The sequence below is a fragment of the Sphingobacterium nematocida genome (assembly GCF_900168125.1).
Taxonomy (GTDB): domain Bacteria; phylum Bacteroidota; class Bacteroidia; order Sphingobacteriales; family Sphingobacteriaceae; genus Sphingobacterium; species Sphingobacterium nematocida.
The window spans coordinates 1-56,318 of sequence record NZ_FUZF01000002.1; the positions used below are offsets into that span (position 1 = coordinate 1).

32 protein-coding genes and 1 tRNA gene are annotated in these 56,318 nt (G+C 40.1%); 19 read left to right on the forward strand and 14 right to left on the reverse strand.

What is annotated here, in order from left to right; genetic code table 11:
* The 5 genes from B5X76_RS02280 to B5X76_RS02300 form a co-directional block, all read left to right on the forward strand.
* A partial coding sequence (locus tag B5X76_RS02280) for a DUF7507 domain-containing protein (RefSeq protein ID WP_139375183.1) occupies positions 1–1,809 on the forward strand: 1,809 nt, incomplete at its 5' end.
* An 11-nt stretch (positions 1,810–1,820) separates the two neighbouring features.
* Complete coding sequence (locus B5X76_RS02285; protein ID WP_245800915.1) at positions 1,821–2,840, forward strand: PorP/SprF family type IX secretion system membrane protein; 1,020 nt, start codon at positions 1,821–1,823, stop codon at positions 2,838–2,840.
* 11 nt (positions 2,841–2,851) lie between these two features.
* Positions 2,852–4,795: an OmpA family protein gene (locus tag B5X76_RS02290; protein ID WP_079640839.1), complete on the forward strand. Its 1,944-nt coding sequence runs from the start codon at positions 2,852–2,854 to the stop codon at positions 4,793–4,795.
* A gap of 151 nt (positions 4,796–4,946) precedes the next feature.
* Positions 4,947–6,593, forward strand: coding sequence for a tetratricopeptide repeat protein (locus B5X76_RS02295; protein ID WP_079640841.1), 1,647 nt, complete (start codon positions 4,947–4,949; stop codon positions 6,591–6,593).
* A 58-nt stretch (positions 6,594–6,651) separates the two neighbouring features.
* Positions 6,652–7,548, forward strand: coding sequence for a WD40 repeat domain-containing protein (locus B5X76_RS02300; RefSeq protein ID WP_079640843.1), 897 nt, complete (start codon positions 6,652–6,654; stop codon positions 7,546–7,548).
* A 65-nt stretch (positions 7,549–7,613) separates the two neighbouring features.
* On the opposite strand, the gene B5X76_RS02305 is transcribed toward B5X76_RS02300, so the two are convergent.
* The 5 genes from B5X76_RS02305 to dacB form a co-directional block, all read right to left on the reverse strand.
* Positions 7,614–8,087: a GAF domain-containing protein gene (locus B5X76_RS02305; protein WP_079640845.1), complete on the reverse strand. Its 474-nt coding sequence runs from the start codon at positions 8,085–8,087 to the stop codon at positions 7,614–7,616.
* Between the two features lie 74 nt (positions 8,088–8,161).
* Positions 8,162–15,181 (reverse strand): T9SS outer membrane translocon Sov/SprA, encoded by a 7,020-nt coding sequence (gene sov / locus B5X76_RS02310; protein ID WP_079640847.1) that lies wholly within the window; start codon positions 15,179–15,181, stop codon positions 8,162–8,164.
* Between the two features lie 140 nt (positions 15,182–15,321).
* Entirely contained in the window at positions 15,322–15,906 is a 585-nt protein-coding gene (ruvA, locus tag B5X76_RS02315; protein ID WP_079640848.1) for a Holliday junction branch migration protein RuvA, read from the reverse strand.
* A 67-nt stretch (positions 15,907–15,973) separates the two neighbouring features.
* Positions 15,974–18,250, reverse strand: a complete 2,277-nt coding sequence (locus tag B5X76_RS02320; RefSeq protein WP_079640850.1) for an NADP-dependent malic enzyme — start codon at positions 18,248–18,250, stop codon at positions 15,974–15,976.
* A 174-nt stretch (positions 18,251–18,424) separates the two neighbouring features.
* Positions 18,425–19,846 carry a D-alanyl-D-alanine carboxypeptidase/D-alanyl-D-alanine endopeptidase gene (dacB, locus tag B5X76_RS02325; RefSeq protein WP_079640852.1) on the reverse strand — a complete coding sequence of 474 codons (1,422 nt, stop codon included), beginning with the start codon at positions 19,844–19,846 and terminating at the stop codon, positions 18,425–18,427.
* A gap of 270 nt (positions 19,847–20,116) precedes the next feature.
* On the opposite strand from dacB, the gene B5X76_RS02330 reads away from it, so the two are divergent.
* From B5X76_RS02330 to B5X76_RS02345, 4 genes are all read left to right on the forward strand, one after another.
* Complete coding sequence (locus B5X76_RS02330; protein WP_079640854.1) at positions 20,117–21,892, forward strand: aminopeptidase P family protein; 1,776 nt, start codon at positions 20,117–20,119, stop codon at positions 21,890–21,892.
* 153 nt (positions 21,893–22,045) lie between these two features.
* The gene (locus B5X76_RS02335; protein WP_079640856.1) at positions 22,046–24,301 is read left to right on the forward strand and encodes a glycoside hydrolase family 20 protein; all 2,256 of its coding nucleotides are present in this window, start codon (positions 22,046–22,048) and stop codon (positions 24,299–24,301) included.
* A gap of 27 nt (positions 24,302–24,328) precedes the next feature.
* Positions 24,329–25,318: an isoaspartyl peptidase/L-asparaginase family protein gene (locus tag B5X76_RS02340; protein WP_079640858.1), complete on the forward strand. Its 990-nt coding sequence runs from the start codon at positions 24,329–24,331 to the stop codon at positions 25,316–25,318.
* Positions 25,311–25,979: a copper homeostasis protein CutC gene (locus B5X76_RS02345; protein ID WP_079640860.1), complete on the forward strand. Its 669-nt coding sequence runs from the start codon at positions 25,311–25,313 to the stop codon at positions 25,977–25,979. The genes B5X76_RS02340 and B5X76_RS02345 overlap by 8 nt, the downstream gene beginning before the upstream one ends.
* Before the next feature lie 4 nt (positions 25,980–25,983).
* Here the strand turns inward: B5X76_RS02345 and B5X76_RS02350 are convergent, their stop codons facing one another.
* From B5X76_RS02350 to B5X76_RS02360, 3 genes are all read right to left on the reverse strand, one after another.
* The gene (locus B5X76_RS02350) at positions 25,984–26,412 is read right to left on the reverse strand and encodes a response regulator (RefSeq protein WP_079640862.1); all 429 of its coding nucleotides are present in this window, start codon (positions 26,410–26,412) and stop codon (positions 25,984–25,986) included.
* Positions 26,413–26,417: 5 nt separating this feature from the next.
* A complete protein-coding gene (locus tag B5X76_RS02355; RefSeq protein WP_079640864.1) occupies positions 26,418–28,271 on the reverse strand; it encodes a PAS domain-containing sensor histidine kinase in 1,854 nt (617 codons plus the stop codon).
* A 101-nt stretch (positions 28,272–28,372) separates the two neighbouring features.
* Positions 28,373–30,160 (reverse strand): alpha-L-fucosidase, encoded by a 1,788-nt coding sequence (locus B5X76_RS02360; RefSeq protein ID WP_079640866.1) that lies wholly within the window; start codon positions 30,158–30,160, stop codon positions 28,373–28,375.
* 422 nt (positions 30,161–30,582) lie between these two features.
* On the opposite strand from B5X76_RS02360, the gene B5X76_RS02365 reads away from it, so the two are divergent.
* A complete protein-coding gene (locus B5X76_RS02365) occupies positions 30,583–31,221 on the forward strand; it encodes a hypothetical protein (RefSeq protein ID WP_079640868.1) in 639 nt (212 codons plus the stop codon).
* A gap of 107 nt (positions 31,222–31,328) precedes the next feature.
* Here B5X76_RS02365 and B5X76_RS02370 read toward each other — a convergent pair whose 3' ends face one another.
* Genes B5X76_RS02370 through B5X76_RS02380 form a run of 3 tightly spaced genes read right to left on the reverse strand, consistent with a single transcriptional unit; the run spans position 31,329 to position 37,527 of the window.
* Complete coding sequence (locus tag B5X76_RS02370) at positions 31,329–33,248, reverse strand: SusD/RagB family nutrient-binding outer membrane lipoprotein (RefSeq protein WP_079640869.1); 1,920 nt, start codon at positions 33,246–33,248, stop codon at positions 31,329–31,331.
* Positions 33,249–33,265: 17 nt separating this feature from the next.
* Complete coding sequence (locus tag B5X76_RS02375; RefSeq protein ID WP_079640871.1) at positions 33,266–36,343, reverse strand: SusC/RagA family TonB-linked outer membrane protein; 3,078 nt, start codon at positions 36,341–36,343, stop codon at positions 33,266–33,268.
* 11 nt (positions 36,344–36,354) lie between these two features.
* Positions 36,355–37,527 (reverse strand): ROK family transcriptional regulator, encoded by a 1,173-nt coding sequence (locus B5X76_RS02380; protein ID WP_079640873.1) that lies wholly within the window; start codon positions 37,525–37,527, stop codon positions 36,355–36,357.
* Positions 37,528–37,884: 357 nt separating this feature from the next.
* Here B5X76_RS02380 and B5X76_RS02385 point away from each other — a divergent pair, with 357 nt between their 5' ends.
* The 4 genes from B5X76_RS02385 to pnp all read left to right on the forward strand — a co-directional run bounded on the left by B5X76_RS02385 (position 37,885) and on the right by pnp (position 43,511).
* On the forward strand, positions 37,885–39,177 hold the full coding sequence (locus tag B5X76_RS02385; RefSeq protein ID WP_079640875.1) for an NAD(P)/FAD-dependent oxidoreductase: 1,293 nt from the start codon (positions 37,885–37,887) through the stop codon (positions 39,175–39,177).
* Between the two features lie 92 nt (positions 39,178–39,269).
* A complete protein-coding gene (locus tag B5X76_RS02390) occupies positions 39,270–40,481 on the forward strand; it encodes an acyltransferase family protein (protein ID WP_079640877.1) in 1,212 nt (403 codons plus the stop codon).
* 139 nt (positions 40,482–40,620) lie between these two features.
* A complete protein-coding gene (gene rpsO / locus B5X76_RS02395; protein ID WP_079640879.1) occupies positions 40,621–40,899 on the forward strand; it encodes a 30S ribosomal protein S15 in 279 nt (92 codons plus the stop codon).
* Between the two features lie 434 nt (positions 40,900–41,333).
* A complete protein-coding gene (gene pnp, locus B5X76_RS02400; RefSeq protein ID WP_079640881.1) occupies positions 41,334–43,511 on the forward strand; it encodes a polyribonucleotide nucleotidyltransferase in 2,178 nt (725 codons plus the stop codon).
* A 146-nt stretch (positions 43,512–43,657) separates the two neighbouring features.
* Here the strand turns inward: pnp and B5X76_RS02405 are convergent, their stop codons facing one another.
* Positions 43,658–45,163, reverse strand: coding sequence for an SUMF1/EgtB/PvdO family nonheme iron enzyme (locus tag B5X76_RS02405; RefSeq protein WP_079640883.1), 1,506 nt, complete (start codon positions 45,161–45,163; stop codon positions 43,658–43,660).
* A 214-nt stretch (positions 45,164–45,377) separates the two neighbouring features.
* On the opposite strand from B5X76_RS02405, the gene ispF reads away from it, so the two are divergent.
* From ispF to uvrC, 4 genes are all read left to right on the forward strand, one after another.
* Positions 45,378–45,857, forward strand: a complete 480-nt coding sequence (gene ispF / locus B5X76_RS02410; RefSeq protein ID WP_079640885.1) for a 2-C-methyl-D-erythritol 2,4-cyclodiphosphate synthase — start codon at positions 45,378–45,380, stop codon at positions 45,855–45,857.
* Positions 45,858–46,004: 147 nt separating this feature from the next.
* Positions 46,005–49,166, forward strand: a complete 3,162-nt coding sequence (gene porW / locus B5X76_RS02415) for a type IX secretion system periplasmic lipoprotein PorW/SprE (protein ID WP_079640887.1) — start codon at positions 46,005–46,007, stop codon at positions 49,164–49,166.
* Between the two features lie 16 nt (positions 49,167–49,182).
* On the forward strand, positions 49,183–51,429 hold the full coding sequence (locus B5X76_RS02420; RefSeq protein ID WP_079640889.1) for a penicillin-binding protein 1A: 2,247 nt from the start codon (positions 49,183–49,185) through the stop codon (positions 51,427–51,429).
* Between the two features lie 161 nt (positions 51,430–51,590).
* The gene (gene uvrC / locus B5X76_RS02425; protein WP_079640891.1) at positions 51,591–53,405 is read left to right on the forward strand and encodes an excinuclease ABC subunit UvrC; all 1,815 of its coding nucleotides are present in this window, start codon (positions 51,591–51,593) and stop codon (positions 53,403–53,405) included.
* Between the two features lie 10 nt (positions 53,406–53,415).
* Here the strand turns inward: uvrC and B5X76_RS02430 are convergent, their stop codons facing one another.
* Together B5X76_RS02430 and era are read right to left on the reverse strand one after the other, a co-directional pair.
* Positions 53,416–55,029, reverse strand: coding sequence for a Na+/H+ antiporter (locus B5X76_RS02430; protein ID WP_079640893.1), 1,614 nt, complete (start codon positions 55,027–55,029; stop codon positions 53,416–53,418).
* A 106-nt stretch (positions 55,030–55,135) separates the two neighbouring features.
* Positions 55,136–56,014 (reverse strand): GTPase Era, encoded by an 879-nt coding sequence (era, locus tag B5X76_RS02435; RefSeq protein ID WP_079640895.1) that lies wholly within the window; start codon positions 56,012–56,014, stop codon positions 55,136–55,138.
* Positions 56,015–56,216: 202 nt separating this feature from the next.
* Here era and B5X76_RS02440 point away from each other — a divergent pair.
* Positions 56,217–56,288: transfer RNA gene (locus tag B5X76_RS02440), tRNA-Met, on the forward strand.
* The last annotated feature ends 30 nt before the right edge of the window (positions 56,289–56,318 follow it).

Consider the following 56,318-nt stretch of genomic DNA (forward strand, 5'->3'; position numbering starts at 1 on the left):
GGCAGCTTAACCGGCAGCACATTGAACTGGTCTGTTAATGTACCGTTCGGTGGTGAGGTTTCTGTAAGCTTCAAGGTTACTGTAAATGCCGATTTAACAGAAGGAGCTGTGATCCGTAATATCGCTACTGTTGGAAACGAAAATCCAGAAGTTGAGATCCCTACAGATCGTGTGGCTGGAATTAGTATCGAAAAACGACACAATCTTGCTGCAAATAACGATTGTTACGGTTTGAAAGTGGGAGATAAGATTGTTTATACCTTCACTGTGAAGAACACAGGAAACGTAAGCTTAAGTAATGTAGCTGTGATAGACAATCTTCCGAGATTAGGAACCATTAGCTCTGTTGAGAACGGAAACTTAGCACCAGGAGCTACACGAGTGTTTACTGCGGAGTATGCTGTTGATCAGACTGACCTCAATAGAGGTTCGATCCGCAACACAGCAACCGTAAAAGGAACAGCGCCTAGCGGAGCGGTAATAGGTACTACAGAAGGAGTAACAGATGGTTTATCAAATGAAGTCGTAATCAATATCTGTCAGACTGGAAAAGTTTCTATCGAGAAAACAGTAAATAAAGAAAATGTTTCTAAAGTTGGTGAGGAGTTGATCTATACACTTAAAGTGACGAATATAGGTAATATTGATCTTGAAGAGGTGACTGTAGGTGATGTAATGTTGAATTTCAATGATATAATAAACCTTAAAGTTGGTGAGGTAAAGACTTACACATTAACTTATGTTACTAAATACGAAGATCTATTGAAGGCTTCCATAGATAATATAGCCTCAGCTACTTTGAAATCGAGGGAACGAGTAACTGACGATGCTTCGACTAAAATTACATTCACTCCTGACATCGATATTGTGAAAAGTGCAGACAAGAGTGTCGTTACGTTCTTAGGAGAAGAGGTAGAGTATACCATTGAAGTGAAGAATACAGGCTCAACAGACTTAACGAATGTAGTCGTTACAGATCCTATGTTCCCGAACTTCACAGGTAATGCTGGAAACTTGGCTGTCGGACAAACTAAAAAATTCGAACTAACCTATGTTTCGGAGTTAGCAGATATAATTCGCGGATACATTAGAAATACAGCCCAAGTGAAAGGAACAGTAGCAGGAGTAGTGGCATTTAGATCGTTTAACCCAACAACTGGAGTGGTAGAAAAACTTTCGAATACCGTTGAGATTCCAGTTCTCTTCAGCAGTATCCTTGAGGTAACTAAAGTTGCTGATAAGACAGAAGTGCAAAAAGTGGGGGAAGTCATTAATTACAGTATCACAGTTGCAAACAAAGGGCAATACGATCTGAAGGATGTACGGATCAGTGATCCTTTGACAGGACTCAATGAGACTATAGCGACACTGGCAGCTGGTGAAACAGTATCTTTCAATAAGGAGAAAAATAGCAAAACAAGTTACACGGTCGTACGTAGCGACTTTGACAAAGGCGAGATTGTCAACGTAGTGACCGTTACTGCTAAAGATCTGAAAGACGTAACAGTGACCGGAACTGCGGAAAGAATAGTGACTGTTTTACCAATGCCGCTTTTCATTCCTAACGTGTATACACCTAACGGTGATAATGTAAACGACACCTTTGAAATCGTAGGTATCGAAGCGTTTGACCGTACTGAGGTGACTATTTTGAACCGTTGGGGTAATGAAGTATATCGAAACGATAACTACAGAAATGAATGGAACGGACAAGGTCTGAACGAAGGAACTTATTTCTATATCATCAAGACGATTAAGGGAACCAAAGAAGATGTATATAAAGGTCATGTACTAATCAAAACACGCTAAAGCATAAAGTCATGAACAAGAATAATATGAAGAAGAGATTTGTGCTGTTACTGATGGGCCTAACCTGTTTTTTAACAACACAAGCACAGCAGAACATACAGTTTACACAGTATATATTCAATTCGCTGAGCGTTAATCCAGCATATGCCGGATATAAAGAAGAGTGGTTTGCACAGGTGGGGTTAAGAAGCCAGTGGACAGGCTGGAGCGGAGCTCCAAAGACAGGAAGTATTTCTATTGATGGGGTCTTAGATCCTATCAATAGAAGGCACGGGGTAGGTCTGCAGGTAACCGTGGATGGACTGGGAGCACAATCTGCGACTTCGATATATGCGAATTATGCTTTGCGCTTGCAACTTGATCCAGAAGATACCAAACGGCTTAGCTTAGGGGTCGCCGCTGGGGTAACACAATATGGTCTAGATGGTACTAAGTTGGATCCAGTGACTGGAGGGGATCGTGTGCTCCCAGATGGTAAAGTTTCCACTTGGGTGCCTGATGTTAGATTAGGTGTATACTATGCGACACCGAAGATATATGCCGGAGCAGCAGTACATGATCTATTTTCAAATTCGGTAGATAATGAAGACTTTGTCTTTAATGCAAACTCGTTGGAAAGTCTCTATAAAAATGTAAGTCTTTATGTAATAGCAGGGGGGATGATCTCTTTAGAGGAGGGCTTGCATCTACGGCCAAGTATCTTAATAAAAGATGATTTCAAGGGACCTACTTCGCTTGATGCCAATGCAATGTTGATCTTTAATAATAAGTTTTGGATTGGAGGAGGCTATCGTACGCGATCTAGGATATTTAAGCGGGATTACTATGACAATTCAGCGATGAAGCTAAGCTCGCTGAATTCGGTACAAGGGATCGTCCAATTTTATGCTACACCGCGTTTTCGGATCGGATATTCCTATGATGCAATGCTCAATAAGATGAGCGGTCTACAGAGTGGTACGCACGAAGTTACGTTAGGTATAGCTTTCGATCGTGCGCTGAAACAGATATTAAGTCCAAGGTTCTTTTAAAACGTACTGAAATGAAATTTAATCATATATTTTTAGGTCATTATTTCGTTTGGGGATTGTTACTCCTTACGACTACCGTTTGTGCACAAGAACAGCTTAGTTTGCAGGCAAAGGCAGATTTGCTTTTTGAAAAATACGAGTATTACAATGCAGCACAACTGTATGGGAAATTGAGCGAGTCGAAAAAAGTGAAAACGAGGAATCTAGAGCGTTTGGCGGAGAGTTATTCGCAGATTAATAACTATGATCTTGCTGAAAACTGGTATACGCGTGTCGTACAAAGACCCGATTATAAAAAGCAGTCTTTGATAGGTTACGCCAATGTACTTAAACAGAATGGGAAGTATGTAGAAGCCAAGGCGATGTACAAACGGTATTTGGAGGAACAAGGGGACGATGATTTTGTGAAGTTAGCGGTACAAGGAGCCGATTCGGCTACGCGCTGGATAGCCAATCCTGGTAAGGTAGATATCTTAGCGTTTAACGATGTAAATACGTCACTTTCCGAATTCTCTATGATCGCAACACCTACATCATTACTATATGCTGGAGAGTCATCCGATGCCTCTGTAGCAAAGTCAGGGATGACTGGAGAATCTTTTCTGCGACTTTTTTCAAGGGATATCAATGCGTCCGGTAAAGGTTCTATGTTGAAGGATGCGAATATCAACCAAGCGAAATATCATGTAGGTCCTGTTGCCAGTAATAAAGCAGGTGATAAGTTGTATGTAACACGGACTTATCCAGGTAAAGAGGTACAGAAATACCGTAATGATGGAAAAAAATGGGCACGTTCTGTTTTAGAGTTAATGCTCTACGAGAAAGAAGGAAATAGTTGGAAAGAAACAGCATTTCCTTTTAATAATGTGGCAGCGTATTCTGTCGGACATGCAGCTTGGAGTGATGATGAAAAGAGACTCTACTTTGCTTCGGATATGCCAGGAGGAGTAGGGGGTGTGGATATTTGGTATTGTAATCAAACAACTGACGGGACTTGGAGTACACCTGTGAATGCAGGAGCAGAGGTTAATACGAAATATGATGAAATGTTTCCCATGGTATTTGCGAATAAACTCTATTATTCCAGTAATGGTAAACCAGGTATGGGAGGGCTAGATATATTCGAGGCCGCTGTATCGGGTAATAAAATATCCCAAGTGAAAAACATGGGTTTCCCGGTCAATAGCCCATCTGATGATTTTGCATATTTTGTGAAAGAAGATAATGGAGAGGAACGGAAGGGATTCCTTTCTTCCAATAGGAGCGGATCTGTAGGCGGTGATGATATTTATCACTATGCGGCAAAAAAGCCTGTATTTAAAATTCTTATTCAAGGGAAAACGTTTAACAAAAAATCGCGTGAGCTTTTAGCAGAGACTAATGTTACGTTATATTCCGACAAAAGACAAATGATCGCTAAGACGAACAGCGGTCAGAAAGCTGAATTTATGTTTGATGCGGACAAGAATACCAAGTATAAGATTTTAGGAGAGCGTTCAGGTTTTCATGCAGATTCTGTTAGCCTAGTGACAGCTGTACCTACGAGAGATACTATATACCAGGTTTCTTTATTTTTAGAGCCAATAATGGAGGTTGGTCATAAGTTCGTGTTAGAGGACATATATTATGATTTCGATAAACATAATATACGTAAAGATGCAGCGATAGTACTAGATCAATTGGTGAGGACGATGAGAGATAACCCAACATTAAGGATTGAGTTATCCAGTCATACGGACAGTAGAGGTAGTCACCGTTATAACGACCTACTTTCTCAAAGACGTGCCGAGAGTGCTGTTAATTATATTATATCCAGAGGTATAGAACGAGATCGTCTTGTCGCAAAAGGTTATGGCGAACGCCGTTTAGTAAATCGTTGTGCAGATGGTGTGAAATGTTCTGCAGCAGAGCATCAGGCAAACAGGCGAACAGAAGTAGAAGTGCTGTCTTACTAGCCCCTTTTTCGGGATACAGCATGCCCCTTTTTGGGTATATTTGACAAAAGTAGCTTCTTTTGTAGCGATAGTTCTACAAAAAAGAAGCTACTTTTGCTCATGTCATTTTCCTTTGATTTATTTGTCTTGTAAATCAATTACCAGACTAAAAGTGAAAAGGTTATACCCTCTTTGGATTAGTGCATTATTGCTTACTATCTTTTGTAAAGACGCAAAAGGAGAACGTAACCCTTATGAAGAACTACGCGGTGTAAAAAGCGAGTTTGTAGCTTGTAAAGCATTTACGATTTTACGTCTTGATTTTGATATTCATGAAGCAGACTCCGCATTAAAAAATATCGAATTTATACACAAACTAGCAAAGGAAAAGAACGATAAAAATCTGAGTTGTATATATTACGAGACATTAGGTAATTATTTTTCCCTTCGTTACGATAGAGTGAATAGTCTAGCTACAATGAATCACGAAAGAGCGATTCAATATGCGAAGGACAACTCATTAGACCAACAGCTGTTTCGGCAGAATTTTAGCTTCGGAAATTATTATTATACTTACGCCAAGTATGCAGATGCGTACCGCTATTTTAGGCAAAGCCTTTTTACACTTGATAAAATTGGCGAAAGTAATGTAGCCCAGGTGTGGCAATATTATCTCACGCTAGCTCGCTATTTCTATGACATTAAAGATTATGAAATGGCAACACAGCTGCTCCAAAAAGTACTCACATATAATAATAAACTGACACCTCGGGAGCTTTTCGATACCATCAATACATTGGGGTTGATTGCGCTCTATACGGACAAGACTGATGAGGCGATAGCCTATTTTAGAAAAGTTTTAGAAAAATCAAATGCTGTATTGGACTCTGCTTGGATGGGGATAGCTTATGGCAATATCGGAAATACCTTTGTTAAGAAGAAGGACATTGGAAGAGCAATCCAATATTTTGATCTTGATTATAAGTACAATTCACAACCTTCAGGAGACTTGATATCGGCTTTAGGTTCATTGAAAAAAATGGCTGAATTGCAGTTTCAACAACGTGATTTTGAAAAGGCGTTGAAGAATATTGACATATTTATCGCCAGGATGGAGAAAAAGCCTATTCGTTATCAGACTTTGGTAGAGGCATATGATCTTAAAGCGAGACTATTGGATACACTTGCCATCGAAGAAGGTCAGTTAAATACATTAAAAGAAGCGACAAAATATAATCGACTACTCTCGACATTGAATAATAGTGCGTCTATTGAAATGGCAAAATTAGAAGAAGAGAAATCGAATTATGATCAATTCTATTACGAATCCAGACAATATAAAAAATTAAATCTGTTATTGATCGTAACATTGATTGGTGCTTTGTCTATTCTTTTTGTTGTTACGTATAAAAAAGCTAAGCGTGGAAGCAAAAAGGCAGAAGTTGTCGAAAGCGGTAAAGAAGAAGAAGAATATTGCCCGATGGTCATATTGAGTGATAAGCGATTTCACGTTGAAGACTCCCATAAGACTATTCAGATTAGCTTGGAACTACGGCAGCTGATGGATGGAAATTTGATGAATAATCGTAATTGGGAAAAATTCAAATTTGCGTATAGTAATAGTTTTCCTTGTTTCTTTAGCGATCTGATACATAAGTACCCTGAGCTTACTGATTCAGATTTACGCTTGTTAGCTCTTACTAACCTAGGACTCTCCAATAAGGAATTGGCGGATAGATTATCTGTTTCCTTGGATGGTATTAAAAAAGCTAAGCAGCGGTTAAAAAAGAAACTTAACGATCATATTGTTTACAACTAAGTTTGTCTCTCCATGATATTTGACTAATTTCGTCTATTGGCTATTACGTTTATTAGATATGACAGAAATTAGTTTGCAGGGCACTTTGACGGGACACCAAAATCCGATCTATACATTAGAAGTAGATACATCGCGACACCTATTATATTCCGCCGGAAATGATAAAGGAATTGTAGAATGGGACCTCGTCTCCCAACAATTCAAGCGGCTGTTATGTGCTGTTCCCTCTTCAGTGTACTGTTTGAAACTTATTCCTGACACAGATTGGATTGCAGCCGGTATGCGTAATGGAGAGCTTTTCATTATTCAACGTACCGAACCTCAGTTGATCGCTAAACTAAAAGTAGATAAAGGAGCTATTTTTAGTATTCAGATATTGTCGTCAAAGAATGAAATAATTGCTATAGGAGAGGAGGGGAAGGCTTATGTTTGGAGTTTAGACGGTTTTCAGCTACTTTATACCTTTCTGGTATCAAAAGACCGTGTTCGTACAATAGCTGTTTCGGAAGATCAAAAAAATATCGCTTTTGGCGATAAGCAAGGTGTTGTATATATTCATGTCGCAGACGATTTTCATTTAATCACGCAATCTGCTAAACACGAAATGGGCATATCGAGTATGCTTTTTCATAAGGAGTATTTATATACGGCGGGACGTGATGCCCGTCTTTATAAATTCAGCCTGCCTTTTCTAGAGAAGCAAGCGGAAGTAACACCCCATTTTTTTACAATATATGGAATATGCGCCGTCTCGGATCACTTGGTGACCGTGAGTAGAGATAAGACCATTAAACTATGGGATCAAAATTTCCGATTGCTAAAGAATATTTCAAAAGATAAAGGTATTGATTCGCATCAGCTTTCCATCAATAGTGTAGCTTATGATAAGGATATCAAGGTACTCTGTACAGCAGGTGATGATAAGCAGATCAAGCTATGGTCAGTGGAGTTATGAGGTTATGAAGTTTTCAAGTTAGAAGTAACTAGTTCACTGGTTAACATGTTCACAAGATAACTCGATCACAGGATAACAAGATCAACTATCTCTTTTAAGTACTTGGCGTCTATTTCATTGAAGGTATTCAACTCTTCACTGTCTACATCCAATATTGCAATTACCTCATTGTTCCGAATTATAGGCAACACAATTTCTGACTTGGAAAGGGAGCTACAAGCTATATGGCCAGGAAATTCGTCTACATTTGGAACAATTAAAGTGTCTTTTTGTGCCCATGCCGTTCCGCATACCCCTTTGTTATAAGCTATACGAGTGCAGGCTACAGGTCCTTGAAAAGGACCTAATACCAACTGTTCGCCTTTTACAATATAAAAACCTACCCAAAAGAAATTAAACTGTTCTTTAAGCGCAGCAGCTACATTAGCGAGGTTGGCAATTTCATCAGACTCTCCTTTTAAAAGAGCCTCGATTTGAGGAAGCAAGCTCTTATACTGCTCTTCTTTGTTTCCTTTATTTATTTTTAGATCTTCAGCCATTTTGTTTCAAGTTATGATGGTGAAGGAGGTGATGATAGTGATGTTGTTCTCACGATGATCACCTTATTCACTTCCTATTGAAATTGAATACGAACATTTATTCCGAAATACGTATACGATGTAGCGTAGTTTTGAGATGTATATGGACGTACTGCATTTGAATTATAGAATAGACGGATGTTGTAGAACTGATTGATTGTATAGTCCAGCGAAGGGTTTACCGTTAAACTTTTGTTTCCTCCTGATACTTCTGCTTGATTAATATCTGAACGGTATACCGTCGTCTTTCTATCATTCAAGGCAAAATCAACCCTGAAGTTCATGTCATTTACCCATTTACGATCCTCAAAAATCCCGAAAGGAAGACGTACATTGTTCTTTCTGTATCCCATACCCACGATAAAAGATTGATCCGTCATCATAGCCAGTTGACTATTCTGTAAACTCATATTCATATCCCGTGATTTGCGGTACTCTGAGTTTACGGATAGGCTATTTGCAAAACGCATATCTACACCAATTAATGGAACAAACCTATCAATAATAGATATTTGACCATATTGACTTTGAGGCAAAAAGTTTTGGTTTGCATCCCGTGAATAAGGCATACCGTCGGCCTCTTCATACCTTGCAGTTGATGTATAACCACCAATGATATATTGGGATTGATAAGCGTGATTAATGTTTATAGAACTGATAAAGTCTTGTATACCTAAAATACCAACTAAACCGTTGAAGGATATCCGCCAGTTAGGGAGCGGGAATTTAGGTTTAATACCTTGTTCAGCGGATTTAGCGTCTTTGCCCAGATAGGTAGCTAAGAAAGCATTTACAACAACATCCTGTTGGGTCTTACCATACCCATCTGCATAAAAATCTGCAGATTGTCCTACGGAATTAATATTCTTTTCTCCTAAACGTTGCGATATGGCGAGTCGGTGTTCCTCAAACTTTTTAAACAAATCATCGCTATTTTTGAAAGAAGTACGTATAGAAATCTGTGATACGGTGTAGTTTCCTGTCACATATGGCGAGACACTCTCTAATTGACCCGTTGTCGCATTAAACTGCATGGCAGCAGTATAATTATAATTATCTATACGAGACATCGTCAAATCGACACGTAAGCCCTTAATCGGTTCTAAATTAGCGACTACAGAGATGTTCTCCGCAAAAGTCTTCGTATACATGTTGGTCTGTAGGGTATCAGACGATAGCCAACCGTTGCGCGCTGCTTTGCTCAGAATATCGCCCTGGCCACCAAATAAAAATCCCCAGCCCGGTGCATTTGCATCAAAATCAAAACCTAAAAGGTTTGTCGTAGGGGTATATCCTGGCAGATAAGTACCTTCCGTTTTTGTATAAGCTCCATTTACGTTCCGGATAGACGTTAACAACTGCACGAAGAATGGTACAGCTCCTTTGCTATCTCGTCCTGTATTTTGACGGATAAACCTAAATTTGCTGTAAAGAGCGCTTAGGTTTAACGTTGGATTGATCTGTATAGTCCTGTTATTTTGGATACTATTACCCAGATTAATGTTTTCATTTTGGAGACTCAAAAGAGGTTCACTTTGCCAGTTGAATTGTGTACCATATCGAGCTGTAGCATTCACCCATTCTAAGTAAGGAATCTTATTAATAGGCAACGAGTAGGTCACATTCATCATGTGATTATAATCTGTAGTTCGGCCCATTTTCCAGAAATTAGACCATAATGTATCTCGTTTTGCTCCGTCGATTCTGCCGTTTGGCTCGTCGATAATGGAATAATTAGTAGCGTTGAAATCCAAACGTAGAGACTTCGTTAGATCCCAGCTGATTCCATATATCCGACTCATGTTAAAGTTCTTGTTGTAGTAGGTCGGCAACACGTTGTTTGAGGAGTTGTCACGAAGCGTATTTTCGTTATAAATACGGTTGACCTCCATTCTGAAATTCAACAACGATGGCATCAGATTGAAATTCATATCCCGGATCAATCCTAAATTCTTAGATTTAAGATTCTTAAAAGGTTCGTAGAAATGAGTCGTCGGGTTACTAAACGTGTAATCTAAAGCACCGCGATAATTGCGTTGTAAGTTAGATGCCGTATTGAAGTCTCTATGGTAATACTCGCTAAATGCATATGAAAGTCCAAAGTTCTCGATATCCCAAGGACGAATAGGGCTTTCGTTATCCGTTCTGATCTTGCGAACGTTTGTAAAACTGAAACCTTTGCGGGTCGTGTAATCTTGTACTAAACGAAGCAAGGAATCTCTTCTGTTGTTTGATAATGTGGCTAAGGCGCTATTTAACTCAATATCTGGACTAAGTGGATTAAACTCCGGTGTTGCCGTTTGATTGGAGTAGTTAAAATAGAACGGGATAATGACACCATGTCTTGGATGGAAGAATTTTCCAAATTCAGCATTTGTGGTAATATCAAAAAAGAAGTTGTCCGAACGGTTTCGTTCGCCGACTCTTTGGGAAATAGATCCAAAACCTATGGTCGATTTTGTGCCGGTAACAGACACATTTGCGAAATCTGCGAGTTTTAAATTAAGTCGTGCTGTGGCCGCCCATCCACCTTTGTCATCAAAATCAGTTAGGCGCAGTTCATTAAACCAGAATTCTCCGGCCAAATCTCTTCCATCATCCATAGGGGTACTCGTAGACGTACCACGCAAAGGGTTACGTACTCCGACCATATAGAAACGTACTTTAGAGATATCTGGGGTTCCTATAATGAGAATTCTATTTTTACCATCCGAATGTTCATAAGGGACATCTAGTGGCCAAGGCTGTCCATTCAGTTTGGCATTATCCCGAGCAATCTTGGCATCTTGAAATAATTTGATCTGAATATTCATCCTGTTCTCCTCTGGCCAGATTAGATCCGGAGAGCTTGTGCCTGGAGTTGTGATGCTCAAAGGCATATCATATTCATAGTAGTTATACTTGTCGTCTGTACCTACACGTATGAATGCTCTAAAATCACCCTTATTTAAGTTCTCTCCCTCGGCATGTATAAACATTTCGAGTCGTCCGTAAGGTCTGAAATCGTGAGAAGCTGTTTTGAACGTTGCCCTACCATAGCCGTCCCGCAACTGTTTTACATCAAGACTCATGGACTGTTCATTCAGCTGTATGTCCAGATTGTTATTTGATATATCGACCTGTCGGTTGATGCCTGGAGGGACTACATAAGGGATAGGTTCACGTTTGCCGTTTTCTTCAATACTGATGTTGGCGACATTGAACGTAGAATTGTCTGAAGCAACTACTCCCATACTATGGTCTGCAATAACTTTGGACGCTATATTTTCTGCGTTGTATTTTCTCCAATCGCCACGTACAAACTGCATTCTTCCAAATCGAACGACAGAAGTATCGGCAAAATTGGTCATGAATAAACGGATAAAGCGGATCGATTTGAAGTCCTGAATATTACCTTCACGACTCTCAAACTCATTTAGAGGAATACGTAATTTATACCATTTAACATCAAGATTTTTATCGAGGACACGGACTTTGGAAGTTTGTTCGTCTACAATGAAATTTTTGCCCACAACCATATCCTGAGGTCGTATGGAAAGCTTGTACTGATAGTACTCGTCAATTTCATTCATGGTGTTGTCGCGGTTGACATCTTCACCATCAGGAAGCAATGTACTAGCAGAGGTTTCTACACCGTAGTCGGCTAGCGACTGGTTGTTAGTCCGTGTATTTCCTTGTGTACCATTGTACTGTTGGTAGCGTTCCAAAATACCCACATTTTGGTCAAAATGATTTCCTCTAAAATACGTGTAATCATCCGAGGAAGGGTCACCTTGTAGCTTAGCAAAGGCCTGAGGGTCCAGTATTCCTTGCATCTGGTTTAGAAAATTAGCATGGAAAGAACGCTCTTCGTCATTGGTCAGACCATCAAGACCTACATCTTGTAAAAGTCTACTGGCATCCGAGTTTTCAAAAGCTTGGACGACAGGTTGATTACGTACGACATGTCCCCAAACAGTTTGGTCAACTAAAGTCTTGTCACCGGTGGGAGAAAGTCCATTTTCTAAAGACTTTCTACCGTCTTTAAGGATGTCTTCTGAAACATTTCCCAGGTTGATATAGATATCTCCACCATTTTTATTCGGGTTTGTCAAAGTTGGATCCATCATCCACATTTCCAAAAACTCGATGTTTTGCGCTTCGAAATCCGTTTGGTCAATTTTACGGAACATGCCGCCCCATCGGTTTTGGGGATTTAATAACTTGCCATCGGCTGCTATCCCTGTCGTCGTATAGTTAAACTGACCGCGTAACATCGGGTAGTAAGCCAGATCCAGCGTTGGTAAAAAGGCATCACCTCCAGTTTTAATCTCCTTGTATGGGAAAACTTCCTTTTCCGTGACTTTTCGTGTCCGGTGATCCAGCAGGAAGCGCTCGTTTACGCGAGGATTGAGACTTGACGATTGATAGAAAATCGGATCAATATTGTAGAATGCCAATTGCGCCCTGTTATAACCGTAGGCAAGATCATTGGTTAAATTGGATTCAGCGAACATTCGAGGGGTTCCAGAAATCTGCCAACCCAATTGTCCTTTGATATCTATATAAGAAAAGTTGTTTTCAAAATTGTCAATGTAGGTCGTTCCTGTGTTTCCATTAGCTGTATTTAGACCTTTAGGGTGTCCAGGTTTGAGATGTGCAAATTCTCCATAAAAGCTAATGTGAGACTCTTCTTTTGTGCTCAGGAAAGGCAATTTGTCTACCATACGGGTCAACCAACGTGAAGGCGCATTGTAGGTAATATCGGCCCCTAACATGGTGTTAGATATAGGTTCTTCCCCTATAAATACTTTCTCCGATATAGGTTTTTCCGTCAGATTCATAATGGTAGCTCCGACCATCAGGTTTTTATTGACGGTATAGTCTAGACGGCCTCCCATTAGTGTTTTTTGCTGTAAGCCAAATAAGGTCTCATCTTCCACCGATACTGTGATGGGTTGACCGGATAGGACAAGTGCTTGGTTCAGTATACGTAAGGTTCCGATCTGGTAGTCTACCATGTAGTCGGTTCCTTCAGTAAGGATAGCACCACCCGACATGACGCGGAGTTGGCCTGGCCTTAGATTCATCACATTCAATTGGTATTCTGTGCCTGAGCCTGATTGATATTTTCCTTTTAATCTATACCTGTTTTTGTTTGGGAATTTTTGTTCAGCATCCACCTTAGTATGTGTATACAACTCGGGATAGGTATATTTTTCGATAAGATCATTTTCTCCGGTAGCAAATTGCTCGGCTAGATCTTTACCAAAAGGCTCGACAACAGGAAAGATCAGCTTTCCTCGTATGGGCTCAATCGTGATATCTGGTAAAAAATCAAATAACCCGTCAGAACCGGCAGCCTGATTCTGTGTAATGCGATCTAATGCCGTCAATTGTAACCAGGTTTTATCTGCTGTTTTGCTTCCTTCATACATAGACGGGCGTTCAGCACCAGTCTCAGTTTCCGTGCGGTAGATCTGTAAGAATAAATTTTGTTCGGATATATTAGTCGCATTGAGCGAATAGATATTTTTCATCATCAACGCCCAAATAGGAAGGTTTGTTTTTAGAACTTCATTCTTCAATAGTTTGGTGTACAACATCTTCGGAGCAGACGGGGATACCGGTATATCCGTACTGAACTCACCTACTTGGTATTCCTTTCCGTTGGCCATATACCGATAAGCTACAGCAAGTACCTGATCTTGTCCTAAGGGGTATACCAAGGAGACATAGCCCAAGCGCCTGTTGATGGTGTAGTCTCTCCCTTCAACTAGTTTGCGCGCATAAGTTAGTTTTGCATAGTTATCATTAGCGCCACTTCCTGCGAAAAAACTCTGTACAACATTACTTGTGGATTCGCGCCCAGGCTCTCCAAGTTGTGTTAGTAAATCGTTGGATATATCCGAAGACAAAGCGCCAGGTATACCTGTTGAAGGTAATTTTGAAGGAGATACCCTATTGATAATATTGTTATACGGCGTATGCTCTCCTAAATCCATCAGTGCCATAATATCTCTGGATTCTTCGTAAGAGTTAGAGCGGTTATTCACCCACACCTCCACTTGCGTAATGTTAACCGGTGTATTGATGATGGGGGCTAGTGCTAGTGACTGATTGTAGGTCTCTCTAAAGTATTGGCCTAAGAAATAGTGCTGGTTGGCCTCATAGTTGCTCATTTCCAGTACCATTTCACTTTCTCGACTACCATTAGACAGCGTAATTTCTTTTTTATTGGAACGTTGCTGCGATAGAAGTCCCGTAACAGCCAATTTGCCAAATTGCAACTGTGTTTTGATACCGAAAAGTGACTCTGCTCCTTGAATTAAGGTAGAATTAAGTGCCATATTAACATTACCTATCTCCAGTCGACGGATAATATCATCATCCCCTGCAACGTAGTCAAATCTGATCTGGTTTTCAAAGCCAAATTGAGCTCTAGAATTGAAATTCGCATTGACTTTGACACGCTCTCCAATATTACCAACAAGGTTTAGGTTCATGTTTTGGTCAAAATCCATTCCCCACTGTTTGCGTTGGCGCTCATTAAACATCGGGTTATCGTTGGTATTGTACTGCGCCATGATACCAACTTCAACGCTACCTCGAGGATTGATGTCTATGGTATTACCGCCAAAAATCTTTTCGAATGTAGGACTGTTGATTTCAATTACAGGGAAAAGGCGGCGACGGCGTTCTTCCGCCATTTCTTTACCTGCTAGTTCTTCCCAATAATTCTTTTTCAGACGCTTGAATTCATAGTCTTTAAATTCATCGATCGTCAGATAAAGTGGTGGTCTATACATCTTCGAACCTAACTTTTCGCGGATGATGTATTGTTTGGTCTCCGGGTCAAAGGTAATTTCGCGTTCGATGTTTTCGGGAATATCTAAAGCAATAGGTCTGTAAGATTTGGGTAGTTTGATAAAGGGATTGTCCTTTAACTGGTATTTTAATTTCGTAGAATCATTTGCGGATAAGCTAGTGACCGGTGTTACGACTTGTGCATAGCCTAGATTTATCAGTACACAAACAAGTATCAGTAATGTAAATAATGACCTAAGCTTTTTCAAGAGTATTTGGCTAAATAAAATTAATAATTGCTATAATTCAAGCAAATATCAATGTTTTAATTAATAATAACAAAAAACTCTCAAAGATATTCTTATGGACGAAATGTTAAAATTTATTAATGTAGACTCTGTTGCCGAGTCTACATTTTTTTTAGTGCAGCTTTAATGAGTTCTTCAACGGTGTATCCACTTTCTATCTGGACGATAGCAGCCAGTGTTTTTTCGACTTGAGATTTTGGAAAACCTAGCATAACAAGAGCGGAAAGGGCTTCTTCTGGAATAGATTGGATGGTGACGGGGAGAGGAAGCAAAGCATGATCACCTTGTTTCTTGAGCTTATCTTGTAATTCAAGAATAACACGTTGAGCAGTCTTAGGACCTATGCCTTTTATTTTTTGAATCACCGCTACTTGTCCGTTGATTATAGCAGATTGTATCTCTTCGGGGGTAATAGAGGATAACATCATTCTTCCTGTGTTGGGACCTATCCCGGAAACCGATATCAAATGGTTAAATAGGTGACGTTCTCCCTCTGTAGCGAATCCGAAAAGTGTATGGGCATCTTCACGAACCTGAAAAGAAATAAACAGTTTACAGCTTTCCTGATCTTTAATCAAAGAATATGTGGTCAGCGAGATATGAACATGGTATCCAATGCCCCCCACCTCAAGTATGACATGGGTAGGGGCTTTGAATACGAGTTTACCATTGAAATAATCGTACATGGTTTTGTTTTTTATTTATATTAGGTGAACCATCTTCACCCTCATTACCTTTGTAACTATCGTCACCTTATTTTAAACTTTCATGGGCTTGTGCGTCCACAACTGCAATAGTCACCATATTTACTATCTCACGAACAGAGCTATCCAGCTGTAGTACATGTATAGGTTTGTTCATTCCCAATAATATAGGACCTACGGCTTCAGCATCACCCACTTCTTGTAAAAGCTTATAAGCGATGTTTCCAGATGCTAGGGTTGGAAATATCAGTGTATTAGCATTTTCGCCTTTCAGTGTGCTAAAAGGGAAATTGCTTTCCAACATTTCTTTGTTCAACGCAAAATTAGCTTGTAATTCGCCGTCCACAACGATGTTAGGATGATTCTTATGTAATATATTTACCGCTTCACGCACCTTGGTTGGAGTAGGTCCATCGGAGGAACCGAAGTTGGAGTAAGAAAGCATTGCTATTCTTGGTTTAACATTAAATCGCCGAACTGCTTTCTCCATCAATACGGTGATGTCTGCTAGTTCTTCTGCTGTTGGGTCCGTGTTGACCGTTGTATCTCCCAAAAATAAGGGGCCTTTGGAAGTCAGCATCATGTACATCCCGACAATACGACTGCCTTCTTTGGCTCCGATCACATGCAGTGCCGGTTTGATTGTAGACGCATAGTTTCTCGTTAAACCTGAAATTAAGGTGTCTGCATCTCCAAATTCGACCATACTAGCAGCGAAGTAATTGCGATTGGACATTAATTTGATCGCATCCATCTTTGATACACCTCTGCGTTGTCTCTTTTTATAAAGGTGTTCTGCATATTTTTCAAAACGTGCTGTGTTTTCCTCTTCTTTAGGATCAATAATAGTAACGTTGTCTAAATCAAAAGCATAGTCCTCGATCATCTTAACGATACGTTCTCTATTTCCTAATAAGATAGGGATAGCGATACCTTCTTCTTTCACAATCTGGGCAGCACGAAGTGTTTTTGCATTATCCGCTTCAGCGAATACCACTCTTTTAGGGTTGTTTTTGGCGATCGAAGTTACTTTTCGCATAATTCCATCGTCCTTACCCAAGCGTTTGCGAAGCTCCTCCTTATAATTTTCCCAGTTATCTATGGTCTTGCGGGCAACACCAGAAGCGATAGCGGCTTTAGCAACAGCTACCGATACCTCTGTAATCAGGCGAGGATCCGTTGGTTTAGGAATGACATAGTCTGTGCCGAATCGAAGGTTACTTGTATTATAAGCTTGATTCACTTCTTCTGGAACCGCTGCTTTCGCAAGTTCGGCGATAGCACGGACGGCAGCGATCTTCATATCCTCATTAATAGCTGTCGCTCTAACATCCAGGGCTCCTCTAAAAATGTAAGGAAATCCTAGTACGTTGTTCACTTGGTTCGGGAAATCCGAACGGCCTGTTCCCATTATAATATCTGTCCTTGTCGCTACTGCTAGGTCATAGGCGATTTCTGGGTTTGGATTAGCCATAGCCAATACAATCGGCTTTGCCGCCATTGATTGCAACATTTCCGGTGTAAGTACGTCTGCCGCTGATAGGCCGATAAATACATCAGAATCTTTTACAGCGTCGGCAAGTGTGTGTATGTCACGCTCAGTCGCCCATTCCGCTTTTGACGGATCCAGCTGCTCACGGTCGCTACGGATGACACCTTTACTGTCTAACATCACGATATTTTCTTTACGCGCACCTACGGCAATATACATCGCTGTACAGGAAATAGCTGCAGCGCCAGCGCCGTTTACTACGATCTTAACGGAAGCAATATCCTTGCCTTGAAGTTCACAGGCATTGATAAGCGCGGCCCCAGAGATAATAGCAGTACCATGTTGGTCATCATGCATCACCGGAATATTCATTTCTGCCTTTAAGCGTCTTTCTATTTCAAAACATTCAGGCGCTTTAATATCCTCCAGGTTAATACCTCCGAAAGTTGGCTCTAGTGCCTTAACAATACGCACAAATTCGTCAACATTTTTGGTGTCCAATTCGATATCGAATACATCTATATCGGCAAATATCTTGAAAAGAAGTCCTTTGCCCTCCATGACGGGTTTACCGGCTTGTGCACCGATATCACCCAAACCAAGAACAGCGGTACCATTACTGATTACAGCGACTAAATTTCCTTTAGCGGTATATTTGTAAGCATCTTCCGGGTTTTCAGCAATCGCTAAACAAGGTTCTGCTACCCCAGGTGAATAGGCTAATGATAAGTCTCTCTGTGAATTGTATGGTTTTGTCGGAACAACTGCAATTTTACCCGGACGACCCATAGCATGATAGTCTAGGGCCTCCTTCTTTCTGTTGATATTACTCATTTTTAGATCTGTGTGTCAAATTTAAGGCTACAAACCTACATAAATTCACCTTTATGCACAATATAATTGCGTCTTAAATATATAATGAATTTAGAGATTGTCCGCAATCTTATGTGTTTATTAATTGTGGAAATGTATTATTCTGTTTCTTCAATATATGCAATATTAATGCTATTATTTCAGGATGTCTAAAAGATTAAACATACTTTGACGCATTTTTGATGCGCTCCCGTCATAGTTGTACACCAATAGTGTAAATGTATATTCTTTGCCATCTTTGGCTTTATGGTAACCGGTATAACCAAGGGTTCCGCTGATCGTTCCGCTTTTCATTGTCATCCCATTATATACTGGGAGGCTTTTTACAAAAGAATCGGACCAAGGCCTACTCGCTGCGTATTGCATGATTTTGTTCATAGCAAATGTCGTAACGTTGTTCTGTGGTGACAACCCAGATCCATCTATAATGTCTAACTCGCTGCTGTTAAGTTGTAGCTTCTGTTTCCAGAATTTTTGCAGATAATTAGCCCCATCCAATGTGGTCACTTTACCTCCGCTGATATAAGCTATACTTCTCAGTATTGCCTCTCCGTATAAATTAATACTCTTTTGGTTAAACCAGTAGACAATATCAATTAGTTTGGGTGATACATGCGTGGATAACTCTGCAGTCTTCTGTGGGAATATGGAGTCTTGTTCAACTAGTCTTTGACCAGTGGTAGGTTCCATAAGCACAGGAATGCCTGCCGTATTCGCTGTTTTGGTAAGTTGAAATGCTAAATCAAATGCAGGGTCCGGCACAGAAATTTCAATGGTCTTTTTAAGGTCTTGACCATAAGTGCCTTTTAAGTATATTTTTTCAGAATAGGGTGCCGAGTAGGCATATACATTGTCACCAGATCCAGGTCTTCCCACTTTTACGGTGTTGACCAATTGCAGATAAGAAAGGTCTGATGTCGTTTGGACGATTGGGGCAGGGGCATTGGGTGTACCACTTTGAAAGTTAACTCCAGCTTTGTTTTCCCGCCAATTGAGTGCAGATATACCAGCACCGTAGTAATTACCTATATCAGTCCATATCCAGCCACCTGGGACATCATTCCCGTTATACATCCTGTCGTCGCCGATGATGCGCCCATCAATAGCTGTGATACCTGCACTTTTAATAGCATTTATCCACTTATCTAATAGCAATTGCTCTTTTGTCTGCTCGTAACGATCGCTACCCAATGTTGGATCTCCCGATCCTTGAACTACGATGTCGCCGTGGAGGATACCAACGCTGTCTATCGTACCTGTATAATATAGTTTTGTTTTGTAGGTATATTCTGATCCCAACAGGTCTAGTCCTGTTATAGAAGTGATGACTTTTAATGTTGAGGCTGTAGGAAGACCAATTTGACTATTTTTCTCAAATAATGTAGATCCTGTACTTTTATCAATAATATGTAAACTGGCTATACCGTTCTTTAAGCTGGGCATGGCTAAGAACGTATCGAAGCCTTTCTGAAGATTTTGCTGCGTAGACTGGGCTAGCGTAGCAGTAATAAACAGGAATGAGGAACAGAGTAATGTGATATAGTGTTTAGTGTTCATAAAGATTGTTCGAGTTTTGACAAACCTAAAGAAAATGCGCTGTATATACAATACAACGAATGTGCTTAACACAAACCGCACCGTCATGTTGAGCGGAACGTAGTGCAGTCGAAACATCTATCAACTATTCTTTAAATATCGAGATGTTATGACCGTAGATATAGAGCGGAAAACTATTGATGTCACATAAACATAAAAAGAAATACCGGTCTAAAGTTCTGTAAAGGAACAGAATTCGCTAACTTGCGCAAGATATTTAGTTGAAATAATATGTCACATTTAGAAAGATTAACCAAAATTCGTGGATTGATGAAGGAACAAGGTATTGATGCCTATATTATTCCTTCTTCGGATCCTCATATTAGTGAGTACTTGCCAGAGCGTTACAAATGTATTGAGTGGACTTCAGGCTTTAGTGGTTCTGCAGGGACCTTAATGATCACACAAGACTTTGCAGGACTATGGACCGATGCTCGTTATTTCGTTCAGGCTACTGAACAACTTGCAGGAACTGGCTTTGAATTAGTAAAACTGAAAGTACAACACGCGGCAGAATACGTAGAATGGTTGGATCAAAGATTCGGAGCAGGGACTAAAGTCGCGTTTGATGGCAACTTAGCGTCCTTGTTGGTGGCGCAAACTGTGAAAAATGTATTAGAACCTCGAGGAATGGTCGTCGATGGTCATGTGGATTTATTAAGTTCTATATGGGACGGAAGACCATCGTTGCCTCAGGTGAAAGCCTATTTGTTAGATGCTTCTACTACGGGGCAGGACACCGTGTCAAAATTGACCGCCGTTCGCAGCGCTCTGGAAAAGTATCGGGTAGAGGGGCATTTTGTGTCATCTCTGGATGATTTAGCGTGGTTACTAAACGTGAGAGGACAGGATGTGCCGTGCAATCCTGTGGTTCTAGGCTTTGTATATGTTTCAAAAAAGGATGCAATTTTGTTTGTTGAAACATCGAAGTTGAATGCAGAAGCAGTGGCAGAATTAGCGGGATACGGCGTAGAGGTACAGGATTACTCCAAAGCTTTCGATTTTGTCAAAGGTCTTTCGATCGAAAGTATACTCATCGATCCTAAACGTACCTGTTTTGCCATTTATGATAGTATTCCTAGTGGAGTGAAAATTGTAGAGCGTCTTAACCCTTCTACAAGTTTGAAAGCCTTGAAAAATAAGGTAGAGATATCGCATATGCGTACTACCATGGTGAATGATGGCGTAGCAATGACGAGGTTTTTCAAATGGCTGGAAGAAAGCTTAGGCAAGGAAGAGCTTTCAGAAATTTCGATTGCAGAAAAATTGCAGGGATTCAGAGCTGAGCAGCCGGGTTTTGTAGATATCAGCTTTAATACGATTGCCGGTTATTTAGATCATGGAGCTCTACCGCATTATCATGCTATACCATCGAGCAATTATACATTAAAACCTTCTGGATTATTACTCGTAGACTCGGGTGGTCAATACCGTACGGGCACGACAGATATCACTCGGGTTATCTCCTTGGGCAATATAACACAAGAGGAAAAAGAGGATTATACGATTGTACTAAAAGGGACTATCGAAGGTAGTCAGGCTATTTATCCTCAAGGTACCCGTGGGTATCAGATTGATGCAATAACAAGACGCCCGATCTGGGAGACTTTGCGTAATTACGGACATGGTACAGGGCATGGTATCGGATTCTTTTTGAATGTGCATGAGGGACCTCAAACCCTTAACCCAACTGCCGTAGATGTTGCTTTGGAGGAAGGTATGATTACCTCTATCGAGCCGGGTCTATACCGTGAAGGAAAACATGGGATACGTATTGAAAACCTGGTGTTGACGTCAAACTACGAAAGTTCACAGTTTGGTGATTTTATGCACTTTGAGACATTGACTATCTGCTATATAGCCACTGATCTGGTGGAGAAAAGCTTACTTCATCAGAGCCACATTGATTGGCTTAATAATTACAACCAATGGGTATATGAGAAATTATCTCCATTATTAAGCGAAGAGGAGTCGGCATGGTTGAAACAAAAGACAGCCGCGATATAGTTGTGCTATTTTGGGTAGACTGTTGCGCTTAAAACAGGATAAAAGAGCTGTCATTCTGGAGTGACAGCTCTTTTTGTATCAATATGCTATAACGTTTTACTACTATTTTAAACTCCGATTTAGAAATAGTAGTTTTGTTAAAATGAAATTACCATGATACGATATAAACTATTACTGTTAGCGTTCCTATTTTCTTTTATATTTCCATCCGAAGGACAAGAACAACTTATTCCTCAACCACAATATTTACATGTTGCTGAAAATGGTCGTTTGGCTTTTGATAAAGAGTGGCGTGTTAATAATTCGGTGTTTGCCAATGAAGCAGTTTATCTTGTGGAGCAGCTGCGAACCACTGGGCCTGAGTCGCCGGCTATCGTTGCAAAGAAAGGAAACGTACATTTTGTGAAAATAGCGCAACCGCCAGCAGATCAATACGATTATTATGAGCTTAAAATTGATAAAAAAGGCATCACTATAAGTGCAGCTACTGGTAGAGGAGCGTTTTATGGCGTTCAAACTCTGTTGCAACTTGTAGTAGAAAATAAAGACAAGGGAAGTCTCCCTTATTTGGAAATAAAGGATTACGCCAAGTTTTCTTATCGGGGTATGCATTTGGACGTTTGTCGGCACTTTTTCACCGTAAAAGAGGTCAAGAACTATCTGGATTATCTTTCCTGGTATAAAATTAATACGTTTCATTGGCATCTTACAGATGATCAAGGTTGGCGGATAGAGATCAAGAGTCATCCCAAGTTGACAGAAATTGGTGCTTATCGTAAAAAGAATCCTGGCGTTGAGTATGAGGTGGATAGAGTTAAAGATGGACGCTATGGAGGTTTTTATACCCAAGATCAAATTAAAGACGTGGTGGCCTATGCGACCAAGCTACATATTGATGTGATCCCAGAGATTGAAATGCCGGGTCATGCGCAGGCTGCTTTGGCAGCTTATCCTGAATTGTCCTGTACAGGTGGACCATTCGAGGTGGGTACGACCTGGGGCGTGATGGACGATATCTTTTGTCCGAAAGAGGAGACTTTCGCTCTTTTAGAAGACGTGATAGATGAAGTAATTGCCTTATTTCCCAATAAATACATTCATATTGGGGGGGATGAAGCTCCTAAGACCAGATGGAAATCCTGTCCACACTGTCAGGCTTTGATAAAGAAGGAAGGCTTGAAAAATGAAGCAGAATTACAATCCTACTTTATTAAGCGTATGGAAAAGTATATCAATAAAAAGGGCAAACGTATTATTGGTTGGGATGAAATTCTAGAGGGAGGGCTGGCTCCCGATGCGACGGTAATGAGTTGGACAGGTATTGAGGGGGCTATTCACGCAGCGAAGACTGGGCATGATGCAATAATGACTCCGGTTAGTCATATGTATTTTGATTATTACCAAGGAAATCCACAATCTGAACCTCTAGCTTTTAGTGCCGAGATACGATTAGATCAGGCATATAGCTTTAATCCTATCCCTACGGCTCTTAATCAAGAGGAAGCGAAACATATCTTGGGTCCACAAGCAAATATGTGGACAGAGTACATTCCAAACTTTAGACATGTGCAATACATGCTATTTCCACGTTTGTTCGCGCTTTCTGAGGTAGCTTGGGGTACTTCGCAGTATAAATCCTATCCCGCATTTGAAAAACGCGTAATCGAGCATATGGGTTTCTTAGAAAAGAAGAACATAAATTATAGTAAAGCTATCTTTGAAATTAGTGGCAATAATGTTCCTCGAGGCGGGAAGATGTACTTTGAGTTAAGCACTGTTAACGAAGGGGATGTTATTCGATATACGGTAGATGGTTCCATTCCGACGGGTCAGAGCCTCTTGTACAAGAGCCCTATCCCAGTAGACAAAACAATGCGGATCAATGCGGCAAGTTTTTCGAATGGAAAGATGAAGAGCCCACTTTTGAGTCAAGAGTTTTTAGTTAGTAAATCCACTGGTAAATCTATTGAATTGCTCCATAAAGCTAGTTCTAGTTATTCGGCAAATGGAAACAGTAGTCTGGTGGATGGAGTCTATGGTAATAAAAATTATTTTAAAAGAGACTGGCTTGGTTTTAATGGACAGGATTTGGTCGCTACAATCGATTTGGGAGAATCTCTTAAATTTACTACGGTGGCTTTGAACACCGTGGATCAGAAGGGTAGTTGGATCCATTATCCCAAAGCAGTGAAGGTGTCTGTTTCTAACGATGGAAAGGTGTTTGATTTAATAGCTACTGTTGGACAAGAGGATATCGATGCATCTAGAGGTACGATAAAGCTTAATTTCAAAGCACAGGAAGCACGCTTTGTGCGTGTTGAAGTAGAGCACGTAGGTAAAATCCCCGCCGGTTTCCCGGGGGCCGGGAATGACAGCTGGTTGTTTGTAGATGAGCTTTCTGTTTACTAAATTTAAAGATAACGAATTTGAAAAGTCATGAATTCTAGAAGAAAATTTTTACATAAGATCGGGTTAGGATCTATTGCTTTGGGGCTTGCTCCGCAGTTGTCCCAAGGGATGCCCAACAAAAAAATAAATAAACCGGTCGTTTTATCAACTTGGGATTTTGGTTTGAAAGCCAACGAAGAGGCTTGGAAAGTATTGATTGCAGGGGGTAGGGCCTTGGATGCGGTAGAGCAAGGAGTACGATTTACAGAAGCCGATCCGACAGAACGTAGTGTCGGTTATGGTGGACGTCCAGATAGAGACGGTAAGGTGACCCTAGATGCCTGTATTATGGATGAGTTTGCGGGTATAGGGTCAGTAGCCGCATTAGAAGGGATCAAGCACCCGATCACTGTTGCACGGGCAATAATGGAAAAGACTCCTCATGTGATGTTGGTGGGTGATGGAGCATTACAGTTTGCTAAAGAGCAGGGGTTTCCTGAAGAAAATCTTTTGACCCCAGAGTCCGAAAGGGAGTGGAAAGAATGGTTGAAGACTGCTAAATATGAACCCGTAGTCAATATTGAAAATCACGATACGATAGGAATGATTGCACTAGATGCTGCGGGCAATCTTTCAGGCGCCTGTACGACAAGCGGGATGGCTTTCAAGATGCATGGACGCGTAGGGGATTCGCCTATCATTGGTGCGGGACTCTATGTCGATAATGAGATTGGAGCTGCTACGGCGACCGGGCACGGTGAAGAGGTAATACGTACGGTGGGGAGTCATTTGGTCGTTGAATTGATGCGACAGGGCTACGCACCTCAAAAGGCCTGCGAGGAGGCGGTAAAACGTATTGTAAAGTTTACACATAATAGGAAAAAGACATTGGACAATATACAGGTTGGATTTATTGCGCTTAATAAGCGCGGTGAATACGGTGCGTTTTGTATCCATGGTGGATTCAATTATGCCAAGTATGATGGAAAGGGCAATGAACTAATTAAATCAAATTCTTATTTGAAAACGAATGGCTAAAATAGAGATTGCAAGTTTTAATACTAAAGCGGCAATGATTGCGCAAGAAAGTAACGCAGACCGGATTGAGCTTTGTGCAGGTATGGAAGTCGGAGGAACGACGCCAAGTATTGCGGATATCACTGCGGTAAGGGCTGCTGTCCGTATCGCAATGAACGTAATGATACGGCCGCGGGGAGGTGATTTTGTCTACAGTGATGACGAGTTTGCCCAGATGAAAAGTGATTTACTTCGGATCAAGGATTTGGGGGTAGACGGTTTTGTATTTGGAATACTAAACGCCGATAATACGGTGAATCTTGCGCAGAATAGCGAATTGGTTGCGTTAGCGGCGCCATTGCCCTGTACGTTCCATAGGGCATTCGATGATGTGACCGATATGGATGTTGCCTTGGAGGAGGTAATCCATTGTGGTTTTAAAACTATACTGACATCCGGATGTGAGCCCAACGTGATGGCAGGTTTAGCTAACCTCAAGTACTTGGTACAGGCTGCACAAGGACGTATTGTAATTATGCCGGGTGGAGGTCTCCGCTCAACGAATGTGGAGGAGGTGTTACGTGAAACAGGTGCAGTCTATTTTCATTCGTCTGCCATTACCGATGGTAGTGATACTGCGGTAGCTTTGGAGGTGAAAGCGCTCAAAGAAAGGGTATCGTAAGAAATTATAAAGTATCAACAGCAATGTGCTTCTTGATAATATCAAAGAGCACTTGTTTGTTGACAGGCTTTAAGATATAACCTTTTATAAAAGGATAATTCTTGACTTGTTCGGAATCACTTTTACTAGAGGAAGAACTAATAATATATATAGCAGACGATTGTGTAAAATCGCTCATATCCGTCTCTAGTTTATCCATTAATTCCCAGCCTGTCATAAAAGGCATATTGATATCTACAAAAAGAATGTTGGTTGTCGAAGGCTCTGAATTACACAAAGGGAAGTCTTCTAAAAACGCTAACGCATTATCGAACGTGAGTATCTCCAATGTGTTGTCGGGATATCCGGATAGCATGTTACTGAAAATCAGACGAAAGATCGCGTTATCATCCACTAACATGACCCGTGTCTTTTTTTGTTTTTTCTCTTCCATGTGGTCTAAAATTGGATAGTGAATGAAGAACCCTTATCTGGGAGACTCTCTACGTCGATTTTGCCGCCTATATTTTCCAATAGATATCTTATGGTAAATAATCCCATGCCTTTACTCTCGAAACCACGATGAAAAACTTTCTTAAACATAAACAGCTGGGATTTGTATTTTGGTAAATCTATTCCGATGCCATTGTCAGTGATCTGAAGGAACGTTTTATCGTCTTTTCGGTAACTGTTAATATGGATTATAGGCTGTCGATCTATGGTTGTGTATCTGAGTGCATTGCTCAGTAAATTGTCCAAAATACGTTCTAGATACAAAGTTGGGTAGTGGATATGTGTTATTTTAAAGTCGGTTGTTAATATAGCATTTTTCTCTTTTATCTCAGGGAGATACCGTTGGTATAGCTTATTAAGTTGATCTTGAAAGTTACATTTTTTATAGGACTGGCTAATATCCCCTCTTAGTTCTAAGATATTTGTTAGTTCTTCTAAGGCTTGATGCAGGTTATCACCACTACATTTTAACAAAGAAAGGTAAGATTTTCTTCTAGATTCATCCGTTTCAGTGTCGATCTCTTCCATCAACATCTGTATGTTACAGACAGGTCCTTTGAGGTTGTGAGCCACAATTTGATTGAATTCTTCCAATTGACGTACCTTTGTCTCCAGATCCATCTTTATGGATTCTAGTTCGGCTTTTTGACTTTCTAGCGTTTCTATATTGAGTTTCGCCTGTGAGATATTCTGTATTTGCGCAATATAGAATTGTGGGTAGTGCTTGTGGTTGCGTACTAAAGAGACGGTGGTATCGCACCATACATAGTGGCCTGTCTTGTGTTGATAACGTTTTTGAAAAGTAAAACTGTCGATCTCGCTGTTTAGAAGTTTCCCCCTTAACTCTAGATCCTGTTGGGCATCATCAGGATGTGTCACGTCAATAAAAGTTACTGCTTGCAACTCCTTCTTTGTATAGCCCAGCATATTGCAGAGTACTTTGTTGGCATCCAAACAATAACCATCTAATCCTGTTATGGACATCCCTAATCCTGAGAAGTGAAAGGCCTGATTAAATTTGTTCTCGTTTAATTTTATTCGTTCTGTATTCTCGATTTCTTTCGTGATATCGGAAATAATAATAGCTACGCGATCCGTGTTCTTAGAAATAGTTCTGACCTGTAGATGATACCAGCAATTTTTATGAGATTCAAACGGAGAAAGAAAATCCATTTCTTGTTCGATGCCCGATGCTAAGGTCTCTTGTACAAGATGTAGAGCGGGAGTCGTCATCGAATCGGGCAGGATTTCTTTGATGTTCTTTCCCAGAAAATGACTTGGTGGATAAAACAGAAGGCTATCATTATTTGTCCAATAGTTGATAATGTCTCCTTCCTTGGTCATTTCGAATACAATATCGTTCAGGGAAGAAACCAAAAGATTTATTTGTTGTTCTTTTGCTGCGAGGATAATGTTTTGTTGGACAATTTTTGAGATATCAAAGAAAGAAACTAAAACATAAGGTATTTCTGTGTTATACATCCATTTGGAGGAAAGGGATAACCATTTACGTGCCCTGTTTTTAGGGTCAATCCCTAATGTGATGTCTTCTTTCTCAACCTTTTTTACGATAGTTTCTTCCCATGGCGACTCATTGATTTTGAGGGGTAGGGACGTATCTATCGTGTAAAAGACGAAAACCTCCGAAAGTTTCCTGTTTTCCAGATTCTGAGCAGAAATGTCGAGCAGTTTTAGCGCCTGTTCATTATGGGCGATGATAACACCCGAATCGTCTAGCGCTAACAAACCTTCTCTACTACTGAAGAACGTACTGCCTAATGTCACCTGGACTGATTGCATAGCTTTGATGATGACCTATGATGGTTGTGAAAAAAAAATACACGAATGAGCACAAAATTGATGTTTTTTGATCTTTTTTTATGTTTTTTTTTGAAAAAAAGCTATTTGCTGATCCACAGTCTGTTAAACCAGTAAGCGCTATCCCCATCGTTAGCTAACGTAAGCGTGTATATACCTTTGTTAGGAAATATGATACTTCCTATTCGCCTATCCGTAAATTCGGGCGTGTAATTATTTTCATTCGGTTCTGCCACCATCTGCACATCGGGTGTGAGCTGACCGACAATCGTCTCTTTATCCACTGTAATCCGGATTGATTTATCTTCTTTTAACGGATTGTGAGCAGATACATCAAAGTAATATTTACCCGGAGAGGGGATATAAATAGTCCAGCTTAGTACTTTTTTTGCATCTAGACTAACACGAGCTGGGCGTTTGCCGTCATATTTTTCTATTTTTAAATCTTTGTTATTGTTATTTGGAGGGATTAAGGCAAAGCCTCCGAATGTCGACTCTGCGACGATTTCTTTGTTGAGTCGTAGGGTATTGTCGTATCGAAGTACAATGTTGGAGACGTATTGATTAGGTTGTTCTCGGCCTAAGTCAATGTGAAGTAATGGCCCATTTTGTGTGAAAAGTAGTTTTTTTTGCTCGTTCCCTTGCTGTAGATAGACTTCCTTTGGTGTGTTTTCAATTCCTGACACTCTTAGGACCTTGTCCAAGGGCCAGTTGAAAACCTGTGCATACACAAACGTTGAATTATTTTCTACTTTGGAGGTAAGGTACCCCCAATCGTGTTGTCCTACCCGCAAAGGAATACCTGTGGCTCCGTAGATACTTGTCCCGTAAGATTTCAACCAATTTCCGACGTCATGTAAGCGTTGAATACTTTCGTAAGGTACTACACCATTGGCTCGAGGACCTATGTTTAATGTTAATCCGCCATTTAAGCTGACATTGGAAATGAGCGATTGGAAAATTTGTGAAGTGGATTTCCATTCGTTTTCCTGCCCGTTATATCCCCAAGAGTGAGCGATAGTTCCCGGAGTTTCCCAAGGATGATTGACATAAGATGTACCAAACTGATTGTCACCCAATGTTTCAAAATCCACGGTGTTCTCATCCGTTGGTAGACCTAGTCGCGAGTTGATTAGGCAATTGGGTTGTAGTTTTCGTATAAGCTGCGCTACTTGTAATAACTGTTCTTTTTTTATGATGGATTTTTGATAAGGAATCCACATGTCAAACCACATGAGGGCGATATCCCCATAATCGGTTAATAGTTCTGTCAATTGAGGAATCACTTTCTCTTGCCAGTACTGGTCAAACTGCGCATCTGTAACCCGACCTTTTAGTTCTTGATTGTGATCCCAAGCATAGGGATGCTCCCAATCTATCCAATGGGAATAGTAAAAACCAAGTTTCATGCCGTGTTTACGACAGGCCTCAGCTAACTCTTTCAAGATATCCCGCTCCGAACCAGCTAGTTTTGGTAACGAATAATTACCCACTTTTGTATCCCATATAGCCACTCCATCGTGGTGCTTACTGGTCATGATGATGTATTTCATACCAGCCTCCTTGGCGAGTATCACCCACTGTTCTGGATCTATTGTGTCCCAATCAAAGCGTTTGGCTAAGGTTCCGTATTCGTCTTTGGAAATTCGGTTGCGGTACCTGATCCATTCCGCATAATTATTAAGATAGCGAAGTTTTTCGCCTTTCCATAATCCTTCGGCGGCACTGTATAATCCCCAATGTATAAACATACCATACCTAGCCTCCTGAAACCATTGACTTTTTGGAGGAGATTGTGCAAAGGAGTAGGCTAGGGGTGCAAATAGTAAACTGAATATTAAAGTGACTTTTACCCAGACGGTGTTTATCATAACAGTTGTCGATTTATCTTTCCAAGGTAATGAAAAACTAGATGATTTGGAAAAAAATTGCTTAAAGAATGTCGGTTTTAAGTGGATATTTAAAATAGAATAATGAAGATATTGTCATCAGCGGGCAAGGTTTTAAAACTAAATATTTAACTTTTAGTGTTACGTAGTGAAAGCATTTATACGGATGCTGCTATTAAGGGAGTTGTATAAGGGTAATAACGCTATTTGTACTAGATTCGTTATTACCAAGTTTGGTATTAAGTTACTCTTTAGGTAGCATTAACATAGCCTTTACTTAGCCTTAGCATAGTCATATACTAAGTAAAGGTTATATAAAGGATATTTAAAAAACATTTTAAGAGATAATTTGTTACGAAGATGATATCAACTTGATTCAAATCACAATCCTAAAAATTGAAGTTATGGCAATTCTAAATGATGGCCCAAATGGTCCTATCCGAGGTAAGTTTGGTAGTGTATTCGCTTATATGTTGAATGGGCAGAATATTGTGCGTGGACGTCGTAAGGTTCGTACCACACCTCCAAGTAAGGCAGAATTATTGAACCGTCAGGTTACAAAAGTGACGAATAGTTTTCTAAATTATCTATTCCCGATTGTGAAGTATGGATACAAGAATCTATTGAAAGATCACCCAACAAAAAATGCAGCTAATTTGGCGCAGTCTCATGTGAGGAAAGAATGTATTCGTATTGATGCAAACAATGAGCCGTCTGTAAGACCAGAATTGTTCAAACCGCTTCGAGGTACTTTGTTTCTTCCAGAGAATGCCCAGATGCAGCTGCTAGACGATGAGCTTTATATCACCTGGACTCCCTTTGAAAATGATCCACAAGATTGGGTCAAACTGAATGTGGTGCTGCTGAATGTGGAGGAAGGAGCCGATATGCGCGCAGCAATCGTACCGGCACGTATGGGGGCGTATCGGCTGAAGTCAGGGTTGCTTACTCGACGGGGTAAAGGTTTACACGTCTATATCGGCTTCGAAGATAGTTATAGCGAGGAATTATCTGATTCGGTATATCTAGGAAGGCTGGATTAGAGGGAAATATTAAACTGTTTAATATCATGCTACTTGTGGTTTTACTAGCAAAAAAAATCCCCGTTGCCATCAGCAACGGGGATCATTATTTTACTCCGAAAGAATATTTAGTTTTTCTTAGCCCACCAAAGCGGGGTAGAAACAACATCTTGTCCACCTAATAGGGTAACAGCATTTTGGTAATCATTAGCATCAGCTTCTCTAAAACTTGATGGGTAAGGAAGTCTTTGAGGAAAATTTTTGATGCTATTCGTCATATAATTACTGCTTGTTAAATTTGGTAGATTTGGAAGAGGATTCTCTACCGATGGGTTTTCAAAGAAAGGTAATCCTAACCTTCTATGATCATTCCATGATTCTAATGGTAACCAAGGCATATTCGCAATGTATTTTTGCGTAATAATTTTTGTTAAAGCGTCGTTTTTCACCATACCATTTTTGTAAATAGTATTACTAGGGTAGGCCATGTTCGTAGTTCCGACAGTTCCTGTATAACCATCAACAAATGTAACGCTATGTGAACTTCCTGGTTCTGTAGTGTGCGTAAACTTTACAGATGTACCGACTCTGTTGTAGTTTTCTGATGCGAGGTAGCTAGTGGCCACAGAAGATAACCCCCAATAATCAAAATTTGCTTTAACACCGTTTTCATACGCTGTTTGTGCTGTAGTTCCAGTATTCCAACCTTTCAATGCAGCTTCTGCTAACAAAAAGTATGTTTCCCAGTTGCCAAAGAATACACGTTTATTAGTACTGTTTCTGAAATTTTGTGCCAAACCAGGTACTTTACCAATTTGTACAGATCTAATTCCATTAGCTGTACCTTTTGCTCCATTATCTCCTATGTTTAAAGTGCTCCAAGTGTTTTTTGTGTCAGCAGAAATGGCTGTAGTGTTGTATCCTGCTGATGCGGCAAATGTTACTGTCGTTGTTTGAGCGTCAGTAGTCCATGAAGGATAGTTCGACCAAATTGGGTTTGTAACATCTCCAGGAATATAGAAGGTTTTGTAAGCTCGGGGATCGATAGCATATGGTAATCCGTCAAAGAAATAGCCCGCAGAAGGATCATTTGTTAAGGTTGAATAATGGCCTAGCATTCTTTTACCAGCATAATTCTCAGCCTTAATACTACTATGAAATGATGATGGTAGTTGACTTTGCGAAGTTATCCCTCCGAGCCCTGAATAAAGATTGTTGAGCGTTGCAGACAAAATCTGTCCATTCCACTCACGGGACATTACCCCAGTTAGGGCATCCCATCCACCTTTTTCAGCAACTTGGAAAATTTGATTCGAACTTGTTAATAATTTGTTAGTTGAGGCTGCGGATTCGAACTCAGATTTAGCTTTATCAGGATCTACCTCAGAGATGCGCATAGCTAAACGAAGACGCATGGAGTTCGAATAAGCTATCCACTTATCGTAATCGAAACCATACGCTGCGTCATATTTTTTCAAATCATTAGGTATGACAACAGAAGTATTAATTTTAGAAGATGCATCCTTTAATTCTTCTAGCATATAGTAATAAACGTCCTTAACCGAACTTGTTGTAGGATTGATTCCCGTAAAAGCTTCAACAGGAATGGGACCAAAATTATCGGATAATTCGCTCATTAAATACACACGCCAGATTCTGGAAATCTGAATCAAGTTGTCTGTATATTCCTTAGATTTTCCTTTGGCTATTTGGTCTTTCGCAATTTGTATTCCCGTGTTTACACTGTTTAACCATCCAGATGCATAGCTCCAATAGTCACTTGACCAACCATCATTAGATGTACCTCCTGCTATACCTGTTGTGAAATGCTGCCTAGCGGCAGTCTTCCAGTACAGGACAAACGCGCGTTCAGCGATATGAGGATCTTGCTGGGCTCCAATAATGGAGTTATTTAAGAAATATTCTATTTGTACCTGATCCGCACTAGCGGCAGTAGGAGAGGTATTAATCTCGTCAAATTTAGAACACGCTACTAAGCTCGAGCTCAATAGTAATGCTAGTCCTACTTTCGAAAATATATTTTTCATAATTTTAATCTTATTTGTTAAAAGCCTAATGTTAAATTGAAAAAGTACGAACGCGATGTTGGGGTAGAGAAGTTTTCGAAACCAGTAGCATTTGTGCTGATTGCAAATACTGACTCTGGATCAATTCCCTTTGCATGGCTTTTTATCATCCAAACATTGTTGACGGTAAATCCAAATTTAGCATTTTGAATAAACGTATTTTTTAAAATAGAACTTGGTAATCTGTAGTTTAAAGAAATATTTCTTAAGCGAATGTTAGTCGCATCGTAAATGTTTGCTTCACCTATACCTAGGTTTCCAGAAGTAGCAACTTGCGTCCAATACTGTTGCGGAGTTACTGATTTGTCATTCACAACATAAGATGAACCTGAGGCAATAACACCATCAACTACTAAATTGTCACGGTTACCATTCATGACAGTTTCTGCAGCGGTACCATTTGCTTGTAAATTAACGTTTGTTCCAGAGAAAAATTCACCACCGAATCTTCCATCAATTTGAAAGCTTAGTCCTATATTTTTGTATGAGAAACTGTTTGTCCATCCTGCTAGAGCTTTAGGCGATTGATTGCCTAATATTTCTTGACCTGTTGCTTGTGGTAGTCCGCTTCCATTTAATAATAATTTGCCATAGTGTTCGCTATTTTCATCAGTTACTCTAAGGAATTTAGATCCATAAATATTACCGTATAAATAGCCTTCTTCTGCACGAACAGCAATATTGTCAAACCCTCCTAAAGGATATATTTTTACATTTTCAGTCAACTCAACAATTTTATTTTCGTTTTTAGAGAAGTTTACGCGTGTGTCCCAATTAAAGCCATTTTCAGATTTTAAGATATTAGCATCTAATACAATCTCAAACCCTTTATTTTGAATGTTACCAGCATTTACGATTTCAGAACTATAGCCACTTAACGGGTTCAATGGTAGGCTGATTAGTTGATTGGTCGCGTTAGTTTTATACCATGAGAAATCTACCCCAAGACGGTTGAATAATTTGGCATCAAATCCTACTTCAAATGTTTTAATGAGCTCACTCACTACATTAGGGTTGAATTTAACATTTCCTCTACTGGCTGTAGTGTTTCCGTTAGGATCTTTTCCAATGTTATATACATTATAAAGTTTGTAAGAACCTAAGTCGTTACCAACAGCAGCATATGATCCTCTTACTTTTAAGAATGATAACCAAGAAGGAGTTGACCCGCCAGTTTTATTAATCATTTCTGTTACTACCAATGAAGTACTAACAGATGGATAGAAATATGATCTATTATCTTTATTCAGAGCCGAAGACCAGTCATTTCTTCCGGTTAAATTAACATACCAAAAGCCGTCATAATTCAACTCGGCTGTAGCGTACAATGAGTTAATTTGTTTTTCATAAAAACCTTCAGAAACGCTTGGGTTACCTTTGCTATTTCCTAAAGTAAACAAATTTGGAACTTCTAATTCACCTGCTGAACCATTAATGCTAGATTCTTTTTGACGCATTAATTGGCCAAATAGTGACGCGTTCAATCCCCATTTACTTCCGCCTAACTCTTCTTTGTGTGCGTGTAATGCTGCTATGTAGTTGGTCTCATTGAACGTGTTTTTACCTATACCATATTGCCCTGTAGACGACAATGGGCTGCCGCTGTAGGTACGATTAGTGAAATTAGTTGTGTACATGTCTGTGCCGAAGCGCGCTTCAGCATCTAACCAATCAGTCAATTTGTACTTTAGATTAGCGTTCATCAAGAAACGATCTCTTGAATCTTCATTTAATTTGTATTCAGCTAACCAATACGGGTTCATTGAATTACTCGTACCATACCACAACATGTTGCCAAATTCATTAACAGCATCTTTGTAATCTAAAATGTTTAGTGTTCTTGGCATTCTAAATAAAGTAGCATACGCGTTAGAATTGTTTTGTCCGGACAAAGGCCTGTTTTTTGCATTGGTGTTCATATACTGAACTTTTACATCAGTTGACCACCTATTATTAGCTCCAAATGTTGTTCCTACTTTAGATAATAAGTTTATACGTCTGAATGTTGCTCCAGGAATTTTACTTTGGTCATCTAAGTATGTTGCAGAAGTATAGATATTTGTTTCTCCTAATTGTTTTTGGAAAGATATATTTTGCGTGTTATTTATCCCTGTCTTAAAAAAGTTGCCAATGTTGTCATAAACTTGTTGGTTGGAGCTAGCTACAGCAGGTCCCCAATTGCTGGTTCCAATAGGGTCAGCAACACCGTTATTTCCTTGGCCAAAATCGTTTTGAATATCTGGAATCATAAATAGTGTTTCTAATCCCAGAGTAGAAGAAAGGGTAATTCCTGATCCTTTTTGAGATTTACCCGATTTTGTGGTAATAATTATAGCACCGTTACCTGCTCTAGAACCATAGAGAGCTGACGCGGCTCCAGATTTTAAAACAGACATGCTTTCGATATCTTCGGGATTGATGTCACCTAGTCCTCCTCCCATATCGGTGCCTGGATTCCAATAGTCATTGTTCGTGGCTCCCAAGAAGTTATTTACTGGTACACCGTCGACAATGATTAGTGGCTGATTATCTCCTGTCAACGAATTGTTTCCACGAAGTGTAATTTTCGTTGATGAAGCAGGACCATTTGAACCCTTGATTACGTTCAACCCTGCAACTTTACCGACTAAAGCATTTGAAATGTTTGCTTCTTTAGATTCTAGTAATTGTTCAGATTTAACTTCTTGAAAAGAATAACCCAAAGCCTTTTTTTCCCTCTTGATACCCATGGCTGTTACTACGACTTCATCCAACGCACCATCTTGATTAATTAGAGTTACATTAATCGTTTTAGCGGAGGCGACCATAACTTCTTGCGCAGCATATCCAATCATGGAGAACCGTATGGTTTGGCCATTGTCGGCTTGGATTGAATATGCTCCATTGGCGTCCGACTGTGTCGCTTTATTAGTTCCTTTAACGGATATACTCACGCCCTTCATAGGGCCCGATGCATCTGATACTATCCCCGTAACAGATTGCTGTGCAAATACTACCGATATGCATAAGAGCATAAGAATGGATAGACTGCAGCATTTAAGATAAAACTTGCTCATAAAATTTAGTTTTAGTTTGTTTGCTTTTCTTTTTTGTGTAAAATTTTCCAGTTTGATGAGGAAACAGCTATCGCAGCTGTTCCAATTATTTGTGCGTTGTGTAATGTAGATATTTCTATAATGGTATCTTTTGAAAGACGTTGAATACTGAACTCCAGCATAGAAGCTTGTATCTGCGGCAAAAGGATTTGTCCTATTTCAGCACCTTTGCCGCTTATAATGACTTTTTCAGGGTTTATAATATGTATTAATGTCGCAATGCCTTTGCCTAGCATGTAGCCTATTCTGGCAAAAGATTCAATGGCGACTTGATCTCCGTTAAGAGCGGCTGCTATCAATTGATCTATGGTAATGGTGCCTAATTGACCGTAGCGACCCGTCAGTTGGGAGATTTGTCCATTTTCTATTTCCTCACTGGCATATTCTAGTGCGGCAATTAGAGATGCTTCTACCTCTAAGCACCCTCGCTTTCCACAGGAACATAACTTATTGAGGTTTGACAAAGGTATATGACTAAATTCTCCTGCGTACCCGCTATGCCCCTTAAATAATTTTCCTTCTAAAATCATACCTAAACCTACTCCCCAATTGAGATTGATAACCAACGCGTTGCTTACGCCTTTAGCCTTGCCAAAGATATGTTCCGAAATCGCAATAGCTGTAGAATCATTTTCGATAAACGTAGGGATTTGAATGTGTTTTTGGATAATATCTCTAAGATGGTACAACGGGGAATTATTTGGATAGGAAGTGTTAATACCCTTCTCCGAATCTACGAATCCTGGCATACTGACGCCAACTGCAAGAATGTGTTCTTTGTTTTGATCGCGTAGGAAATCCGCTATTAATGTGAGGATCTTTTGTGCTGGGTTTTCGATCTGGTTGAGTTTTATATTTTCTTGTTTCGTTTCTTTGATCGTCTGATTAGCCAAATTCATCAAAGACATACTAATGCTGTACTGGTCAATAGCGATGACAAGGATATTAGGTAAGAACGATGTATTTAAGGAGTAGTGTATCGCTCTGCGGCCGCCGGTAGAGGGAGCAAGACCTTCTGAATTGATTAAATTCTCGTTAAGCAATTCTTGTACACTCTTCGTTATATTCGGGATACTTTTGCCAATAGCGCTACTGAGCTCTGCAATCGATTGCGGAGTCTGGTTGTATAACGCTGTTAAAATCATTTGATGGAGAGTTTTCACTGCTAAGATTCTGTCAAGTATCAACTATTAGGTTTAATATGTTGGCAAAGATAAGTTAAAACTATGTTAACATCAAAATACTTTATATTTTTTTTTAATAAGTTTTGCAGAAATTGGTGTTGTTTGATAAAACTTTATGTTAGATAATTTATTTAAAACGGCTTTTTAGCATTTGAAATTATATTTGTCGCCTCAAGACTTTATTTAACCGTTTGTAACAAGGTTTAACGGCGCATTGGTGGAATTATAAAACGAGGTTGCTTTTGTCTCAAGTAGATTGTAAGAAGTTACGATTAAATAATTAGCTTTATATCAAACTTAAATAATACAATAAGCCCGATGTTATATGATCTAATTATTATCGGAGGTGGGCCTGCAGGGGCTTCTTTGGCTGCAAGGATCGCACCTTCTGGAATGAAGATATTATTGTTAGAAAAGGATTCCTTCCCTAGTCGTACGGTTATTTCCTGCTCACTTCTTTTGTCGCACGGTATGCAGTTATTAGATGAAATCGGCATAGCGGAAGAATTGTACGCCAATGGTAATAATAAATTAAAGGGAGCAGTCTTGGAAATGGATCATTATTTCAGAACATTTATTGCGATGCCCGAAGATAAAGGTAGGAACTATTTGTACGGAATAGATCGTCAGAAATTAGATAGTGCGATCTGGAATAATACGAAACGATTTCCAAATATTACGACTGTGGATAGTTTTGTTGTTTCGGATATCCAGCAGAATGATGATGGGGTAACTGTAGAAGGGATTAAAAAAGGGGAAGGGGAAATGCGGTATGACACAAAGGCGGTTGTAGGGGCGGATGGGAGGTATAGTTTGGTCGCGCGTAAATGTGGATCTATTACGACAGAAGAGGTTTCTACGTATAATACAGCGGTATTTTATGCCTATTGGGAAGGAGTAGAGCCTTATAGAGTCAAGGAGGAGGAGTGGGTGCAGATACATACCAATGGAAAGGGGAGGAGTGCGGTTTTAATGCCTTCAACGGACGGTAGGACGGGGGTTTTACTCCAATGTCGTCAAGGTGATTTTGATGGAGAAGGTAATTTAGAGGAATGGTATATGAATTTTTTGAATGCACTTCCATTGGTTTCTAAGAGGTTTGACGCAGCAAAGCGGGTAACTCCAATCAAAGGAATTAAAAATGTTAATAATTTATTTCGACAGGCATTCGGTAGTAGATGGGTGCTGGTAGGGGATGCTTATCATCAAAAGGATTCGTATGATGCCCAGGGGATATACGATGGATTGTTAGGTGTGAAAATTTTATCCAAATATTTGATTGCATGGTTTGAGAAACGGCAAACTTGGGAGAAAGCTATGCGCGATTACGAATCTGAAATAGAAGCTCATATGAAACCGATGTTTGAAAGTACAATGGGGAGATTGAAAAGAGAGATGTTTACGGATGCTCCCCCATTCATTGCTAATACGGTGATGCGATGGCTATTGACCAATAAAGAATATTTGGATCAGTTCGGTAAAGCAATGATCAGGAAGATAAGTTCAGCTAACGGGAATATATCGGGAACGTTGCTCAAAGCATTATTTATTGGTGTTTTTAGGGATATGCGAGCAATCGCTCTGCGGGTTCCTAAAGATGGTAAATTGTAAAATCAAATTACGATAACACTGATTTATCAAAAAGAAGTCTGTTTTTGCGCATTTGTGTCAAAAAGTGGTAACTTCGTGCAATACGCTATATTATGAAACAACGTTATTATTCTTTAGACGTGTTCAGAGGGGCTACTGTCGCGCTTATGATCATGGTAAATAACCCAGGAACATGGTCCTCTATGTTTGCACCATTGAAACATGCGCCATGGCATGGATGCACACCCACAGATTTAGTTTTCCCTTTTTTCTTATTTGCAGTAGGTAATGCCATGTCTTTTGTTATTCCGCGGATGCAAGAGGCGGGAGCCGATGTCTTTTGGAAAAAAGTAATCAAAAGAACCATTCTGATTTTTTTGATCGGGTTGGGATTAAACTGGTTTCCTTTTGTTCAATGGAGCGAGGGCGCGTTGCAATTTAGAGACTGGGTAAGTGCTGTGGATGCAAATAAAGGTGTGCGTATATTGGGTGTTTTGCAACGCATAGCGATAGCTTATTTCTTCGCTTCCGTGTTGGCCTATTATTTTAAGCCTCGCACCTTGATATATATAAGTGCGTTTATTTTATTTAGCTATTGGGGACTTTGTGCTTTCTTGGGGGGAGCTGATCCGTATTCTTTGGAGGGTTGGTTTGGGACCGCTTATGATAAGCAAATTTTGGGAATAGCACATCTGTATAAGGGGGAAGGAGTGCCGTTTGATCCGGAAGGTCTGTTGAGTACAGGGCCTGCAATAGTTCAAGTTGTGTTTGGATACCTGGCTGGTACTTTCATTAAAAAGCAGGGGCAAGTGGATTGGTTGTGGACTAGGGTGCCACAAAGCAACGAGCCGCATTTTAAATTATTATCAGGTCTGCTGGTGACAGGATTTATTTTGGTTGTCTTGGGTTGGATATGGTCTCTTGGATTTCCGATTAATAAAAAGATCTGGACGAGTTCTTATGTCTTGTATACAACAGGTCTAGGTGTAATGACTATAGGAGGCATGATCTGGTATATCGAAGTACAGGGAGTAAAGAATAAACTAACTCAATTTTTTGATGTATTCGGTAAGAATCCTTTATTTATTTTTGTTTTGAGTGGCTTATTGCCGAAGGCGACTGCGTTAATTCGTATACCAAATGGAGTAGGTGCTGATGGCGAAAAATTATTTACAACACCATTTGCATGGTTTTATAAAAACGTATGCGCACAGATTCCCGGACCAACAGAGTTAGGATCATTTGTTTATTCCTTATGTTTTCTAGCAATAATGTGGGCAATCTGTTATTGGTTGGATCAGAAAAAAATCTACGTTAAGGTGTAGCTGTTTGAATAAGCGGCAAAAAGCTATGAATAATGAGCGAAGGACAGTCTTCGCTATTTTTAAATTTTATTTTTTACTTTTTAATTCTATCTTTGCACTCAATTAATAGATTTTTTAACGCTTTAATATTATTCAAGAGATGTATTTAAGTAAAGAGTACAAAGCTGAGATCTTCGCAGAATTTGCTGGAGCAGCAGCAAACACAGGTTCTGCAGAAGGACAAGTAGCTTTATTCACAAAGAGAATTGCTCACCTAACAGAGCACTTGAAAAAAAACAGGAAAGATTTTAACACACAACGTTCACTACAAATGTTAGTAGGTAAGCGTCGTGCTTTATTAGCTTATTTGTTCAAAAAAGATATCAACCGTTACCGTGCGATCATTAAAGGTCTAGGTTTACGTGATATCATCAAGTAAGCTTATACGTGAAAAGCTAAACGGCTATCCAAAATTTGGGTGGCCGTTTTTTTTGGGGTCTCTGCGAACGGTTAGTTTTTTTTAACAAGCACAGAGGAGGTTTGATGACAGTAAAAGCAAACGTCACCCTGCTGTGTCCCGAGAATCGGGGAGTGTAGCGGAGCGGAATCGAACGGGGCTATCAACTGTATAGGGTTAATTATGTAGCTTCTAGATATCTCCACTTCGGTCGATGACGATATAGTTTACAAACCGAGCTTGCGAGCTCACCCTAGGTAATCTGTCATTGCTAGTCTTCGTAGATGTGGTATGAAAGTTTTGTTTCGTCCGTTTTTTACGCTATATTTTATTTACCTTTGTGGTGATTTTTTAAGGTCAAAAAACAAGGTGCATCATATTAGTAAAGAGGAAAATGCACCAATAAAGAAAACAAAATGAGTTATAACGAAAAGAAAGTAACGATTGAAATGGGCGGTAGCCTACCTCCAATCGAATTGTCTACAGGAAAGTTAGCGAAACAAGCTGACGGATCTATTGTTTTAAAGCAAGGTAATACTATGTTGTTGGCTACTGTTGTTTCAAATAGAGAAGCTAAAGCAGGGGTAGACTTTTTGCCTTTATCCGTAGATTACCAAGAGAAATATGCTGCTACCGGCCGTATTCCAGGAGGTTTCTTGCGCCGTGAAGCGAGATTGTCGGATTACGAAGTTTTAATCTCTCGTTTGGTCGATAGAGCTTTACGCCCATTGTTCCCAGAAACATATCATGCAGATACCCAAGTGATGATTTCATTAATCTCTGCAGATAAAGATATTATGCCAGATGCATTGGCAGGGTTGGCAGCTTCAGCGGCTATTGCTGTTTCTGATATTCCTTTCAATGGTCCGATCTCCGAGGTTCGCGTAGCCAAAATTGATGGACAGTTGGTGATTAACCCTCGTCTTTCGGAATTGGAGAAAGCTACCTTAGAATTTATCGTAGCTGGTTCTGCGCAGGATATCGGCATGGTAGAAGGTGAAGCTAGTGAGATTTCAGAGGCGGAGATGGTAGAGGCGATTGCTTTTGCTCACGAAGCTATCAAAAAACAAGTAGCGGCTCAATTAGAGCTGGCTAACTTGGTCGGATCTACTGTAAAACGTGAATTCAACCACGAGCCTTCTAATTTGGAGTTGCGTGCAGCAATTTTTGCAGCAACCTACGATAAAGTGTACGAAGTTGCTAAATCAGGATCTACAAAACACGAACGTTCTGAAAAATTCGCAGTTATCGGCGAAGAGTTTTTTGTGACTTTAGGTGAAGATCTTGATGAAGAAACTAAATTCTTGGCAAAGAAATATTACCATGACGTGCAGTATGATGCGGTACGTAACTTGGTGTTGGATGAGGGTATCCGTTTAGATGGTCGTGATGTGCGTACCGTGCGTCCGATATGGTCTGAGGTCGATTATTTACCGGCCGCTCACGGTTCAGCCGTATTTACGCGTGGAGAGACCCAAGCATTAACTTCTGTTACTTTAGGTGCTAAAGACGACGAGCAGATGATTGATGGTGCTTTCATTAACGGGTACAATAAGTTTATCTTGCACTATAATTTCCCTGGGTTTTCGACAGGAGAGGTAAGACCGAATAGAGGTGCTGGTCGTCGTGAGATTGGTCACGGTAACTTGGCTATGCGTTCATTAAAGCAGGTTCTTCCAAGTGATTCTGAAAACCCATATACGATTCGTGTCGTTTCTGATATCTTAGAGTCAAACGGTTCTTCTTCAATGGCTACTGTATGTGCCGGAACGCTAGCATTATTAGATGCAGGTGTTAAATTGAAAGCGCCTGTTTCGGGTATCGCTATGGGATTGATTACTGACGAAAAATCAGGTAAATATGCGATTCTATCTGATATTTTGGGAGATGAAGATCACTTAGGTGATATGGACTTTAAAGTGACGGGTACTGAAAATGGTATCGTTGCTTGTCAGATGGATTTAAAAATAAACGGTCTTAAATGGGAAGTGTTGACGCAAGCATTGGATCAGGCCAAAGAAGCCCGTCTTCATATCTTAGGTGAGATGAAGAAAACAATCGATGCCCCACGTGAGGATTACAAACCACATGCGCCGCGTATCATTTCGTTGACGATCGATAAAGAGTTTATCGGAGCTGTGATCGGACCAGGTGGTAAAATTATCCAGGAAATGCAACGCGAGACAGGATCTACTATTTCAATCGAAGAAGTGGATAACAAAGGTGTCGTTCAGATTTTTGCAGATAATAAAGAGTCAATCGATGCTGCTGTTGCACGTATCAAAGCTATTGCAGCAAAACCAGAGATCGGCGAGATCTATGAAGGTAAAGTAAAATCAATTATGCCTTTTGGAGCGTTTGTGGAAATCATGCCTGGTAAAGATGGCTTGTTGCATATCTCAGAGATCGATTGGACACGCTTAGAGACAATGGACGGTGTTCTAAAAGAAGGGGATATCGTTACGGTAAAACTTTTGGATGTAGACAAACAAGGTAAAATGAAACTTTCGCGTAAAGTATTGTTGCCTCGTCCACCAAGAGAGGAAAAACCAAAACAAGATTCGAAACCAGCAGGAGATGCCCCTAAAGCATAATCTAGCTGATGAAAATACGAAGCCCGACCGCATAGGTTGGGCTTTTTTGTGATACTGAAGAATCGGAAAAGAGTATGGCATGCTTATAAATAATTTAGCCTCGAAGTTTTTGCTTCGAGGCTAAATAGTATAAAAGACTCTTGTTGTTATCTTCCTGGTCCGAATACATTTCCTACCATGGTCATCGCGCAACGGAAGCCCGTCATTGCATTGGATTCATTTTGCTGCATATAGCGACGGGTGGCTGGGTTTAACCAGTATGCCCTATCATTCCAAGAGCCACCTTTGAATACACGGGATTTATCATTGACAAGTGTAGTTTTACCGTATAGCGCTTTTTGTTCCTCGTCTTTAAAGCCACGTACATCATAGTCATATGAGGTTGAGTTTGGATCACCGGCTTTAGAAGCCTGAAGTTCTTCCCAAGTTTGTTTTCTTGCCGCTTTAGCAGGTACTTTAATCGGTCTGCCATATTTATCTTTGGCTAACGTCCTTGTCTCTGCATTTTCGTATTGGTTGTCCATAAAGACGTGACCACGGAAAGGATTGAAATCTTCAAAGTCTTCGTAAGAAAGTTGACGATATACATCACTCACCCATTCATTGACATTTCCGGCCATATTATACAGTCCAAAATCATTAGGCTTATAGCTCTTTACAGGAACAGTGATATCGCCTCCATCATTTAAATCACCAGCAACTCCCATATTATTTCCACTTGTGATTTTGAAATTGGCCATCATTTTACCTTGATTTTTTCTGCTAGCATCACGCACGCCTAACCCATTCCATGGGTAAGCCTTGCTCGTCTCAATATTACCATCATAAGTATTGCCTATCAGACCAAGAGCAGCATATTCCCATTCCGCTTCTGTAGGTAGTCTATAGGGTTGTTTTAAGATGCCGTCTTCCATTCGCACCGTTCTTTTCGCATCTTTTTGGGCACCTATTTTGTTGTCTGCAGGCATGTTTTTTCCATCAATACCTGCACCTTGGTATTGCCCGTTTAGGTACATGTCCGTATTGTAGGCCTGTCCGACTTGCTGTTGTTGTTCACTTAAGGTCTTGTAGTCGACCAAAATTCCTCGCTCACGTAATATGTTTTCATTCACGCGGTCGGTACGCCATTGGCAGTATGCATTTGCCTGTTCCCAAGAGACACCTACCACAGGGTAGTCTTGGAAAGAAGGATGACGTAAATAGAAATTGACATAAGGTTCATTGTAGGATAGTGGATTCCGCCATACCAAAGAGTCCGGAAGCGCATCGTAATAAAGTTTACCATCTTGAGGATAACTTTGAGCAATCCAGTGTAGGTACTCTAACCAATCCGCATTGGATACTTCGGTCTCATCGATGTAGAAAGAAGCAACAGTTACTTTTCTTCTCAGGTTGTCATGTGAAAATCCTAAATCTTCATTCAGACTTCCGCCCATCACGAAACTACCGCCTTCGATTCCAATGAGTCCAGGACCAGGGCTCTCTTTGATCTTTCGGTTAATTTGCAGTCCTCCATTATAGGGGTCGTTATACCTTACCCCTGTCTTATCGGATACATCTCCACGGCGGCTTTTACTTTTGCAGGAAGTCATCAGCACGGATGATGCTACGACTATAACGGCAGAAGTAATGACAAATCTCAAATAGTTCATATGAATAATCAGTTGTCCATTAAATTAACTCCCAAAAATATAAATAATTTAAGAGATATGGTATGCTTTAGTTTATAAAATCACCAAGTAACCTATGGGTATTTGTCTTAAAAAATGTTAAAAGACAAATTTCTGCCTTTTTATGTTCAGATGTTGCATTAGGCATTGTGCAAAATATGCCTTAATTTAGGCGTTTTGAAATAATAATACACATATGAAGATAAAGGTAGGTTTTGGGTTTGACGTACATCAAATAAAGGAGGGGCATCCCTTTGTAATCGGTGGAGTGTTGTTGGATCATCACGCAGGCGCATTTGGACATTCAGATGCAGATGTGCTGGTACATGCTATTTGTGATGCAATTCTGGGAGCGGCAAATCTGGAGGATATCGGCTATCATTTTCCAAATACAGATGAGCGATGGAGAGGAATAAGCAGTTTGCTATTGCTTAAAGAGTGTGTGCGTCTGATTAAGGAAAAGGGCTGGGTGTTGGGTAATATCGATGGAATGCTTTGTTTAGAGGCACCGAAGATTAAGCCTTACATTGGAGCGATGAAAGAGAAGATCGCAGAAGCTACGGGTCTAGAAATCGATGATATATCCATCAAAGCCACGACTAACGAGACAATGGGGTTTATAGGCCGTGGAGAAGGAGTTGTGGCTTATGCGGTCTGTTTGATACAGAAAGGATAGCTCCGATTTTTTGTTTTTTTTTCTAAAAACCTAGAATTAACTGAAATTAGTGTTTTTTAACAGCAGATAATGCTGTAATAATTAATACTTTTGTATTGTTGGGGGGAAGTGTGTAAATCCAATTACCTTAATACATAGGTTTATAGAATGTTAGTTTTAATTTCGAGATCTGCCTTACGTTGTATATTGCCAGGATTTGGTTTGATTCTTTTTTGTTCGGTATTGCTGTTTTCCTGCAAGAGTGCCAAAAATAAAAACAGAGCCTTTGATAAAACCAACGGCATAGCGGAAGAAAAAGAATATAATTTTAGACAGAATTTTACAACAAAGTATAATATTCTTTATAACTCCAACATGATGTTGGACAATGAAAGAGAAAGTATCTTTCATGGAGCTAAAAAGAATTATCAAGTTCGTCAATCCGTTTTTGATGAGCCCCATGGCGATGGTGAGCCCCATAAATTGATGGACTCGCTGATCCAGAAGGCCTATAAGATTGTTAATAACAAGCAGGAGAGCAAGTACGTTAATGAGGCCTATCTTTTGATTGGAAAAGCTAATTATTATAAAGGAGCTTACCACACGTCAATCGAGTTTTTTAATCAGTTACTTCGTACGGCCTCTGAGGAGCAAAAGCAATATTTGCCTCTAGCCTATGCTTGGAAATCAAGGGCTCTTTTGCAGATAGGAAAACAGGAGGCTGCGAAAATGGCGTTGGACTCCTCGTTTATCACGTTAGACGAAGAGAAGAAGAGTCGAACATTTGTGAACGCCGCAGCGGCTAATTATCACGTTCGGGTTGGAGCAGAACAGACCGCTATTCCTTATTTGGAATATGCTTTAGAGTCTAATTCAAGTACACTGGATAATAGACGGTGGGCTTTTTTATTAGCCCAGTTGTATAAAGATAACGGACAGAAGGAAAAGGCATTTGCTTATTTTGATAAGATCGCCAAAAGTAACGTGCCGTTTGATATGGCTTTTGAAGCTAGCTTGCAAGCTGCATTTTTGGAGGGAGATAGAGGGTTGACTACTGTAGAGCGAGTGAAACCACTCAAGCGTATGCTGAAGGAAGGGAAAAATGATGGTTATCAAGATCAGATTCTCTATCAGATAGGCGATATCTACTATGGGGCAGGAGAAGATGAAGAAGCGTTAACCTATTTTAAAAAATCGCTGTTACAACCAAAACGTAACGAATATCAATCTACAGAGACCTATTTGCGTCTTGCTGAACATTATTTTGATCAACAACACTATTTTGATGCCCAACGTTATTTCGATTCCGTTGCAATGGTTTTGCCCGCAGACTATACTGACGTAAATAAGGTGCGACGCAAGTTGGGATATATGGACGAGATAACGACGTTATATCAGGAAGTCGCTTGGCAAGATACCTTGCTTCAACTGGCTGCCTTGGATGATAGCGATCGGGAGGCTACATTAGATACTTATGCACAGGTACAGTTGTCCTTAAAGAAAAGAGAGATCGAAAGACAAAAAGAGTTAGCAAAGAAGGGTAAAAAGAGAGCTAAGGGAGAGTCGATAACAAATCCTGCCTTTGCAGCATACAATCAAAATCAAACGCTAGACGTTGCACAGGCCTCAGATCGTACTTTTTACTTTAGTAATCCAGACGAATTGTTGGTTGGGCAGAATGCATTTAAGCGTAGATGGGGCAGCAGACCATTAAAAGACAATTGGCGCTACGATGCTGATAATGCGGGAGAACTACAAAACACAACTAAAATAGCGGCTATTACTACTGATTCTGTAGGGAAAGAAGAACAACTGGACGAAGTGCAGTTTATTGCAACAGCAAAGGAACGCTATAGTAAAGCTATTCCAAAAGAAAAAGAAGCGTATGAAGCCAGTCATAAAATTGTACATGACAAGCTTATAGTCATCGGTAATATTTACAGGGATTATACACAAGATAATAGAGATGCTATAAAAGTCTATGAGGAGTTCTTGAGACGCTACCCAAATACAGAAGCAGGAGCTGAGATCTATTACTCTTTGTATCGAATGTATGATGGAATCGATAAGGCCAAATCCCAAGATAATTTCAATAAACTGGTAGCTCTATTTCCTAATTCACTCCATGCTAAGGTTGCTCAGGATCCATCCTACATGGATAAAATAAAACGAGATAAGAATATTCTTGATCGTGTTTTTGAAAAACTGTTTGATCTGTACGCAAAAGGGGATCATGCTGCTGTAATTCGTGAAGCAGATATTGACCTAAAAGAAAGATTCGAAAATACAGCATTGGTTGCTCAGGTAGAATATCTGCGAGCGCTAGCTATCGGACGGGTAGGTAGGATCGAAGATTTTACGACTACATTAACGGGGATCATTGAACGCTATCCACAAGACAGTCTGGTAGTTCCGTTAGCAAAAGAAAATTTAGCTTTTATGGCTCAAAACCCTCAGTACTTTGTACATCGGGTGAATGCACTTCAAGATATCGACAAGTCACGTATTGCTTTTGTCGACGAACCGGATATGACAGCTTGGCCTAGTCTTGATATCGACGGTGACTACAGAAGTGGTACGGCAATTGTTAAGGAGTTACCTAAGCCGAAAGAAGAGCCTAAAAAAGAGGTTGTGGTGGCTAAGATTAAAGAGGCTGTCAAAGAAGAGCCGAAAAAAGAAGTTATAGCGACTAAGGTGGAAGCAAAGGTGAAAGAAGAAGAACCTAAGAAGGAAGTTGTAGTGGCTAAGGTGGAAGAAAAGGTAAAAGAAGAACCTAAGAAAGAAGTGGTCGCAGCTAAGGTGGAAGAGCAGGTAAAAGAGGAAGAGCTCAAACGAGCTGCACTTGTGGATGTGAAAGGTACTGATAAAGTTGGTGTAAATAATAAATTGAACAATGATGTCTCTGTTGGAGTTGCTGATATCAAGATTGCAAACTCAAAGATTGATTTCGGTCCAAATGATTACAGGGACAAAAAGTTGTTCCCGGATACGGCAGAGTATTATTTTACGGTGAATGTCATGGATCCCAAAGTAAATATGGCTCCTAGTCGTTATGGAATAGGGCAGTTTAATAGAACACGGTATCATAATGCCCCTATTAATCATCAATTAAAGGTCGTGAATGGAGAAAACCAATTAATCTTTATTGGTCCGTTTAAGTCTTTTGAAGAAGTAAAACTTTATGAGTCAAGGTTATCGCCGTTTATGCTAGAAATAATGAAAGTACCAGCGGAAATTTATAATACCTTTGTCATCACAAAACAGTCTATTCCATCGCTAACAGATGGGATAGAGATCAAGAAGTATCATCAAAATTATATAGAACAATAGCGGATATTTTTAACGGATGAAGAGAGAATCGAAAAACACTAAACTGACCCCCGAAGAAATAAGTAAATATACACGTAGATTCTGGCAGATTTTAATTGGCATTGTAGCCTTTGTGTGCTTGTTTTTAGTTGGCGTACGTGTTGGATTATTTGGACCACTTCCGTCGTTCGAAGACCTAGAGAATCCAAGAAGTAATCTGGCATCAGAAATTTTGACGGACGATAATAAAGTACTAGGTACATATTACCTGCAAAATAGATCAAACGTAAAGTATAGCGAATTATCACCTCATCTGGTGCATGCCTTAATCTCTACCGAAGATAAGAGGTTTTATGGACATTCCGGAATCGATTATTTCAGAACCCTCACGACTATTTTTCATACTGTCGTCTTGCGGGACAAGCAAGGTGGGAGTACGATTACACAGCAGCTGGCATTAAACTTGTTTTCAGAACGCCGTGAACGTGGTACTATAAAACGTATCATGCAGAAATTTCAAGAATGGATCACTGCGGTACGTCTAGAGCGGAATTATACGAAGGAGGAAATTATCATGATGTACTTCAATACGGTGGATTTTGGCTATAAAAATACCTTTGGTATAAAATCAGGAGCTCGTACTTTTTTCAATACAACACCGGATAAACTTACCGCGGAGCAAGCTGCAATTTTGGTCGGTATGTTGAAGGGGCCGAGTATGTATTCGCCTATCAGAAATAAAGAAAGGGCATTGACTCGTCGTAATCAGGTGTTGATTAATATGCATGCAGAAAGTTTCTTGACAGATGCGGAGTTGGAGGAGGCGAAAAATAAACCTTTAGAATTGGATATTAATATTTCCAGTTACGGTGAAGGACTCGCTCCATATTTTAGAGCGACATTAAAAGATGAGATTAAAAAAGAATTTCAACGTCTTTCGATTACTAAGGCCGACGGTACTCCTTATGATTTAGATAGAGATGGCTTGCGTATTTATACACCGCTGAACTACAAGATGCAGGAATATGCCGAAGCAGCACAAAAGGAGTGGATGCAGAAGTTACAGCGTGAGTTTGATAAGCAGTGGCGAAATAGGAATGCCTTTTCCGGAGATAAAGCTAAACTATTGGAGACGGGAATGAGACGGTCTGACCGTTACCGCGAAATGAAAGAAAATGGTGCTTCAGCGGAAGAGATAAAAAAAGCGTTTAACACAAAAGTGTCAATGAGTATTTTTACATGGAAGGGATCGGTAGATACTGTAATGACGCCAATGGACTCTATAAAATACAACAAGTTGATGTTGAGAAACTCCATGATGGCTATGGATCCGATGACGGGGCATATCAAAGCCTGGGTAGGTGGGATAAATTTTGAACATTATAAGTTTGATCAGGTTAAGACTGGGACTAGGCAGGTAGGTTCAACAGCAAAACCTTTTACCTACGCAGTGGCGATAGATAATGGGTATTCTCCATGTTATACTGTTCCTAATCATCAACAGACATATGGAAATTGGACACCTCGCGGTACAGTACAAGGAGGGGATCCCATTACGCTGAAGAATGCTATTAAGTATTCTCAGAACTTTGCTACAGCCTTTGTTATTAACGAAGTGGGGGCGGCTAGTGTTGCCGATCTAACACGTAAGATGGGAATTACTTCCGATGTGCCTAATTATCCTTCCATATCCTTAGGAGCTTATGATGCTTCGGTATACGATATGGTAGGGGCTTACTCCGCTTTTGTAAATCACGGTACATGGATCGAACCGACAATGATATTACGCATAGAGGATAAGAACGGAACTCCTATTTATGAACGTACACCGAAGGTGGTAAAGGCGTTGAATAGTGAGTCTGCGTATATTATGGTTGACATGTTGAGAGGTGTAGTCGACGGCGGAACGGGTTCGCGTGTACGTCGTGCTGATTATGGCGGATTGACTATTCCTATGGGGGGAAAGACAGGTACCACGAATGATAATTCAGATGCTTGGTTTATTGGATTTACTCCACAATTGGTCGCAGGTGTGTGGACAGGTGCAGAGGATAGAGGGATCAGTTTTAGTAGTATGCAGTATGGGCAGGGGGCTGCTGCAGCGCTTCCGGTGTTCGGCCTGTTTATGAAGAAAGTATATAGCGATAAATCGTTGAATTATACAAAGATGGATTTTCCTAAACCTCCGGGGGGTATGACACGTGTTATGGATTGTTCGGAATATTCTAAGTACGATGGGTATTCTTCGGAGCCGCAGTTGGAAGACGACCGTTTAGGTTTTTAAGCATCAAATAACCGTAAACGATTTTGCCGAAAATAGTGTGCTGGGGATGTCTCATAATTGAAACTCTCACGTCACCCCGATAAATCGGGACAGGTAATCGAGCGAAATGACGATAAAGTCTACTTTTGGCACAGCCTATTTTTTAGATTAGGGTCAGTAAAATGAGTTCATTTGACTATAAAATTGAATTAAAGCGAATTCCACATAAACCTGGGGTTTATCAATATTTTGATAAGGATGATGTATTAATTTATGTCGGAAAGGCTAAGGATTTAAAAAATCGTGTAGGCTCGTATTTTGTGAACGATCGGCAGCTGAACTCAAAAACCAAAGTTCTCGTACGGAAGATACAACGCATTGCCTTTACCATCGTAGATACGGAGATTGATGCCTGGCTTCTCGAGAATAATCTGATCAAAAAGCATAAGCCGAGATATAATGTCATGCTCAAGGACGATAAGACCTATCCTTGGATTGTGATAAAGAATGAGGCTTTTCCTAGAGTATTCTGGACACGAAAATATATTAAGGACGGGTCGAAGTATTACGGTCCTTATGCTTCAATTGGTATGATGCATATTGTACTCGATACTATCCGGGAGTTGTTTCCCTTGAGGACCTGCTCTCTGAATTTAGCCCCGGAAAACATTGCTAAAGGGAAATATAAGGTTTGTTTGGAGTATCAGATAGGTAATTGCAAGGGACCTTGTGAAGGGTTGCAAGATCCGGAAGAGTATAATATGAACCTGGAAAGTATTAAAGATATTCTGAATGGTAAGATAGGGGTGGTGACTTCGAGACTTAAAGAACAATTAAACGATGCTATCGCTGCACTAAATTTTGAAGAAGCACATGTTTTAAAGACAAAACTAGACAAACTGGACAATTATCAAAGTAAGTCAACAGTCGTCAGTTCGTCGATAACCAATATTGATGTTTTCAGTATTGCCTCTGATGAGAGTTACGCTTTCGTTAATTTCTTGAAGGTAATGAACGGCGTAGTTATTCAGACGCAAACATTGGAAATGAAAAAGCGATTGGAAGAGACTGATGAAGAGCTTCTGGCAATTGCCATCCCTGAAATCAGGAATCGATACAAGAGCGTTTCCCGTGAGATAATAGTGCCTTTTGAGATGCAGATTGAAGGTTTTTCAACAGATGTCACTTTTTTTGTGCCTAAGTTGGGCGATAAGCGAAAACTATTAGATCTTTCCTTGAAGAATGTTGCTTATTTTAAGAAGGAACGTTTGCTACAATATGAAAAACTGAATCCTGAAGTAAAAACAGAGCGTCTGTTAAACCAGATGCAAAAAGACCTGCGGATGAACGTGCTGCCTCGACATATCGAGTGTTTTGATAACTCGAATATTCAAGGTAATTTCCCCGTATCAGCTATTGTTGTTTTTAAGGATGGAAAGCCGTCTAAAAAAGATTATAGGCATTTTAATGTGAAGACAGTAGAAGGGCCAAATGATTTTGCGACGATGGAGGAGGCTGTTTTTAGGCGGTATAAGCGATTGTTGGATGAAAACCAGGAACTACCTCAGTTGATCATAATTGATGGCGGAAAGGGGCAGCTTGGAGCAGCACTGAAAAGTTTAAGGTTACTAGGGATCGAAAAAAAACTTACTGTAATTGGGATCGCGAAACGTTTGGAAGAGCTTTACTATCCAGGAGATCAATACCCATTATACCTGGACAAAAAATCCGAGACCTTACGTGTCATACAGCATCTTAGAGATGAAGCGCATCGTTTTGGTATTACTTTTCACCGCAATCAACGTAGCCGTAAGACCTTTGTGTCGGAACTGGAGAATATTCCAGGTATAGGCAAGACAACCGTTGAAAAACTTCTTAAGGTGTTTAAGTCGGTAAAACGGATTAAAGAGCAATCTGATACAAGTTTATCAGAAATATTAAATACAAAGCAGCTAAAGGCACTTCGTGCATATTTTGAAGCGCCTTCAGATAAGTAGTTTAAAGCCGTTAAGTGTGTTGAAAACCAGTTATTTTTACTTCGTCATAATCGAGCTGGTTTTCAATATTTCGTAATACGGTGTCGTCAAAGGTTTTCTCTTTCCGTATAAGCCGTAATTCATTCCGCTCTTCCTGGATAAGCGCCCGAATAATCTCTCGGCTTTCGGCCTTGTCAATAGTAAAGTTACTTGGGCCTGCAGTACATATATTTTTATCTTCCAGCATAGCGATTTCATTTTCCAAACGATGTTTATAGTGTAAAACCAGCCCATTGTCTTCTATTTCTTGGGAAAAATCATTTTTTAATTTATCCAATGACGCTTGCTTGATTCTCTTTAGCACCATGATTTCCTGCTTGTCCTCCGAAATCCCAGTGCCTTGATCTTCAACTTTTAATAAGCGCAATAGCCATGGGAGAAGTAAGCCCTGACCCACAAGGGTAATCAGAATGGTTACGAATGTTACGAATAATATAATATTACGATGTGGAAAGACTTCTCCATTAGGTAATAAAGCCGGGATGGATAATGCAGCAGCTAGAGAAACAACGCCTCGCATCGCTGCCAGGCTAATGATTAATGGTTCTTTCCAATCCGGTATGGGGAGATCCTTGTTCTTGAGTTTGGAACGGTACCAAGGTATATAGGTAACCATAAAGCTGTAGGCCATGCGAACTAAAATGATGACTAGGCTGAGTATGACCGCGTAGTAAATCCCCTGTTTAATCGTGTGGTGCTGCATATTAGCGATTACGACAGGAAGTTCTAATCCGATAAGGATGAACACGGCTGCATTCATCAGGAATATAACGACCGCCCAGACAGAGGTTGCTTGGAGTCGAGAGGTATGGCTGAGATAACAGTCTGCGTGATAGGACATAAATAAACCTGCGGATACTACGGCCAGTACACCTGAGAAACCATAGTGTTCTGCTACGATATAGACAATGTAAGGAACCAATAAAGTGAATACGGTATCAATGTTTGAGTTTGATGGCATCTTGCGCAAGACGAAACCAGCGAAGGCACCAATAAGCAAGCCTATGGCAGTCCCGCCTACAGCCATAATAAAGAAGTCGGATACGGCTTCACGCATTACAAATTGGCCCGTCATCACTGCGGCTAGAGCAAATTTGAAGACGATCAAACTAGATGCATCATTAATCAGACTTTCTCCCTCTAATACGCTGGTTATCTTTTTTGGGATTTTTAAATGTTTCAGAATGGAAGTTGCAGCAACGGCGTCGGGAGGGGAGTTTATGCCCCCTAAAAGGAAGCCCATAGCAAGTGTAAGTCCCGGGATCAGCGAAGAAGATACGTAAGCAACAACCAAGGAAGTGATGAATACGAGGCCGAAAGCCATGGAAAATATTTGTTTTCGCCAGTTATGAAAATCTTTCCAAGAGGTAAACCATGCTGCTTCAAATAAAATTGGCGGTAAAAATAATAGAAAAATAAGATCTGAATGAATTCGAATATGGGGCATACCGGGTGCAAGACTGATCAGTAGGCCCGCGATAACGAGAAATATAGGATAGGCTATTTTTAGTTTTTGGCCCAATAGTACTAGCATCATCACGCTGAATAGTACGCTGATAGTGGTTAATAGATAATCGTGTATCATGTAATAAAACCATTTATTAACTAAAAATAGTAATTAGTTTCGTTGTTTGTTGCCTCGGATAAAAAAAAGGGGCTGTCTCTTTTTGAGACAGCCCCATTCCTATATTTTAGTCTTCGTATCCGAATCGCTTTAGATGATTTTTCTTGGACCTCCAATCTGGAATTACCTTGACAAATAATTCTAGAAATACCTTTCCATCAATAAACTCTTCAATATCTTGACGAGCATAGGTACCTACTTTTTTGATCATTGCCCCCGCTTTTCCTATCAAGATGTTTTTCTGTGAATCCCGTTCTACAATGATTTCAGCAGCTATACGTGTTATTTTAGCTTCTTCTTTGTAGGAGGTCACGACTACTTCTGTGCTATAAGGGATTTCTTTGTCGTACAATTTGAAGATTTTTTCCCGAATCATCTCTGAAGCAAAAAAACGCATTGATTTATCGGTAAGCTCATCCTTCTCGTAATAGGGAGGGTGTATCGGGAGTTTTTCTTTAATATAATTTAATATGGGTGGTACATTGTAGCCCAGTAGTGCGGACATCGCAAATATAGCTTCTGGGTTGAGTTTCTCTTTCCAAAACTCGATCTTTTCTCGTACTTCTTCTTCCGAAGATTTATCAATTTTGTTAATTAATACAGCTACTGGGGAAGAACTATTGCGTAATTTGTCTATGACGTCATTCTCGTCATATTTTTCGTGAATGTCCGTGACAAATAAAATAATATCTGCATCTATTAAGGATCCTTGTACAAAATTCATCATAGATTCTTGTAATGTATATTTGGGAACGATCACGCCCGGAGTATCCGAAAAGATAATCTGATGATCTTCATCGTTGACTATACCCATAATACGGTGGCGGGTGGTTTGTGCTTTAGGTGTGATGATAGACATTTTTTCACCTACTAAAGCATTCATTAGCGTAGACTTACCTGCGTTTGGTTTACCAATGATACTTACGAATCCAGCTTTGTGCGACATTATTTTGCTTTTTATTTGTTTTACAAAGAAACAAATAATATCTTTGTACTCCAATTAAGGGAGTAAATAATCTTTGATTTTGATAACAAGAACAAAGATTTGAAATAAGAAAAGTAGAGATATAGGGTTAGTTTAACTCATTAGGCTTATATTCGCCAGCTGGTGAACATTGGGTCGAGTCTCAAAAGCAATAAAGATATATTGCGGGGTGGAGCAGTGGTAGCTCGTCGGGCTCATAACCCGAAGGTCATCAGTTCGAGTCTGGTCCCCGCTACTAAAAAACATTAAAGCGCGAGGCTTTAGA

Bases quoted from the DNA above. Each gene is read 5' to 3' on its own strand.
- B5X76_RS02285 (WP_245800915.1), top strand. From the start codon at position 1,821: ATGAACAAGAATAATATGAAGAAGAGATTTGTGCTGTTACTGATGGGC.
- B5X76_RS02290 (WP_079640839.1), top strand. From the start codon at position 2,852: ATGAAATTTAATCATATATTTTTAGGTCATTATTTCGTTTGGGGATTG.
- B5X76_RS02300 (WP_079640843.1), top strand. From the start codon at position 6,652: ATGACAGAAATTAGTTTGCAGGGCACTTTGACGGGACACCAAAATCCG.
- B5X76_RS02305 (WP_079640845.1), bottom strand. From the start codon at position 8,087: ATGGCTGAAGATCTAAAAATAAATAAAGGAAACAAAGAAGAGCAGTAT.
- ruvA (WP_079640848.1), bottom strand. From the start codon at position 15,906: ATGTACGATTATTTCAATGGTAAACTCGTATTCAAAGCCCCTACCCAT.
- B5X76_RS02320 (WP_079640850.1), bottom strand. From the start codon at position 18,250: ATGAGTAATATCAACAGAAAGAAGGAGGCCCTAGACTATCATGCTATG.
- dacB (WP_079640852.1), bottom strand. From the start codon at position 19,846: ATGAACACTAAACACTATATCACATTACTCTGTTCCTCATTCCTGTTT.
- B5X76_RS02330 (WP_079640854.1), top strand. From the start codon at position 20,117: ATGTCACATTTAGAAAGATTAACCAAAATTCGTGGATTGATGAAGGAA.
- B5X76_RS02335 (WP_079640856.1), top strand. From the start codon at position 22,046: ATGATACGATATAAACTATTACTGTTAGCGTTCCTATTTTCTTTTATA.
- B5X76_RS02340 (WP_079640858.1), top strand. From the start codon at position 24,329: ATGAATTCTAGAAGAAAATTTTTACATAAGATCGGGTTAGGATCTATT.
- B5X76_RS02345 (WP_079640860.1), top strand. From the start codon at position 25,311: ATGGCTAAAATAGAGATTGCAAGTTTTAATACTAAAGCGGCAATGATT.
- B5X76_RS02350 (WP_079640862.1), bottom strand. From the start codon at position 26,412: ATGGAAGAGAAAAAACAAAAAAAGACACGGGTCATGTTAGTGGATGAT.
- B5X76_RS02355 (WP_079640864.1), bottom strand. From the start codon at position 28,271: ATGCAATCAGTCCAGGTGACATTAGGCAGTACGTTCTTCAGTAGTAGA.
- B5X76_RS02360 (WP_079640866.1), bottom strand. From the start codon at position 30,160: ATGATAAACACCGTCTGGGTAAAAGTCACTTTAATATTCAGTTTACTA.
- B5X76_RS02365 (WP_079640868.1), top strand. From the start codon at position 30,583: ATGGCAATTCTAAATGATGGCCCAAATGGTCCTATCCGAGGTAAGTTT.
- B5X76_RS02370 (WP_079640869.1), bottom strand. From the start codon at position 33,248: ATGAAAAATATATTTTCGAAAGTAGGACTAGCATTACTATTGAGCTCG.
- B5X76_RS02375 (WP_079640871.1), bottom strand. From the start codon at position 36,343: ATGAGCAAGTTTTATCTTAAATGCTGCAGTCTATCCATTCTTATGCTC.
- B5X76_RS02380 (WP_079640873.1), bottom strand. From the start codon at position 37,527: ATGATTTTAACAGCGTTATACAACCAGACTCCGCAATCGATTGCAGAG.
- B5X76_RS02385 (WP_079640875.1), top strand. From the start codon at position 37,885: ATGTTATATGATCTAATTATTATCGGAGGTGGGCCTGCAGGGGCTTCT.
- B5X76_RS02390 (WP_079640877.1), top strand. From the start codon at position 39,270: ATGAAACAACGTTATTATTCTTTAGACGTGTTCAGAGGGGCTACTGTC.
- rpsO (WP_079640879.1), top strand. From the start codon at position 40,621: ATGTATTTAAGTAAAGAGTACAAAGCTGAGATCTTCGCAGAATTTGCT.
- pnp (WP_079640881.1), top strand. From the start codon at position 41,334: ATGAGTTATAACGAAAAGAAAGTAACGATTGAAATGGGCGGTAGCCTA.
- B5X76_RS02405 (WP_079640883.1), bottom strand. From the start codon at position 45,163: ATGAACTATTTGAGATTTGTCATTACTTCTGCCGTTATAGTCGTAGCA.
- ispF (WP_079640885.1), top strand. From the start codon at position 45,378: ATGAAGATAAAGGTAGGTTTTGGGTTTGACGTACATCAAATAAAGGAG.
- porW (WP_079640887.1), top strand. From the start codon at position 46,005: ATGTTAGTTTTAATTTCGAGATCTGCCTTACGTTGTATATTGCCAGGA.
- B5X76_RS02420 (WP_079640889.1), top strand. From the start codon at position 49,183: ATGAAGAGAGAATCGAAAAACACTAAACTGACCCCCGAAGAAATAAGT.
- uvrC (WP_079640891.1), top strand. From the start codon at position 51,591: ATGAGTTCATTTGACTATAAAATTGAATTAAAGCGAATTCCACATAAA.
- B5X76_RS02430 (WP_079640893.1), bottom strand. From the start codon at position 55,029: ATGATACACGATTATCTATTAACCACTATCAGCGTACTATTCAGCGTG.
- era (WP_079640895.1), bottom strand. From the start codon at position 56,014: ATGTCGCACAAAGCTGGATTCGTAAGTATCATTGGTAAACCAAACGCA.